The 55,486-nt window shown below is 68.7% G+C and carries 57 protein-coding genes and 1 tRNA gene (1 of these 58 cut by a window edge); 35 read left to right on the forward strand and 23 right to left on the reverse strand.

Annotated features, from left to right (window positions below):
* Positions 1-85: 85 nt before the first annotated feature.
* Positions 86-1,183: a UDP-N-acetylglucosamine 2-epimerase gene (locus ACFXI3_RS29770; protein WP_378403937.1), complete on the reverse strand. Its 1,098-nt coding sequence runs from the start codon at positions 1,181-1,183 to the stop codon at positions 86-88.
* A gap of 111 nt (positions 1,184-1,294) precedes the next feature.
* Between ACFXI3_RS29770 and ACFXI3_RS29775 the strand changes: the two genes are divergently transcribed.
* From ACFXI3_RS29775 to ACFXI3_RS29825, 11 genes are all read left to right on the forward strand, one after another.
* Positions 1,295-2,314, forward strand: coding sequence for a glycosyltransferase family 2 protein (locus tag ACFXI3_RS29775; protein ID WP_378403939.1), 1,020 nt, complete (start codon positions 1,295-1,297; stop codon positions 2,312-2,314).
* The gene (locus ACFXI3_RS29780) at positions 2,311-3,615 is read left to right on the forward strand and encodes a hypothetical protein (RefSeq protein WP_344265952.1); all 1,305 of its coding nucleotides are present in this window, start codon (positions 2,311-2,313) and stop codon (positions 3,613-3,615) included. The genes ACFXI3_RS29775 and ACFXI3_RS29780 overlap by 4 nt, the downstream gene beginning before the upstream one ends.
* Before the next feature lie 83 nt (positions 3,616-3,698).
* Positions 3,699-5,645 carry a DUF6541 family protein gene (locus tag ACFXI3_RS29785; RefSeq protein ID WP_378403941.1) on the forward strand — a complete coding sequence of 649 codons (1,947 nt, stop codon included), beginning with the start codon at positions 3,699-3,701 and terminating at the stop codon, positions 5,643-5,645.
* 60 nt (positions 5,646-5,705) lie between these two features.
* Positions 5,706-6,410 (forward strand): glycosyltransferase family 2 protein, encoded by a 705-nt coding sequence (locus ACFXI3_RS29790; RefSeq protein ID WP_377926893.1) that lies wholly within the window; start codon positions 5,706-5,708, stop codon positions 6,408-6,410.
* Between the two features lie 9 nt (positions 6,411-6,419).
* Positions 6,420-6,857 (forward strand): DUF2304 domain-containing protein, encoded by a 438-nt coding sequence (locus ACFXI3_RS29795; protein ID WP_344265943.1) that lies wholly within the window; start codon positions 6,420-6,422, stop codon positions 6,855-6,857.
* Positions 6,858-6,901: 44 nt separating this feature from the next.
* Positions 6,902-7,378, forward strand: coding sequence for a uridine kinase (locus tag ACFXI3_RS29800; RefSeq protein WP_378403943.1), 477 nt, complete (start codon positions 6,902-6,904; stop codon positions 7,376-7,378).
* A gap of 427 nt (positions 7,379-7,805) precedes the next feature.
* Positions 7,806-9,497 carry an ABC transporter substrate-binding protein gene (locus ACFXI3_RS29805; RefSeq protein ID WP_378403945.1) on the forward strand — a complete coding sequence of 564 codons (1,692 nt, stop codon included), beginning with the start codon at positions 7,806-7,808 and terminating at the stop codon, positions 9,495-9,497.
* Positions 9,498-9,584: 87 nt separating this feature from the next.
* Positions 9,585-10,586, forward strand: a complete 1,002-nt coding sequence (locus tag ACFXI3_RS29810; RefSeq protein ID WP_344265935.1) for an ABC transporter permease — start codon at positions 9,585-9,587, stop codon at positions 10,584-10,586.
* A complete protein-coding gene (locus tag ACFXI3_RS29815) occupies positions 10,583-11,518 on the forward strand; it encodes an ABC transporter permease (RefSeq protein WP_344265932.1) in 936 nt (311 codons plus the stop codon). Before ACFXI3_RS29810 ends, ACFXI3_RS29815 begins: the two co-directional genes overlap by 4 nt.
* 4 nt (positions 11,519-11,522) lie before the next feature.
* Positions 11,523-12,518: an ABC transporter ATP-binding protein gene (locus tag ACFXI3_RS29820; protein WP_344265929.1), complete on the forward strand. Its 996-nt coding sequence runs from the start codon at positions 11,523-11,525 to the stop codon at positions 12,516-12,518.
* On the forward strand, positions 12,515-13,627 hold the full coding sequence (locus tag ACFXI3_RS29825) for an ABC transporter ATP-binding protein (protein ID WP_378403948.1): 1,113 nt from the start codon (positions 12,515-12,517) through the stop codon (positions 13,625-13,627). The genes ACFXI3_RS29820 and ACFXI3_RS29825 overlap by 4 nt, the downstream gene beginning before the upstream one ends.
* Positions 13,628-13,723: 96 nt before the next feature.
* Here ACFXI3_RS29825 and ACFXI3_RS29830 read toward each other — a convergent pair whose 3' ends face one another.
* Complete coding sequence (locus tag ACFXI3_RS29830) at positions 13,724-14,485, reverse strand: GntR family transcriptional regulator (RefSeq protein ID WP_378403950.1); 762 nt, start codon at positions 14,483-14,485, stop codon at positions 13,724-13,726.
* Between the two features lie 106 nt (positions 14,486-14,591).
* Between ACFXI3_RS29830 and ACFXI3_RS29835 the strand changes: the two genes are divergently transcribed.
* Together ACFXI3_RS29835 and ACFXI3_RS29840 are read left to right on the forward strand one after the other, a co-directional pair.
* On the forward strand, positions 14,592-14,870 hold the full coding sequence (locus ACFXI3_RS29835) for a hypothetical protein (protein WP_378403952.1): 279 nt from the start codon (positions 14,592-14,594) through the stop codon (positions 14,868-14,870).
* Positions 14,871-14,969: 99 nt separating this feature from the next.
* Positions 14,970-15,287 carry a multiprotein-bridging factor 1 family protein gene (locus ACFXI3_RS29840; RefSeq protein WP_378403954.1) on the forward strand — a complete coding sequence of 106 codons (318 nt, stop codon included), beginning with the start codon at positions 14,970-14,972 and terminating at the stop codon, positions 15,285-15,287.
* Between the two features lie 84 nt (positions 15,288-15,371).
* On the opposite strand, the gene ACFXI3_RS29845 is transcribed toward ACFXI3_RS29840, so the two are convergent.
* A complete protein-coding gene (locus ACFXI3_RS29845) occupies positions 15,372-15,794 on the reverse strand; it encodes a YybH family protein (protein ID WP_378403956.1) in 423 nt (140 codons plus the stop codon).
* Between the two features lie 103 nt (positions 15,795-15,897).
* On the opposite strand from ACFXI3_RS29845, the gene ACFXI3_RS29850 reads away from it, so the two are divergent.
* The 4 genes from ACFXI3_RS29850 to ACFXI3_RS29865 all read left to right on the forward strand — a co-directional run bounded on the left by ACFXI3_RS29850 (position 15,898) and on the right by ACFXI3_RS29865 (position 19,041).
* On the forward strand, positions 15,898-16,272 hold the full coding sequence (locus ACFXI3_RS29850) for a YciI family protein (protein ID WP_378403958.1): 375 nt from the start codon (positions 15,898-15,900) through the stop codon (positions 16,270-16,272).
* Complete coding sequence (locus ACFXI3_RS29855) at positions 16,269-17,462, forward strand: RNA polymerase sigma factor (protein ID WP_378403960.1); 1,194 nt, start codon at positions 16,269-16,271, stop codon at positions 17,460-17,462. The genes ACFXI3_RS29850 and ACFXI3_RS29855 overlap by 4 nt, the downstream gene beginning before the upstream one ends.
* Before the next feature lie 109 nt (positions 17,463-17,571).
* Positions 17,572-18,231 (forward strand): DedA family protein, encoded by a 660-nt coding sequence (locus ACFXI3_RS29860; protein WP_378403962.1) that lies wholly within the window; start codon positions 17,572-17,574, stop codon positions 18,229-18,231.
* Between the two features lie 180 nt (positions 18,232-18,411).
* Positions 18,412-19,041: a hypothetical protein gene (locus tag ACFXI3_RS29865; RefSeq protein ID WP_378403964.1), complete on the forward strand. Its 630-nt coding sequence runs from the start codon at positions 18,412-18,414 to the stop codon at positions 19,039-19,041.
* 3 nt (positions 19,042-19,044) lie between these two features.
* Here ACFXI3_RS29865 and ACFXI3_RS29870 read toward each other — a convergent pair whose 3' ends face one another.
* The gene (locus ACFXI3_RS29870; RefSeq protein ID WP_378403966.1) at positions 19,045-19,944 is read right to left on the reverse strand and encodes an EamA family transporter; all 900 of its coding nucleotides are present in this window, start codon (positions 19,942-19,944) and stop codon (positions 19,045-19,047) included.
* Between the two features lie 87 nt (positions 19,945-20,031).
* Between ACFXI3_RS29870 and ACFXI3_RS29875 the strand changes: the two genes are divergently transcribed.
* Complete coding sequence (locus ACFXI3_RS29875) at positions 20,032-20,937, forward strand: LysR family transcriptional regulator (RefSeq protein WP_378403968.1); 906 nt, start codon at positions 20,032-20,034, stop codon at positions 20,935-20,937.
* On the opposite strand, the gene ACFXI3_RS29880 is transcribed toward ACFXI3_RS29875, so the two are convergent.
* Entirely contained in the window at positions 20,934-21,488 is a 555-nt protein-coding gene (locus ACFXI3_RS29880) for a TetR/AcrR family transcriptional regulator (protein ID WP_378403970.1), read from the reverse strand. The two genes, ACFXI3_RS29875 and ACFXI3_RS29880, sit on opposite strands and share 4 nt — an antisense overlap.
* 63 nt (positions 21,489-21,551) lie before the next feature.
* Here ACFXI3_RS29880 and ACFXI3_RS29885 point away from each other — a divergent pair, with 63 nt between their 5' ends.
* Positions 21,552-22,682, forward strand: a complete 1,131-nt coding sequence (locus ACFXI3_RS29885) for a serine hydrolase domain-containing protein (protein WP_378403972.1) — start codon at positions 21,552-21,554, stop codon at positions 22,680-22,682.
* Here ACFXI3_RS29885 and ACFXI3_RS29890 read toward each other — a convergent pair.
* Positions 22,636-23,196, reverse strand: a complete 561-nt coding sequence (locus ACFXI3_RS29890; protein WP_344265897.1) for a DedA family protein — start codon at positions 23,194-23,196, stop codon at positions 22,636-22,638. The genes ACFXI3_RS29885 and ACFXI3_RS29890 overlap by 47 nt on opposite strands.
* 155 nt (positions 23,197-23,351) lie before the next feature.
* Here ACFXI3_RS29890 and ACFXI3_RS29895 point away from each other — a divergent pair, with 155 nt between their 5' ends.
* The gene (locus tag ACFXI3_RS29895; RefSeq protein WP_344265894.1) at positions 23,352-24,269 is read left to right on the forward strand and encodes an SDR family oxidoreductase; all 918 of its coding nucleotides are present in this window, start codon (positions 23,352-23,354) and stop codon (positions 24,267-24,269) included.
* Positions 24,270-24,317: 48 nt separating this feature from the next.
* On the opposite strand, the gene ACFXI3_RS29900 is transcribed toward ACFXI3_RS29895, so the two are convergent.
* Together ACFXI3_RS29900 and leuA are read right to left on the reverse strand one after the other, a co-directional pair.
* The gene (locus ACFXI3_RS29900; RefSeq protein ID WP_378403974.1) at positions 24,318-25,286 is read right to left on the reverse strand and encodes a helix-turn-helix transcriptional regulator; all 969 of its coding nucleotides are present in this window, start codon (positions 25,284-25,286) and stop codon (positions 24,318-24,320) included.
* 128 nt (positions 25,287-25,414) lie between these two features.
* On the reverse strand, positions 25,415-27,199 hold the full coding sequence (gene leuA, locus ACFXI3_RS29905) for a 2-isopropylmalate synthase (protein WP_344265888.1): 1,785 nt from the start codon (positions 27,197-27,199) through the stop codon (positions 25,415-25,417).
* A 244-nt stretch (positions 27,200-27,443) separates the two neighbouring features.
* Here leuA and ACFXI3_RS29910 point away from each other — a divergent pair, with 244 nt between their 5' ends.
* On the forward strand, positions 27,444-27,821 hold the full coding sequence (locus ACFXI3_RS29910; RefSeq protein WP_378403976.1) for a hypothetical protein: 378 nt from the start codon (positions 27,444-27,446) through the stop codon (positions 27,819-27,821).
* A 533-nt stretch (positions 27,822-28,354) separates the two neighbouring features.
* Here ACFXI3_RS29910 and ACFXI3_RS29915 read toward each other — a convergent pair.
* Together ACFXI3_RS29915 and ACFXI3_RS29920 are read right to left on the reverse strand one after the other, a co-directional pair.
* The gene (locus ACFXI3_RS29915) at positions 28,355-29,017 is read right to left on the reverse strand and encodes a hypothetical protein (RefSeq protein WP_378403978.1); all 663 of its coding nucleotides are present in this window, start codon (positions 29,015-29,017) and stop codon (positions 28,355-28,357) included.
* Between the two features lie 107 nt (positions 29,018-29,124).
* Positions 29,125-29,715 carry a nitroreductase family protein gene (locus ACFXI3_RS29920; RefSeq protein WP_378403980.1) on the reverse strand — a complete coding sequence of 197 codons (591 nt, stop codon included), beginning with the start codon at positions 29,713-29,715 and terminating at the stop codon, positions 29,125-29,127.
* A 236-nt stretch (positions 29,716-29,951) separates the two neighbouring features.
* Here ACFXI3_RS29920 and ACFXI3_RS29925 point away from each other — a divergent pair, with 236 nt between their 5' ends.
* Complete coding sequence (locus ACFXI3_RS29925) at positions 29,952-31,217, forward strand: aspartate kinase (RefSeq protein ID WP_344265876.1); 1,266 nt, start codon at positions 29,952-29,954, stop codon at positions 31,215-31,217.
* Positions 31,217-32,257: an aspartate-semialdehyde dehydrogenase gene (locus ACFXI3_RS29930; RefSeq protein WP_378403983.1), complete on the forward strand. Its 1,041-nt coding sequence runs from the start codon at positions 31,217-31,219 to the stop codon at positions 32,255-32,257. The genes ACFXI3_RS29925 and ACFXI3_RS29930 overlap by 1 nt, the downstream gene beginning before the upstream one ends.
* 48 nt (positions 32,258-32,305) lie before the next feature.
* On the opposite strand, the gene ACFXI3_RS29935 is transcribed toward ACFXI3_RS29930, so the two are convergent.
* From ACFXI3_RS29935 to ACFXI3_RS29945, 3 genes are all read right to left on the reverse strand, one after another.
* Positions 32,306-32,764, reverse strand: a complete 459-nt coding sequence (locus ACFXI3_RS29935; RefSeq protein ID WP_378403985.1) for a hypothetical protein — start codon at positions 32,762-32,764, stop codon at positions 32,306-32,308.
* A 92-nt stretch (positions 32,765-32,856) separates the two neighbouring features.
* Positions 32,857-33,957 carry a DUF4034 domain-containing protein gene (locus ACFXI3_RS29940; protein ID WP_378403987.1) on the reverse strand — a complete coding sequence of 367 codons (1,101 nt, stop codon included), beginning with the start codon at positions 33,955-33,957 and terminating at the stop codon, positions 32,857-32,859.
* Positions 33,958-33,968: 11 nt separating this feature from the next.
* Positions 33,969-35,420 (reverse strand): M48 family metalloprotease, encoded by a 1,452-nt coding sequence (locus ACFXI3_RS29945; protein ID WP_378403989.1) that lies wholly within the window; start codon positions 35,418-35,420, stop codon positions 33,969-33,971.
* Between the two features lie 177 nt (positions 35,421-35,597).
* Between ACFXI3_RS29945 and ACFXI3_RS29950 the strand changes: the two genes are divergently transcribed.
* The gene (locus ACFXI3_RS29950; protein ID WP_378403991.1) at positions 35,598-36,788 is read left to right on the forward strand and encodes an RtcB family protein; all 1,191 of its coding nucleotides are present in this window, start codon (positions 35,598-35,600) and stop codon (positions 36,786-36,788) included.
* A gap of 58 nt (positions 36,789-36,846) precedes the next feature.
* On the forward strand, positions 36,847-37,224 hold the full coding sequence (locus ACFXI3_RS29955) for a hypothetical protein (protein WP_378403993.1): 378 nt from the start codon (positions 36,847-36,849) through the stop codon (positions 37,222-37,224).
* Positions 37,225-37,570: 346 nt separating this feature from the next.
* Here ACFXI3_RS29955 and ACFXI3_RS29960 read toward each other — a convergent pair whose 3' ends face one another.
* A complete protein-coding gene (locus ACFXI3_RS29960; protein ID WP_378404022.1) occupies positions 37,571-38,719 on the reverse strand; it encodes an MFS transporter in 1,149 nt (382 codons plus the stop codon).
* A gap of 671 nt (positions 38,720-39,390) precedes the next feature.
* On the opposite strand from ACFXI3_RS29960, the gene ACFXI3_RS29965 reads away from it, so the two are divergent.
* Entirely contained in the window at positions 39,391-39,948 is a 558-nt protein-coding gene (locus ACFXI3_RS29965; protein WP_344265858.1) for a hypothetical protein, read from the forward strand.
* 123 nt (positions 39,949-40,071) lie between these two features.
* On the opposite strand, the gene ACFXI3_RS29970 is transcribed toward ACFXI3_RS29965, so the two are convergent.
* Positions 40,072-41,124, reverse strand: a complete 1,053-nt coding sequence (locus tag ACFXI3_RS29970; RefSeq protein ID WP_344265855.1) for an alpha/beta hydrolase — start codon at positions 41,122-41,124, stop codon at positions 40,072-40,074.
* A 185-nt stretch (positions 41,125-41,309) separates the two neighbouring features.
* Here ACFXI3_RS29970 and ACFXI3_RS29975 point away from each other — a divergent pair, with 185 nt between their 5' ends.
* The 5 genes from ACFXI3_RS29975 (at position 41,310) to ACFXI3_RS29995 (ending at position 45,083) form a co-directional block, all read left to right on the forward strand.
* Positions 41,310-41,882, forward strand: a complete 573-nt coding sequence (locus tag ACFXI3_RS29975) for an NADPH-dependent FMN reductase (protein WP_344265852.1) — start codon at positions 41,310-41,312, stop codon at positions 41,880-41,882.
* Between the two features lie 133 nt (positions 41,883-42,015).
* Positions 42,016-42,438, forward strand: a complete 423-nt coding sequence (locus ACFXI3_RS29980; RefSeq protein ID WP_378403995.1) for an organic hydroperoxide resistance protein — start codon at positions 42,016-42,018, stop codon at positions 42,436-42,438.
* A 26-nt stretch (positions 42,439-42,464) separates the two neighbouring features.
* Complete coding sequence (locus ACFXI3_RS29985; RefSeq protein WP_354747488.1) at positions 42,465-42,941, forward strand: DNA starvation/stationary phase protection protein; 477 nt, start codon at positions 42,465-42,467, stop codon at positions 42,939-42,941.
* Positions 42,942-43,037: 96 nt separating this feature from the next.
* Positions 43,038-44,429, forward strand: coding sequence for a glutamate decarboxylase (locus ACFXI3_RS29990; protein ID WP_344265843.1), 1,392 nt, complete (start codon positions 43,038-43,040; stop codon positions 44,427-44,429).
* 27 nt (positions 44,430-44,456) lie between these two features.
* Complete coding sequence (locus tag ACFXI3_RS29995; RefSeq protein WP_378403998.1) at positions 44,457-45,083, forward strand: TIGR03085 family metal-binding protein; 627 nt, start codon at positions 44,457-44,459, stop codon at positions 45,081-45,083.
* A 37-nt stretch (positions 45,084-45,120) separates the two neighbouring features.
* Here ACFXI3_RS29995 and ACFXI3_RS30000 read toward each other — a convergent pair whose 3' ends face one another.
* Positions 45,121-46,968 (reverse strand): prolyl oligopeptidase family serine peptidase, encoded by a 1,848-nt coding sequence (locus tag ACFXI3_RS30000; RefSeq protein WP_344265837.1) that lies wholly within the window; start codon positions 46,966-46,968, stop codon positions 45,121-45,123.
* Between the two features lie 39 nt (positions 46,969-47,007).
* On the opposite strand from ACFXI3_RS30000, the gene ACFXI3_RS30005 reads away from it, so the two are divergent.
* Positions 47,008-47,751: a methyltransferase domain-containing protein gene (locus ACFXI3_RS30005; RefSeq protein ID WP_378404000.1), complete on the forward strand. Its 744-nt coding sequence runs from the start codon at positions 47,008-47,010 to the stop codon at positions 47,749-47,751.
* Positions 47,752-47,766: 15 nt separating this feature from the next.
* Here ACFXI3_RS30005 and ACFXI3_RS30010 read toward each other — a convergent pair whose 3' ends face one another.
* The 4 genes from ACFXI3_RS30010 to ACFXI3_RS30025 form a co-directional block, all read right to left on the reverse strand.
* Positions 47,767-48,099: a hypothetical protein gene (locus ACFXI3_RS30010; RefSeq protein ID WP_378404001.1), complete on the reverse strand. Its 333-nt coding sequence runs from the start codon at positions 48,097-48,099 to the stop codon at positions 47,767-47,769.
* A gap of 206 nt (positions 48,100-48,305) precedes the next feature.
* A tRNA-Pro gene (locus tag ACFXI3_RS30015) sits at positions 48,306-48,379 on the reverse strand.
* A gap of 29 nt (positions 48,380-48,408) precedes the next feature.
* Positions 48,409-49,389: a metallophosphoesterase gene (locus ACFXI3_RS30020; protein ID WP_378404003.1), complete on the reverse strand. Its 981-nt coding sequence runs from the start codon at positions 49,387-49,389 to the stop codon at positions 48,409-48,411.
* Between the two features lie 284 nt (positions 49,390-49,673).
* A complete protein-coding gene (locus ACFXI3_RS30025) occupies positions 49,674-51,827 on the reverse strand; it encodes a transglycosylase domain-containing protein (RefSeq protein WP_344265825.1) in 2,154 nt (717 codons plus the stop codon).
* Positions 51,828-52,164: 337 nt separating this feature from the next.
* Here ACFXI3_RS30025 and ACFXI3_RS30030 point away from each other — a divergent pair, with 337 nt between their 5' ends.
* Positions 52,165-52,458, forward strand: a complete 294-nt coding sequence (locus ACFXI3_RS30030) for a WhiB family transcriptional regulator (protein ID WP_116205781.1) — start codon at positions 52,165-52,167, stop codon at positions 52,456-52,458.
* Between the two features lie 37 nt (positions 52,459-52,495).
* Here the strand turns inward: ACFXI3_RS30030 and ACFXI3_RS30035 are convergent, their stop codons facing one another.
* The 3 genes from ACFXI3_RS30035 to ACFXI3_RS30045 are packed head-to-tail and all read right to left on the reverse strand — an operon-like array spanning position 52,496 to position 54,889.
* Entirely contained in the window at positions 52,496-53,614 is a 1,119-nt protein-coding gene (locus ACFXI3_RS30035; RefSeq protein WP_370933470.1) for an ArsA family ATPase, read from the reverse strand.
* Positions 53,614-54,618, reverse strand: a complete 1,005-nt coding sequence (locus tag ACFXI3_RS30040) for an ArsA-related P-loop ATPase (RefSeq protein ID WP_116205783.1) — start codon at positions 54,616-54,618, stop codon at positions 53,614-53,616. Before ACFXI3_RS30040 ends, ACFXI3_RS30035 begins: the two co-directional genes overlap by 1 nt.
* 22 nt (positions 54,619-54,640) lie before the next feature.
* The gene (locus ACFXI3_RS30045) at positions 54,641-54,889 is read right to left on the reverse strand and encodes a hypothetical protein (RefSeq protein WP_344265815.1); all 249 of its coding nucleotides are present in this window, start codon (positions 54,887-54,889) and stop codon (positions 54,641-54,643) included.
* Positions 54,890-55,030: 141 nt separating this feature from the next.
* Between ACFXI3_RS30045 and ACFXI3_RS30050 the strand changes: the two genes are divergently transcribed.
* A complete protein-coding gene (locus tag ACFXI3_RS30050) occupies positions 55,031-55,192 on the forward strand; it encodes a DUF4177 domain-containing protein (RefSeq protein ID WP_020664158.1) in 162 nt (53 codons plus the stop codon).
* 10 nt (positions 55,193-55,202) lie between these two features.
* Positions 55,203-55,486, forward strand: partial view of a RidA family protein gene (locus tag ACFXI3_RS30055; protein WP_116205785.1) — the 5' portion only. Its footprint extends 172 nt past the window's final position; the window shows 284 of its 456 coding nt (coding positions 1-284); it begins with the start codon at positions 55,203-55,205; the stop codon falls past the right edge of the window.

Genomic DNA, 55,486 nt, shown 5'->3' on the forward strand with positions numbered 1-55,486 from the left:
CCGCGGGGGGGGGGCCTGCCCCGCCCGCCCCCCCCCACGCCGACGCGATCCCGCGTTGTGGCTGGGTTGGTTAGTGGTGGCTGGGTTAGCAGTAGCCCAGTTGTGCGAGTGAGTTCACTACGATGTCGGACGGGTGGTACTTGTCCATCCAGGATTCGCCGCGGCGATTTTGGTACGTGTCCAGGAATTCCTGCAGTCGGTCGCCGCGCATTTCGGTCAGGATTACGTTTTCGCCGATCCCTACGTGGCGTTCGGTGCGGGCTCGGTGGACGGCGCACGGCAGGCCCAGGTAGCCGCATTCCTCCTGCAAGCCACCGGAGTCCGTGACGACGTACTCGGCTCGTGCGACCAGTGGCAGGAACTTCAGGTACCGCATCTTCGGCTGGGCGATGAACTTGTCGTCGAACAGATTGTCCAAGCCCAGTGCGCGGATCTTTTCCCGTTCTGGCGCGCCTGCCATGTACAGGATCGGCATCTTGCGGCTCTGCGCGCGCAGGATTTCCAAGACCTCGCGGTACTTGTCCGCGCGGGAAACCAACTCGAACCGGTGCAGCGTCGCCAAGCCGAATTTCTCCGGCAAGCCCGGTACATCCAGCGGCTGGTCGACGACCTGGCGCATCGAGTCGATCGCCGTGTTCGCTTCGGTGTTCACCACGACGCCGCGGGCGTTGCGCAGGTTCTGCACTTCGCGCTCGCTCGGCGAGAAGTGGATGTCGACTAGCTTCCCGGCGATTTTGCGGTTCATTTCCTCCGGCAGCGGCGACAGGATGCTGCCCGACCGCGTGCCCGCCTCGATGTGGCCGACGCGTGCCTTCAGGATCTTCTTGCCGATCAACGCGCCGTACGGCGTCGTGAACGTGTCGCCGTGCACCAGCACCAGCGGCGGGCGGCCGTCCGACGACAACCGCGCGCGCAGTTCGGCGCGGCGGCTCCACGCGGTGCGCATGACCTGCGCCGCCCAGCCCGGTACTTGCGCCGGGGACTCGAGATTGTGCGCCTGCGAACGCGGCACGAACCACAGCGCGGGTTCCGGCAGCTTCAAATCCGAGAGCACGTCCGCGACCTCGTCCACGTGCTGTGCGGTGAACCAGATCTCCGGTTTCGCTCCGCGCTCGGCGACGCGATGGAACACCGGCGCGATTTTGATCAGTTCCGCGGTGGTGCCGACAACGAACGAAATCACCGTGGATTACCCAATCTCCGGGCCGGCGACAGCCGGGTGAACAGCAGGTCAACGCCGCGGGCCAGGACGCTGTGCGCTCCGCCCCGCCCGGTACAGGGTAGCCTCGCCGGGGTGAGTGCGAATCCGCCCCTCCCATCGCTCAGCGTCGTGATTCCGGTCTACAACGAACAAGACTGGATCGACCGCAGCGTCGGCGCGTTGATCGCCTCGGCCCAGGCGGCGCGGTGGCCGGTGGAAATCCTTGTCGTGGACGACGGGAGCACCGACGGCACGCCCGCCCGGCTCGCCCGGCTGCGCGACCAGCACGGCATCACCGTGCTGAGCCAGCCCAACAGCGGCCGGTTCGAGGCCCGCCGGGCCGGAATGGCGAAGGCGTCCGGCGAATGGCTGCTGCTGCTGGACAGTCGCGTGATCGTGGACACCGGCAGCCTCGGGTTTCTGCGCGACCAGCTGACCGGCCACCCCGAACGCACGGCCTGGAACGGCCACATCAACGTCGCCTCCGAGCACAATCCGTACGCCGGTTTCATGGCCGGGCTGGTCGCGTTCTCGTGGCGCAAGTACTTCGCGGATCCGAAGCTGACGTCGTTCGGCATCGAGGAATTCGACCTGTACCCGAAGGGCACCGGATTTTTCTGCGCCCGCCGCGATCTGCTCGAGGGCTCCGCCGCCGCTTTCGAATCGCTGTTCGACGACGTCCGGCTGGCCAGCGACGACACCCGCATGCTGCGCTGGATCGCCGAACGCGCGCGCATTCACCTCGCCCCGCAGTTCTCCGGGACCTACCACGGCCGCGATTCGCTCAAGAAGTTCTGGGCGCAGTCGTTCTTCCGCGGCACCACCTACGTGGATTCCTACCTCGGTTCGCCCGGCCCGGCGCGCACCGCGCTGTTCGGCGCGCTCGCGGTCGGCGCGGTCGGAGCCGGGCTGGCCGTGAAGAAGCCGAAAACGACTGCCGCGCTCGGGATCGCCGGGTCCGCGGCGGCCGCGGCCGCGGTCAAGAAGTGCGGGGCCAGCACCGCCGAGGCGCGTGCGGTGGGCACCTTGCTGCCGGTGTTCGCGGCCGGGTTCGGTTCGGGCGTGTTCCGCGGTTTGTTCCTCGCCTTGCGCGCCCGGCTGCGGCGCCGATGAGCGTGGCGGACACCGGCGCGGCGGCCAACGGGGTCGTCCGGGACACCCATCGCACCGCGGGCAAACTCGGCGGTTCGCTGATCGCGGCGATCATCCTCGGCTACGTCCTCACCGTCGCCTGTGCGCGGCTGCTCCCGCCGGACCAGTACGCCACCTTCCTCACGTTCTGGGGCCTGCTGATGGGCCTCGGCAGCGCGTTGTCCCCGCTTGAGCAGGAGCTCTCCCGGCAGTCCGCGACGGCGGCGCTGACCGGTGGCGTCGCCGGCCGCGGGGCGCTGCGCGCCGTGGTTGTCTCGGCGGCGGCCGCGGGGGCGTTCGGGCTGGCGCTGCTCATCCCGCCGATCAACGACCGGCTGTTCCACGGCACCTGGGAACTCGCGCTGGTGGTGGTGGCCGGCGGGATCGCGTTCGCCTGCCAGTTCGGCGTGCGCGGCCTGCTGATCGGCCAGCACCAGGTCAAGCACTTCGCCGGGTTGATCGTCGCCGAACCCGCGGTCCGCGCGCTGGTGCTGGGCCTGCTGGTGATCGCCACCGCGTACCGGCTGGTGCCGCTGGCGCTGGCGGTCGCGGCCGGATCGTTCGCCTGGCTGCTGTTCATCCGCAAGGCGTGGCGGCTGCTGGACGTCCGCGCGGACGGCGACGGCTGGGCGGTCACCAGCCGCCGGATGCTCATGCTGCTGCTCGGCGCGGCCCTTACCGCGACGGTCATCACCGGGTATCCCGCGCTGGTCGGACTGCTCGCTCCCGGCGGCGACCGGGACCGGCTCGGCGCGGTGTTCGCCGCGCTGGTCATCGCCCGGCTGCCGCTGACGCTGGTCGCGCCGGTGCAGTCGCTCGCCGTGCCGTTCGTGGTGCGGCTCTCGGCCACCGCGGACGGCCGGGGCCGGCTGCGCCGAGTCTTGCTGCTGGGCACTTTCGCCGCGCTCGCGCTGGCCGCGCTCGGCGCGCTGGTCGGCATGCTGATCGGGCCGTGGGCGGTCGAACTCGTCTACGGAGCCGCCTACCAGGTGGACGGCTGGGCGGTCGCCGGGCTCGTGTGGTCGTCGGTGTTGCTGGTGCCGATGCAGTTGCTCACCGCCGTGCTGGTGGCGCGCGCCCAGGCCAACCGCGTGTTGATCACCTGGGCAGTGGTCGCGGTCACCGCGGCGGCGTTGCTGCTGGCCATTCCGGGCGACACCGTGCTGCGCGCCGTCGTTTCGCTCGCCGTCGCGCCGATGGCCGGGCTCGTCGTCGTGCTGGTATTCGTACTCACAAATTCGGCCGCGGAAGCAACCTCTGACACCGGTGAAGCGTGTTCTTAGCGTCGCAGTAGTGTGAGTTCCGAGCCGCCGATTCCCGGCGTGCGTCGGATGGCGAAAGCCAATCAGGGTTGGATTCGAATTCGATGAACGTTCTTCTGGTGCTGCTTGCATTCTGGGTGCCTGGGCTCGTCTTCGGAGCGGCCATCCGGTTGCGCGGGTGGACGCTCGGCGCGGCGGCGCCGCTGCTGACGTTCGGGATCATCGCGCTCGGCGTCCCGGTGCTGGGCGGCCTCGGCATCCGCTGGTCGCTGCTCAACGTCGTGCTGTGGACGCTGGTGCTCGCCGTCGTCGGCTTCGGGCTGGCGTTCGGGGCGCAGCGGCTGCGTGCCCGCAGGCACCCGGACTGGGCGGGCGAGGAGCTGGCGAAGCTGCCGCTGCGCGACCACCTCGTGATGGCGGCGGGCGTCGTCGTCGCACTGGGCGTGGGCGCGGTCACTTTTTTGCGCGGCTCCGGCGGGATCAACACCGTCCAGCAGGGCTTCGACGCGCCCTTCCACGGCAACCTGGTCCGCTGGATCGCCGAACACGGCGACGCCCGGCCGTCCACCGTGGGCACTATCGCCAACCTGCCGAACCAGGGCAATTACTTCTACCCGGACACGTATCACGCCTTGCTCGCGCTGGTCTTCGGCAAGGGCGGGCTGACCATGATGCCCACGCTGAACCTGGCCGCGCTGGCGGTGATTTTCACCGTGCCGTTCGGGGTCGCCGCGCTGTGCCGGGTCTGGGGCATGCCCGCGCTCGGCACCGCCGCGGCCGCCGCGGTCAGCACGTGGTTCAGCGCCTTCCCGTACGACTCGTTGTGGCGCGGTCCGTTGTGGCCCTACGTCGCCGGCGTCGCGTTGATTCCGGCGATGCTGGCGCTCGGCCGCTATTTGCTGAAGCCGAACGGCATCGCCGGTCCGGTCGCGATCGGTGTCGGCGTGGCCGGGTTGTGCGGTCTGCACACCAGCGTCGTGTTCGTGGTCGTTGTTTATTTCCTGCTTATTCTTGTCGCCGTTCTCTGCCGTTTCGAGAAGATCGAATGGCGGCGCAGTCTGCCGTCGCTGATCGCGACCGGCGGGCTGGCGATCGTGCTCGGCGTGCCGCTGGTGCTGCCCTCGTTGTACAACGCCGGCGGGGTCACGAGCGCGTACTGGGCGCCGGAGACCACGCTCGCCGGCGGCTTGGGCCAGACGATCACGTTCTCGCCGATGTCGGACTTCCCGCAGTGGTGGATCGGCGTGCCCGCGTTCGTCGGGCTCGTTTTGCTGGTGCGGCACCGGCGGATGCTGTGGCTGGTCGCCGCGTACGTCGTGTTCGGCGGCCTCTTCATGCTGACGGTGTCCATCAACTCGCCGATCATGCAGAAGATGACCAGCCTCTTCTACAACGACCACTGGCGGATCGCCGCGCTGGTGCCGTTGGCGGGTGCGGTCGCGTTCGGAGAGTTCGCGCACACCGGCGCCGCCTGGTTCACGCGGAAGGTGCAGCCGCGGGTCAACCTCAAGCCGGCCGTGCTCGGCATGGTCGGGGTCGTCCTGTTGCTGGTGGTGTGCGGCGGCCTGAGCAAGGGCGGCTACGTCGGCCGCAACGCGAGCCGGCTGGCCGTTACCTACCGGGACGGGCCGACCGTGTCCAAGGCGGAGGAAGCCGCCTTCGCCTGGCTGGGCCAGCACACCGTGCCGGGCGAGCGGGTGATGAACAACCGGTCCGACGGTTCCGTGTGGATGTACGCACTGGCCGGAGTCCAGCCGGTCGAGTGGACCTTCTACGGCGCCGAGGCGAACACCAAGGCCGGGTACCTGAGCGCGTGGGTCAACGACATCGACAAGTACCCGCGGGTCCGCGCGGACCTCACCGACCTGCGGGTGCGCTATCTGATCCAGGGCAAGGGAATGGCCACGGAAAACGCGATCCAGTCCGTCGGCGTGGCGCGGGTCCAGCCCGGCCCGCAGTTCCGCGTGGTGTTCCACAACGAGGGCGCGACGATCTACGAAATCGCCGGACAGTCCGGCGTGACCGGCCCTACCACAGCGAACGGTCAGTGAGCGGTTAAAGTGGCTGCCGTGTCCAGCACATCCGTGAGCACTCGACGCGTGCTCATCGTGATGCCCGCGCTCAATGAGCAAGACAGTGTCGCTTCGGTGCTCGCCCAGGTCAAGCAGTCGCTGCCGGGTGCGGACGTGCTGGTGGTCGACGACGGTTCGACCGACCGCACCGCCGAACTCGCCCGCGCCTGCGGCGTCCGGGTGGCCCGGCTGTCGGTGAACCTCGGCGTGGGCGGCGCGATGCGCACCGGTTTCCGTTACGCCGCCGCACGCGGCTACGACGCCGTCGTCCAGGTCGACGCCGACGGCCAGCACGACCCGGACGAGGTCGGCGCCTTGTTGCGGCTCCTCGACGAGGGCGCCGACATCGCGATCGGCTCCCGGTTCGCCGGCAAGGGCGCCTACCGCGCGGTCGGGCCGCGCAAGTACGCGATGGTCGTGCTGTCGCTGGTGTTCAGCAAGCTGTCCGGCAGCAAGCTCACCGACGTCACCTCCGGGTTCAAGGCGATGGGGCCGCGCGCGATCCGCCTGTTCGCCGGCTACTACCCGGCCGAGTACCTCGGCGACACGGTCGAGGCGCTGGTGATGGCGATCCGGGCGAAACTGTCCATCCGGGAGACCCCGGTGGTCATGCGCGAACGAGCGGGCGGCAAACCGAGCCATTCGCCGGTGAAGTCCGCGGTGTACCTGGGCCGCGCGGGGCTCGCCCTGCTGCTCGCGCTCGTGCGCCGTCGTCCGTCCGTCGACTCGTCCGTCACGGCGTAGGGAGGCTCCATGGCAGGCTGGCAGGTACTGAGCATCGTCATCGCGGCGCTGGTGCTGCTCGTCGTCGTCGAGATGATGCGGCGGCGCAAGCTGCGCGAGAAGTACGCCGGCATCTGGCTCGTGGTGGCGCTCGGCGTAGTGGTGCTCGCGGTGGTCCCGCCGGTCGCGGAGTTCCTGGCGCATCTCACCGGGGTCGCCACCCCGTCGAACTTCGTGTTTTTCCTGGCCGGCGTGGTGCTGGCGCTGGTCGCGCTGCAGCTGTCGACCGAGGTCGGGCACCTGGAGGAAGAGGTGCGGACCGCGGTCGAGGAGACCGCGTTGCTGCGCTGCGAACTCGAAGACACCCAGCGCGAGCTCGAAGCGCGCATCGCGGAGCTGGAGAAGCGCACGTCCGCACCCGACAATGTGGACGGCCTGCCCGAAGCGAGCCCGGCACGCGTTCTCTGATCTCCGCACTGTTCGCCGCTCCGGCCCGGCTCGGCGGCGTCCGGGTGCTCGCCATCGACGGTCCGTCCGGGGCCGGGAAATCCACTCTCGCCGCCGAGACGGTCGACGCTCTCGGGCCGCGTGCCGCGCTGGTCAGCACGGATGCCTTCGCCACTTGGGACGATCCCGTCGCGTGGTGGCCGCAGCTGGAAGACGGCGTGCTGACGCCGCTGGCGCAAGGCAGGCCCGGCGAGTACCGCCGAGTGGACTGGACCTCCGGCACGCCGCGGCCCGGCGAGCTGGTGCGCGTCGAAGTGCCCGAGGTGCTGGTGCTGGAAGGCGTCTCGAGTGGACGCCGGGCACTGCGGTCGAGGTTGTCGTGGCTGTGCTGGATCGAGGGCGGGACCGAGGCTGAACGGTTGTCCAGGGCGGTCGCCCGGGACGGCGAGGCGGCCCGCGGCGAGCTGCGGCGCTGGCAGTTGTTCGAACGCGGCTGGTTCGCCGTCGACGGCACTCGCGAGGCGGCGGACCAGCTGGTCTGAACAACCGGAATGCCTGCTCGACATCGGTTTGCGGCCAGCGAAAACGGCTATTGCGCGGAATGCGCGAGCGCTGGAAACTCGAGTACATTCGGGCTGTTCCGATGTCCTTCGCGGGCAACTCCGAAGGCCCGTCTCACGAGTTCCGGAACATCCACGGCACCCGGAACGGACAACCCGCTCCGCTAGGCCAAACGGGTGAGCAAACCGCCACTCAACGTACCAAACCGGCGGTTTTCGCTACGCAGAGCGCACAATTGCCGACACGTTGCGGTCAATTTGGGGCTTACGTAGCGCGATCGTAACCTCACGTGCTTAAGCGGGGGCCGAGTTCCCGCTAGTGTCACCGAACACACCGATCGCACTGGTCTTCCCGAACTGACCGCCGACGGTGAATTTCGATACACCGAACATTCCCAAGGGGTGCCAGATGCAGCAATTGCGGCTGACCCGAACACGCCGGGCAGCTCTGATCGGACTCGCGGGCGCGCTCGCGGTCTCGCTGTCCGCGTGCGCGGAATCGAAGCGCGACGAGTCCGGAGGCGGTGGTTCCGGGGGCACCATGGTCTTCGGCAACACCGGCAACCCGAAGATGTTCGACCCGATCTTCAACGACGAGGGCGAGACGTTCCGGATCACCCGGCAGATGCTGGACACGCTGATCCAGAACAAGCCGGGCACCGCTGACCTGGCCCCGTCGCTCGCCACGAAGTGGACGCCGAGCAACGACGGCAAGACCTGGACGTTCGACCTCAAGCAGGGCGTGAAGTTCAGCGACGGCACCGCGTTCGACGCGAAGGCCGTCTGCTTCAACTTCGATCGCTGGTACAACATGAAGGGCGCCACCGCCCAGAGCCAGATGATCTACTACGGCGACGTCTTCGAGGGCTTCGCGAACAACGAGGGCACCACCAAGGGCCAGCCGGTCTACAAGAGCTGCGAGGCGAAGGACGACCACACCGCGGTCCTGAACCTGACCCGCGCGAAGGGCGCCTTCCCGGCCGCGTTCACGCTGCCGTCGTTCGCGATCCAGAGCCCCACCGCGCTGCAGAAGTACAACGCGGACAAGGTCACCGGCTCCGGCACGTCGATCACGTATCCGGAGTACGGCTACAAGCACCCGACCGGCACCGGCCCCTTCAAGTTCGAGGGCTGGGACCAGGGCAACGGCCAGATCACCTTGGTGCGCAACGACACCAGCACGATGCCGCAGCCGGCGAAGCTGGACAAGCTCGTGTTCAAGGTGATCCCGGACGAGAACGCCCGCAAGCAGGCGCTCAAGGCGGGCGACATCAACGGGTACGACTTCCCGGCCCCCGCCGACTACGGACTGCTGCGCAACGACGGCGAGCAGGTGCTGATCCGCCCGTCGTTCAACGTGCTCTACCTCGGCATCAACCAGGGCGGCCCCAACGGCGCGAAGCTGGCGAACCCCAAGGTCCGCCAGGCGCTGGCCTACGGCATCAACCGCGAGCAGTTCGTGCGCTCCAAGCTGGCCGAGGGTTCCGAGGTCGCGACCGAGTTCGTGCCGAAGGCGATCTCCGGCTACACCGACGACGTGACCAAGTACCCGTACGACAAGGAACGCGCCAAGCAGCTCCTGAAGGAAGCCGGCGCCGAGGGCCTGACCCTCAAGTTCTACTACCCGACCGAGGTCACCCGGCCCTACATGCCGAACCCGGCCGACACCTACACCGCGATCTCCGAGGACCTGAAGGCCATCGGCATCAACGTGCAGCCGGTCGCGGAGTCGTGGAACGGCGGGTACAAGGACGACGTGCAGCAGAACAGCAAGCAGGACATCCACCTGCTCGGCTGGACCGGTGACTACAACGACGCGGGCAACTTCGTCGGCACCTTCTTCGGTCGCCCGAAGCCGGAGTTCGGCCTCACCGACCAGAACAACCAGGGCATCTTCAAGGCGCTCGCCGACGCGGACGCCGCGCCCGCCGGCGACGCGCACACCAAGGCGTACCAGGACGCCAACAAGAAGATCATGGAATACCTGCCCGCCATCCCGATCGCCTACCCGACGCCGGCGATCGTGGTCGGCCCGAAGATCAAGGGCGTGGTGGCCAGCCCGCTCACCGACGAACGCTTCGACACCGTCACGATCGGCTGACGTGCTCCACTGAGCAGCCAGGCCAAGGGCAGGTGCTACCGCGCCTGCCCTTGGCCTCGTTCCCGGGCTGTACACAAAGGACTACTCGTGCTCCGTTTTCTCGTGCGTCGGCTGCTACAAGCGATCCCGACGCTCCTCATCCTGTCCATCCTGGTGTTCGCCTGGTTGCGCTCACTCCCCGGCGGGCCCGCGTCCGCTCTGCTCGGGGACAAGGCGACGCCGGAAAAACTGGCGAACCTCAACCACGTGCTCGGCCTCGACCAGCCGATTTTCGTGCAGTACTTCAAATTCCTCGGCCGCGCGATCACCGGCGATTTCGGCAATTCGCTCGTGTCGGCCCGGCCGGTTATGTCGGAGATCGGCACCTTCCTTCCCGCCACCATTGAACTGGGCATCTCGGCGATGATCATCGCCGTGGTGGCCGGCATTTCGTTCGGCTATCTCGCCGCCCGGTTCCGCGGCCAGGTCGTCGACAACGTCATCATCGTGCTGACCCTGGTCGGCGTCGCGGTGCCGATCTTCTTCCTCGGCTACATGATGCAGGACCTGCTTTCCACGCCGCTCGGCTTGCCGTCGCAAGGCAGGCAGGCTCCCGGCATCGACGCCACCGTCGTCACGCATTTCGCCATTCTCGACGGAATGATGACCGGCGAATGGGACGCGGTCTGGGACGCGATCAAGCACCTCATTCTTCCCGCTCTCGCGCTCGCGACGATTCCGCTCGCGGTGATCACCCGGATCACCCGCGCGTCGGTGCTCGACGTGTTCAACGAGGACTTCATCCGCACCGCGAACTCCAAGGGCCTCACCCAGCCCGTGGTCCGCCAGCGGCACGTGCTGCGCAATGCCTTGCTGCCGGTGATCACCACGATCGGCCTGCAGACCGGCGCGCTGCTCGGCGGCGCCGTGCTGACCGAGCGAGTGTTCAACTTCCGCGGCCTCGGATTCCTTCTGGCGGAAGGGATCGACAAGCGGGACTACCCGCGGCTGCAGGCGCTGCTGCTTCTCGGGGCACTGGTCTACGTGCTCGTGAACATGCTCGTGGATATTTCCTACGGGCTCATCGACCCGAGGGTGCGTGTGCGGTGAACACTCTGCTGAACAAGAAGAAAGAGCCGATCGACAAGCTCGCCGCCGCGTCGGCGGGCGGGCGCAGTCTCGGCGCCGAGGCGCTGCGCCGGATGCTGCGCAGCCCGGTGGCGATCGTCGGCGGCGTGATCACCCTGCTGTTCCTGCTGCTGGCGATTTTCGCGCCGCTGCTCGCGCCGAAGGACCCGCAGGTCCGGTATCTGCAGGACCAGGTCGTCCTCGGCCGCGGCATCATTCCGGGCGCACAGCCCGGATTCCCGCTCGGCGTCGACGACTTCGGCCGCGACTTCCTGTCCCGGCTGCTGATCGGCGCACAGCAGACGCTGCTGGTCGGCGTGCTCGCCACGGTGATCGGCGTGCTGCTCGGCGCGCTCATCGGCGGGCTCGCGGGCGCGTTCGGCGGCTGGGTGGACACCGTCCTCATGCGCATCGTCGACGTGCTGCTGGCGTTTCCCTCGCTGCTGCTGGCGATCTCGATCGCGGCGCTGTTCGCGAAGCCGAGCCAGTGGACGGTGATCATCGCGGTGTCGATCATCGGCGTGCCGATTTTCGCCCGGCTGCTGCGCGGTTCGATGCTCGCCCAGCGCGAGGCGGACCACGTGCTGGCGGCGACGTCGCTCGGCGTGAAGCGGACGACGATCGTGTTCCGGCACATGCTGCCGAACTCGCTCGGCCCGGTGATCGTGCAGGCGACGCTGACCCTGGCGACCGCGATCCTGGAGGCCGCGGCGCTGTCGTTCCTCGGTCTCGGCGACCCGGACCCGACCCGCGCGGAGTGGGGACTGATGCTGGGCAACGCTTCCCAGCACTTCCTCGACATCCGGCCCGAGCTGGCCTACTACCCGGCGATCGCGATCATCATCGTGGCGCTCGGGTTCACCCTGCTCGGCGAGTCCCTCCGCGAAGCCCTCGACCCGAAGAACCGGCGGTGACCCCGTGGCACTTCTCGAAGTCCGCGACCTGAAGGTCGTGTTCCAGCGCCGCGGCGAAAGCCCGTTCACCGCGGTCGACGGCGTGAGTTTCGACGTCGAACCCGGCCAGACGGTCGGTCTGGTCGGCGAGTCCGGCTGCGGCAAGTCGGTGACCTCGCTCGCGATCATGCGGCTGCTCGCCAAGCGCGGCAACACCGTCAGCGGTTCGGTGCGCTTCGAAGGCACCGACCTGCTGACCCTGTCCGACCGCGAAATGCGCGACCGGCGCGGCCGCGACCTCGGCATGGTGTTCCAGGACCCGCTGTCCTCGCTGAACCCGGTCATCCCGATCGGGCTGCAGATCACCGAGGTGCTGGAGCGCCACCGCGACATGCCGCGCAAGAAGGCGCGGATCGAAGCGGCGGAACTGCTCGACAAGGTCGGCATTCCCGACCCGACGCGACGGCTTTCCGAGTACCCGCACCAGCTTTCCGGCGGGATGCGCCAGCGCGCGCTGATCGCGATCGCGCTGGCGTGCCGTCCGCGGCTGCTCATCGCGGACGAGCCGACCACCGCGCTCGACGTGACGATCCAGGCGCAGATCCTCGCTCTGCTGCGGGAACTGGTGCAGGACACCGGAACCGCGCTGGTGATGATCACGCACGACCTCGGCGTCGTCGCCGGGCTCTGCGACGAGGTCAACGTGCTCTACGGCGGCCGGATCGTGGAGCGCCAGGAACGGCATTCGCTGTTCGCGCAGCCGCGGCATCCGTACACGCACGGCCTGCTGGCCTCGATCCCGCGGCTCGACGAAGGCCGCGGCGAGAAGCTGGTGCCGATCCGCGGTTCGGTCGCCGACAACATCCCGTGGGACGGCGGGTGCGCGTTCGCGCCGCGCTGCCCGAACGCGGTCGCGGCCTGCCTGGAAGATTCGCCGGAGCTGGTTCCCGACCGGAACGGCTTGCTGCGCTGCCACAACCCGGTGCAACCCGCCGTGGCGGCAGGAGGAGGAACCCGATGACGGTGGCGAACACCGACGAGGTGCTGCTCGAGGTCACCGGCCTCAAGGTGCACTTCCCGATCAAGCGCGGCATCGTCGTGGACCGCACGGTGGGCCACGTGTTCGCGGTGGACGGGGTCGACCTGTCGATCCGCCGCGGCGAAACCTACGGCCTGGTCGGCGAATCCGGCTGCGGCAAGTCGACGCTGGGCCGCGCGATCCTGCGGCTCAACGAGCCGACCGACGGCAAGGTCGTGTTCGACGGCACCGACGTCGCCCAGCTCAAGGGCGAGCAGCTGCGCAAGGCGCGGCGGCGGATGCAGATGGTGTTCCAGGACCCGATGTCGAGCCTGGACCCGCGCCAGTCGGTCGAGTCGATCCTCGTCGAGGGCATGCGCGCGCACGGGCTCGACAAGGACAAGGAATCCACCGCGAAGCGGCTGCGCGAGCTGCTGAGCGCGGTCGGCCTGCCGGAGACCGCGCTGCGGAAGTACCCGCACGAGTTCTCCGGCGGCCAGCGCCAGCGCATCGGCATCGCGCGGGCGCTGTCGGTGGAGCCGGACCTGATCGTCGCCGACGAACCGGTGTCCGCACTGGACGTTTCGGTGCAGGCGCAGGTGGTGAACCTGCTGGAGGATCTGCAGGAAGAGCTCGGTCTCACCTACGTGGTGATCGCGCACGACCTCGCGGTGGTCCGGCACATCTCCGACCGGATCGGCGTGATGTACCTCGGCGCGCTGGTCGAGGAGACGACGTCGGAGGAGCTGTACCAGAACCCGCTGCACCCGTACACGCGCGCGTTGCTGTCGGCGATTCCGGTGCCGGACCCGGTGGTGGAGGACAGCCGGGAGCAGATCCTGCTCGCCGGCGACCTGCCGTCGCCGGCCAATCCGCCGTCGGGCTGCCGCTTCCACACGCGGTGTCCGTGGAAGCAGGAAAGCCTGTGCAACACCGATCGCCCGCAGCTGCGCGAGATCGGCGCCGGGCACCGGGTGGCGTGCCACTACGCGGAGGACATCCGCGACGGGCGGATCCAGCCGCACAAGGTCGAGGTGGAACTGGTCGACGCCGGGGCGCTGAACCCCGACCTCGGCCCGCCGGACGTCGGTTCGGCCGCCGAGATCCTCTGAGTCGTCCGTGAAGGCCCCCACCTTTTACAGGTGGGGGCCTTCGCGCGTCCCGGGCTTACCGGTGTCGTATCGACGCGGTCAGTTCCGTGTGGACAGTCAATCGGCAGGCCACTCGTACGACAGCTCGTAGCGGTCTGCGGCAAGGACCATGTCGTTCATCTCCAGCGGCCTCCCGTCCGTGCCGTGGGCCACGCGCGTGACGGTCACAACCGGGACGCCGTCGGCGAGTTGAAGCTGCGATGCCTCGACAGGGTTGGGCATCCGAGCCCCGACATGTTCCACGAACGACGCGAGTTCGTGCCCCGCATCTTCCAGTCGGGCGTACGTACCGCCGCTGCCCGTATCCACCTGCTCGATCGCGGTGTCGCGCGTCAGCTCGCGTGGAAGGCGCGACACCGCGAGCTGGACGACGAGCCCGTCAGCGCGCATTACCCGGTCTCGCACGGTTACTTCAGCGCCTTCATCGATCGCAAGATGCTTGGCCGCACGTGCGTCGGCCCGTTCGAACCGAACCGTGACTGACGACGATGGTGCGAAGCCGCGTGCTGCGGCGTCAGCGAGAAATGCGCCGCGGTTCTTCGCCCGCGCCTCTTTCGACAGACGAGACCGGGCGATGCGCTGAATGCTGGCGGGCGGCCGCACGAACACGCCGCGACCATGTTCGGCGATCACGAGACCCTCACGCCGCAACACGTCCACCGCGTCGCGCACTGTCGGACGGGACACGCTGTAGACATCCACCAATTCGCGTTCGCTCGGCAGCTGATCGCCTGGCGCGTACTGACCGGCTGCGATCTTCTCGCGAAGGTCGGCCGCCACCTGCCGAAACGCGGGAACTCCGCTAGTGCGATCCACCATGCACCCATTCTGCCACTGGTCCACTTGTCTTGACCAGTTGCGAGCGATGTGCGACGGTTAGTGGATAAGACGTCAATACCAGTTGGCGAGGTGGGATGTGGAAGCGATGCGGATCACGGGCGAGCTGCCCTGCGGCGAGGTGGCTACGGTGATTTATTCGGTGCACAGGTGGACGTGTGACGGCTGGAACCATCAGTTCGAACGGAAGCTGTTCACTCCTGGGGCGGAAGTGTTCTGGCCGAAGTGCACGTCCGGCTTGCAGTTGCCGCAACGGATGGCATTCGCCGATGAACTGTCCGAGGAACTGGGGCCGGACCGCGACCATCGCTACGACTGCCGGACGTGCTTCCGCGAAGGACTGCGCAGTCCGAAACGGGCGTGGTGAGCGTGGGCCATTGGATCCAGTACGACGGCGCCGAGATCGTCACCGATCCCGATACTGGCGAGATCATCGCCGACAGGACCGAAGAGCAGGACACGACGAGTGTGCACGAACGACCCGGAGCGCCAGCCGAATCTGTTGCCGAAGATGGCGGGCAGCGCGCTCCGCGAAGCCCGGGAGGCAAGAAAGTGGGGCGTCCGCGAGCTTGCCCGGCGGATCGGCGTCTCTCCAGGGGCTATCCCCGAGTGGGAGCAGGGGCGGCGCACGCCTAGCCCGCTGATCGTCGCGCGCATCCTCGGCTCGCTCGGCACCGTCGGCGACGAGCAGGAACGGATCTTGAACCTTGCGCTCCTTTACCGGCTCCGAAAAATCGTGTCCGCCTACCCGATCTGTACCTGCCGCGACGACCCCGACGCCTGAACTCCCGGCCGCCGAGATCCTCCGACTGTCCGTGAAGGGCTCCTTGCAGGAATCAGATTCCCGCAAGGAGCCCTTCACGGCTTTTCAGGGCTGGAGATCGACGGCGGCGCGGAACGAACCGTCCATGTGGAACGGCGTCGAGCTGTGCTCGTGCGAGATCAGCCAGCCGTTTTCGAGCCGCCGCAAGGCAAACGTGCTGCGGAACCAGAGGGTGAACGATTCGCTCGCGCCGCGCGGGGTCGCGGTCAGTTTGGTCAGCGCCGTCACCACCGCCAGATCGCCGGACACGGTGATCTCCTCGTCGTGGTGGGTGCGGGAAATCGGACCGTCGAAGGTGCTGAACCACTGCGTGACGTAGTCCGCGGAAGCGCCGGTCGTGCGCAGCGGCGGGGCGAGGTCGAACCGGACCGCCTTGTCGGCGTAGCAGGAGACGAGCCGCTGCGGGTCCTTCGCGTGCGTCGCGGCGGTGTGCTCGGCCAGCAGGTCGCGGATCTCGTTCTCGGACATTTTGTGGTCTCCTTCTCCTCAGGCGGTGCGTTCGTCCGGGACGTCGAAGCTGTCCGCGCGGCTTCGACATCAGGGGTAGAAGACTTTTTCGAGGAGGCTTCGGATGAAGTATCTGGTCCTGATCTACGGCAACCCGGCGTCGCGCGCGGCTTGGGCGGGGATGACCGACGAGCAGAAGGCCGAGGGCCTGCGCGCCTACCAGCGGTTCCACGAGGAGCTGGAAGGCGAGCGGATCGTGTCCGAGCGGCTGGCCGCGCCGGACCTGACGAAGCAGGTCCACGTGCGCGCCGACGGCGTCAGCACCACCGACGGCCCGTTCGCCGAGATCAAGGAACAGCTCGCCGGCTTCTACCTGCTGGAATGCGCTTCGGAGGCCCGCGCGCTGGAGATAGCCGCGCGGATCCCGGAGGCCCCGTTCGCGACGATCGAGGTGCGGCCGGTGATGGGCCTGACCGGCGACGTCGACTTCGAGCTGTGATCGACAGCCTCCTGCGGGATCTCATCCCCCAGGTGCTGACCGCGCTCGTGCGCCGCTACGGCGATTTCGGCAAATGCGAGGACGCCGTGCAAGAGGCCCTGCTCGCCGCCGCCGTGCAATGGCCGAAGGACGGTGTTCCGGACAACCCGAAGGCCTGGCTCATCACGACGGCCTCGCGGCGGCGGATCGAGATGTGGCGCACCGAAGCCGCGCGCATCCGTCGTGAGGAGACGGTGGCGGCGATGGAACCGCCGTCCTTCGAACTCGTGCCGCAGCAGGACGACACCCTCACCCTGCTGTTGCTCTGCTGCCATCCGGCCCTGACCCGGCCGTCGCAAGTGGCTCTCACTTTGCGGGCCGTCGGCGGCCTCACCACTGCGGAGATCGCGCGGGCGTATCTCGTCCCGGAGCCGACTATCGGCCAGCGGATCAGCCGGGCGAAACACAAACTGCGCGGGGCGGAGTTCGCGTTGCCGCCGCAGGACGAGCTGCCGGAACGCGTCGCCGCGGTCTTGCAGGTGCTGTACCTGGTGTTCACCGAAGGCCACACCGCCAGCTCCGGCAGCGCGGTGAACCGCGTCGAGCTGACCGCCGAGGCGATCCGGCTCACCCGGCAACTGCACGCACTGCGGCCTGCCGACGGCGAGGTCGCCGGACTGCTCGCCCTCATGCTGCTCACCGACGCCCGCCGGCCCGCCCGCACCGGTCCGGACGGAATCCCCGTGCCGCTGGCCGAACAAGACCGCTCGCGCTGGGACGCGTCCGCGATCGCCGAAGGCAGCGCGCTCATCGAACACGCGCTGGCCACCACCCCGGTCGGCCCCTACCAGCTGCAGGCCGCGATCGCCGCCGTGCACGACGAAGCACCGACCGCTGACGCGACCGATTGGCCGCAGATCCTGCTGCTGTACGACCTTCTCCAGCAGATCGCCCCCGGCCCGATGGTCACCCTCAACCGCCTGGTCGCGCTCGCCCGCGTCGAAGGCCCGGCGCTCGCGCTGAACGAACTGGACGCCGCCGACGTGGACCACTACCGCGCTGACGTCGTCCGCGCGCATCTCCTGGAACTGTTCGGCGACCCGCAAGGCGCCCACGACTGTTACGCACGCGCCGCCCAACGCACGTTGAGCCTGCCGGAACGGGAGTACTTCGAATCGCGCGCTTTGCGTGTTATGTCGGAAAAACCCTGAAAAACCCCTGCCGTAAGACGGACCCCACCCCCGACTCCAGGTGGACGCGAGGATCGCCGCGAGCTGGGTACCCTGCGGAGACCAGGCACGAATCACAAGGGGGTTGGCAGTGAACATCGACCACGTGCTGGAGGCGATCCCTCCGCTCTCGGTCTACCTGTTGGTGGGCTTGGTGGTGATGGTCGAAAGCCTGGGCATCCCGCTGCCGGGGGAGATCGTGCTGGTGAGCGCGGCGCTGCTGGCGTCGTCGCACAGCGGGCTGAACCCGGTGTGGATCGGCGCGCTGGCCACCGCGGGCGCGATCATCGGCGACAGCATCGGATACCTGATCGGCCGCAAGGGCGGCAAACGGCTGTTCGCGTGGGCGGGCCGGAAGTTCCCCAAGCATTTCGGCCCCGATCACATCGCGAGCGCCGAACGGATGTTCCACAAACGCGGCATGTGGGCGGTGTTCTTCGGCCGGTTCGTCGCGGTGCTGCGCATCCTGGCCGGCCCGCTCGCCGGGTCGCTCAACATGCACTACCCGCGCTTCCTGATCGCGAACGCCCTCGGCGGCATCGTGTGGGCGGGCGGAACGACGGCGCTCATCTACTACCTGGGCGTGGTCGCCGACAAGTGGCTGAAGGGCTTCCAGTGGGCAGGCCTGGGCGCGGCGCTGGTGATCGGCGTGGTGGTGACGCTGGTGCTGAAGAAGCGCATGGCCCGCCACGCGGCGGAGTCGGCCTCGTCTTCGTCCTCGTCGTCGGAGAAGAACGACGCGGTGGCCTGACGTTTTCGGCCCTGGGATTCCCCCGGTGAGTCTTCGGACTCGCTGGGGGTTTCTGTTCACTGGCCCGGAAATAAGCGATGCCCCGGGCGGCATGCTGAAAGCAGAGGCGACCCGGGGCGTACTAGGCCATACTAGCACATCCCCCCTCGACCGAGAGGGGATGAAGAGGAGGGGCGGCTGATGCCGGAGGAGCCGGGGTGGATCCGGGACGGCTTGTCGACCCCGAGGTTCGCGCCGTATCTCGCGAAGGCAGACGGCGATCTCGCCCGGGCTTGTGCGTTGTACTGGTGGAACATCGAGGTTTCCGCCGCCTTCTACCCCGCGCTGCATTGCCTGGAACTGGCGCTGCGCAACGGTTTGCACCGCACCTTGGCGACGGCGTTCGACCGGGAAGACTGGTGGCGGGTCGCCCCGCTGCGGTCCGACGGCGTGCGCAAACTGGCCGAGGCCCGGCGCAAGCTGACCGTCCGCGAACGGCGGCAGACCCCCGACGATCTCGTGGCCAACCTGTCTCTCGGATTCTGGGTGTCGACCCTCAGCAGCGCCTACGACCGGACGCTGTGGGTCCCGCACCTGCATCGCGCGTTCGCCTTCTACCGCGGCAAACGGCGCGATCTGCACACCGATTTACGCACCGTTCTGCTGTTTCGCAACCGGATCATGCACCACGAGCCGATTCACCACCGGCATCTGTGGAAGGACCACGAGACGATTCTGCGCGTGCTCGGCTATCTGGTCCCGGAGCTGGCCGGTGAGCTGAAGACCTACGACCGGGTACCCGAGTTGCTGCGGCAGCGTCCCACCGGATAACCCTCACACTGGCAGCAATTCCTCCGGCGTAACAGCGGGCTTCCGCCGCAACGACCCCAGCAGCACCCCGCCGATCACCACCGCCGCGGCGACCAGCGTCAGCACTGTCGGCACCTCGCCGAGGATGAAGAACGACGCCGTCAACCCCACCACCGGCACCAGCAGCGAGAACGGCGCGACCACGCCCGCCGGGTTGCGGCGCATCAGGGTGGTCCAGATGCCGGACCCGATGACCGTCCCGAAGATGACCACGTACGCCAGCCCCGCGACGCCGATCAGACCCGTTTTGGTGCCGAGCGTCGCCAGCGAATGCCACGCGGCGCCGGGGCCCTCGAAGATGCTCGACAGCGCCAGCATCGGCAGCGGCGGCACCACCGACATCCACAGCGTCAGGTGCAGCGGGTTGTCCGGCTCGGCGCGGCGCATGCTCAGGTTGCCGATCGCCCAGCTCAGCGCGGCCAGCAAGGTCAGCACCACCGGCACCAGCGCGGCGTGGGCGGACTGCTGCCACGCGATCGCGGTCATGCCCGCCACCGCGAGCAGGATCCCGGCCAGTTGCCGTCCGGAGACGCGTTCCCGCAGCAGCACCGCGCCCAGCAGCACGGTGAACGGCGCCGACGCCTGCAGCACCAGCGACGCCAGCCCGGTCGGCATGCCCAGGTGCATCGCGACGAACAGGAACGCGAACTGCCCGGTGCCGAACCCGAGCCCGTAGCCGAGGAGGTAGCGCAGCTTCACCCGCGGCCACGGCACGAGGAAAACCGTCGGGATGGCGATCAGCAGGAACCGCAGCGCGCCCGCGAACATCGGCGGGAATTGGCCGAGTGTGGCGTGGATCGCAATGAAGTTGAGGCCCCACAGGACGGCGACGAACACAGCGAGCAGACGGTCCCGGATGGCCATGCTTCTTACTGTGCCTAGGCAAACTTTGAAGCACCAGCGAGAATAACTGCACTGACTGTGTAGCGTTGCTTCACATACACTGCGCGGATGGACTTGGGCAGGCTCCGGACGCTGCGCGAATTCGCCGATCGGGGCAGCGTCACCGCCGCCGCTCAGGCGTTGCACTGCACGCCGTCGGCGATCTCGCAGCAGTTGCGCGCGTTGCAGGCGGAGGTCGGCATCGCGCTCACCGAACCGGCCGGTCGCGGGCTTCGGCTCACCGACGCCGGCCGCGCGCTCGTCGCCCGCGCCGACGACGTGCTGGCCGCGCTGGACCGGGCCGAAGCGGAGCTGGACACCTACCGCAGCGCCCCGCGCGGCCGCGTGCGGATCGCGATCTTCCAGTCCGCGGGCCTGATGCTGCTGCCCGGCCTGCTGCGCCGCATCGGCCAGCACGAGAACCTCGAGGTCGACGTCCGCGACGTCGACATGGTCCCTCCGCAGGTGCCCGGCCTGGTCGCGGACTACGACGTCGTCGTCGCCCACCGCGACGAGCACGCGGCCGAGTTCGACACCGAACGCCTCGACGTGGTCCCGCTGCTGCGCGAACCGCTGGACGTCGCCCTCCCGGTCGGCCACCGCCTCGCCCGCAACCGCCGCGTCGGCCTGGCCGATCTCGCGGACGAACGCTGGATCTCGGTAGACCACGGCTTCCCGGTCGACGACGTCCTCCGCTCGCTGACCGTGCGCACCGGCGTGCGGCCGCAGATCGTCCAGCGCATCAACGATTTCCGCATCACCGAACGGCTGGTCGCGGCCGGACACGGGATCGCGCTGATGCCTCGGTACACAATGGACACTCGGCGCGGCAGCGGATTGGTCGGCCGCCCGCTGGCGGGGATCCGTGCGGCGCGGCTGGTGGAAGTGGTGTGCCGCACCGGTGCCGCGAACCGGCCGGCGGTGGCGACCGTGATCGACGAGATGCGCGCCGAAGTAGCCGCCCTCACGACCTAGCCGGGTTCCCGGGCGGGCAGCCCCCGCAGCAGGGTGTCGAGGAAAAGCTCGAACCGCGGTGCGTCCGGCCCGAGGTCGAGCGGGTTTTCCCGGACGGCGAGCCAGCTGACCGTGCAGGTGATGAAGATGTACCAGCTCTGCTCGGCCAGTTCCGGCGACACCCCGGCATTCGTGAACGCGGCGACCACCTCGGTGTGCAGCCGGCCGAACGAATCCGCGTTGTGCCGATGCGGCCGGGACAACCGGCTCGCGTAACCGGGTACCGCGAGAAACTGGTCGTGCATCGCCCACGCGACCTTCGCGAGCCACGGCCGCCAAGCCCGGCGCGGCGGCCCCTCCTCGGGAAGCACCCGATCCAGCACTACCTCGCTGACCAGGTCGAACAGCGCGTCCCGATTGGCGACCCAGCGGTAGAGCGCGCCATGCGTCACGCCGAGCCGCGCGGCCAGCTCGCGCATGGTCAGCGTGTCGAGATTCCCGGCGGACAACGCGGCGTCGACGATCCGCTCGCGGTCGAGCTGTGCGGGACGGCCGGGCCGCGGTCGAGTCATAGCCGGGGACTCTACCGAGAAGAATTAGTGACCATTGGTTACAAACGGGTGTAGCGTGGCGGCATGGCAGACATCAAGGGCACCGTGCGGCCCGGCTTCGAACAGGTGCGGGACGAGTTCGCCGCAGTAGCCGACGGATCCGCACAACTGGCGGCGTACCACCGCGGTGAGCAAGTGGTCGACCTCTGGACCGGCGAGGACATCGATGGAGATTCCCTGATCGGCGCGTACTCCGCGTCGAAAGGGGCGGCGCATCTGACCGTCGCGCTGCTGGTCCAGGACGGCGTACTGGACCTGGACCAGCGAGTGAGCCACTACTGGCCGGAGTTCGCGGTCGAAGGCAAGCAAGACGTCACCTTGCGAGAACTCCTCGCGCACCGAGCCGGAGTGGTCGGCTCCGACGAAGGCTTCAGCCGTGCGGAGCTCGCGGACGACCGGATCGTCGCCGAACGCTTGGCTTGGCAGCGCCCCTTCTGGCGGCCCGGCACCGCATTCGGTTACCACGCATTGGTAATCGGCGCGCTCAGCGGCGAAGTCGTCCGCCGCGTGACCGGCCGCACCCTCCAGGAAAACTTCGCCGATCGCGTCAGCGGTCCGTACACAGTGGACTTTCATCTCGGCCTGCCCGCCGACCTTGAGCCGCGATTCGTTGCCACGCAACCGATGGTGCTGACCCCCGAACGTCAGCTCCCGCTGCCCGCCGCGAACAGCCTCCAGGGCATCGCGTTCAACCGGCACCACCCGGACGGCCCGGAAGTGTGGGAACTGCCGAACCTGCCGGAGGTCCGGCGGCTCGGTCCGGCGTCGTTCGGCGGGGTCGCCTCAGCCCGCGGTCTGGCCCGGATGTACGCGGCGCCGATCAGCCCGCTGGACGGCGAATCGCCCTTGCTCAAGCCGGAAATCATCGCCGAGTTCGCGCAGATCCATTCCATCGGGCGCGACGTGGTGCTGGGCGAGCAGAAGGCGTTCGGCATCGGATTCCACGCCACCGGCGAGCGTTACCCGGAGCTGGGCCAGGGCAGCTTCGGGCACAGTGGCGCGGGCGGCCAGCAGGCGTTCGCCGATCCCCGAAACGGCATTGCGTACGGCTACACCCGCCGCCGCATCCCGTTCCCCGCGGCGGCCGCTCCAGAGAACGAATCGCTGATCAGGGCGCTGTACTCGGCGCTGCGTGGCGTCGAATCCCAAGGGTGATCGCCGAGCCCAGCAGCACCGCGATGGTCAGCGACAACGCCAGGCTCACTCCCGGCTCGGCAACCAGCTGGCCACCGGCGTAGCCGAGGAACGCGACATACGAGGTCCACAGCAGCACGCCCACCGCGGACGCGGTCAGAAACTCGGCGAACCGCCACCGCAACGAGCCGGCCAGCAGCGCGCCGACCGTCCCGCCGGAAGGCAGCCACCGCGCGACCACCAAGACCGGCCGAGGGTGTCGCTGCAGCCGCCCGTCGAGCCAGGTCAGCCCGGCGGCCAGCTTGCGCCGGCGGCCCAGCCGGGTCAGCATCCGCGCCCCGCCGAACCGTCCGAGCGCGTACAACGCCTGGTCAGACAGCAGGCAGCCGAGGCTCGCGACCGCGATCACGACAGCCAGCGACGTCCCGTGCTGCGCCGCGGCCACGCCCATGCCGAGCAGCGTCACCTCGGTGGGCAACAGCGGCACCAGCGAGACGACGAACAGCAGCACCAGCCCAGCCGTCGTAGCGTTCATGTCTCTATTAACCGCCTTGCCAGTCCAGATGAGTCCCAATCACCGGCACTTCACAGCAAGGCACAGCCGGGACACAGATTCCGCGAACCCGGACAGAGGATGTCAGGGTTCGCGCGCACGCTGGTGGTCCACCGAGAGAAAAGGGGACGAACGGAATGAGCGGGGAACTGGCGGGCAAGGTCGCGCTCGTGGCGGGCGGCACGCGCGGGGCGAGCCGGGCGATCGCGATCGAGCTGGGCCGGGCCGGGGCGTACGTGTACGTCACCGGTCGCACGACGCGCTCCGGACGGTCCGAAGTGGACCGTCCGGAGACCATTGAGGACACTCTGGAGCGGATCGAAGCCGCCGGCGGCAAGGGAAGCGCGCTGCGGGTCGACCATCTGGTGAGCGACGAGGTCGCCGCGCTCGCCCAGCGGATCGACGCCGAGCACGGCGGGCTCGACATCCTGGTCGACGGCATCTGGGGCGGCGACCGCTACCTGGAGTGGGGCAAACCGGTCTGGGAGCATTCGCTGGACGCCAGCCTGCGGATGATGCGGCTGTCCCTCGACGCCCACCTGATCACCAGCCACCATCTGTTTCCGCTGGTCATCCGCCGTCCGGGCGGGCTCGTGATCGAGTTGACCGACGGCACCGCCGAGTACAACCGGAAGTACCGCGAGGGCACTTCGCTGCCCTACTACCTGGCCAAGGCGGCGATCAACGTCCTGGCCGTCGGCGAGGCGGCCGAGCTGAAAGCGCACGATTGCACGGCGATCGCGTTCACGCCGGGTTGGCTGCGTTCGGAGGCGATGCTGGAGATCTTCGAGGTCACCGAGGAAAACTGGCGCGACGCGACGGTCCGCGAGCCGCACTTCGTGATCTCGGAGTCGCCGGTCTTCTCCGGCCGAACGGTCGTCGCACTCGCCGCCGACGCGGACCGGCACCGCTGGACCGGCCAGACCGTTTCCAGCGGACAGCTGGCGAAGGTCTACGAGATCGACGACGTGGACGGCAGCCGCCCGGACGCGTGGCGGTACATCACCGAAGTCCAGGAACCCGGAAAACCCGCCGACGCCACCGGCTACCGCTGATGTCCGTGAGGGGAACCCTGAGGGACTCTGATTCCCTCAGGGTTCCCCTCACGGACGGTTGCGGTCGGCGAGCGCCTGACCGAATTCCGCGACCGCGGCGCGGATCTCCGGCGGGGTCAGCACCTCGACGCCGGGGCCGAGTGAAACCAGCTGTCCGACGGCGACTTCCTTGCCCTCCATGGCGAACTCGGCCTCGGCCCACCCGTCGTCGTCCTTCGGGCCGAGCGACACCAGCACCTCGTTCACGTGCTCCGGCCCGAAAACCCGTCGCAACGCCCCCGCCGCGGACCGGTCGAGCCGAGCCGTCACCTTCAACGGCAGCGGCATCTTCTCGAACTCGGCCGAAGACGCCCGCCACCAGTCAGCAAGTGAGAATTCTTCCGGCCGCGCAAAGGTTTCCCCGGTTTCGGCGACCGCCTCCAACCGAGAGACGCGATACGTCCGCAGGTCTTCTCCGACCCGCGCCACCAGGTACCAAACCCCGGCTTTCAACACGAGCCCCAGCGGATCGAGCGTCCGCCTGGTGACCTTGTCGCGCCGCCGATAGCGCACGTCGAGCTGCCGTTGCGTCCACACTGCCCTCGCGACCGCAGGCAGCGCGGCGACGTCGTCCGGCGAGCTGAACCAGGCCGAGGCGTCGAGATGGAACCGCCCGGCGACCGTCCGAGCCTGTTCCTGCAGCTGAGCGGGCATGCTCGCGGACACTTTCGCGTGCGCCGCGGCCACTGCAGTGCCGAGGCCGAGCCCGGCGAGCGCGTCCGGCACGTCGAGGGCCAGCAGCGCGACGGCCTCCCGCGAGGTCAGGCCGTCGAGCCTCGAACGCCAGCCGTCCACGAGCCGAATGCCGCCGTGCCGCCCTGATTCACTCCAGAGCGGCACGCCGGCTTCGCGCAACGCGGCGAGATCGCGCCGCATCGTCCGTTCGGTCACGCCGAGTTCGTCGGCCAGCTCCCCGACGGTGCCCGCGCGTTTGCGGTGCAGCGTGAAGAGCAGCGCGACCAGACGCTCAGCCCGCACACCTACCTCCCGCCCGGCCCCGACCGCCTAACCGCCCCAATGTGGCATTGGGTGCATGCGATGCACCGAACGCCACATTGGGTGCGTGTGACGCACCCAATGCCACATTGGGGCGCATCAGGCTCGGGTCAGCGGTTGGCCCGGTTGACCGCGCTCACCACGGCACGCAGCGAAGCGGTGACGATCGACGGGTCGACCCCGATGCCCCAGAACACGCGGTCGGAGATCGCGCATTCGATGTAGGACGCGGCGCGCGAGTCGTCGCCAGGGCTCAGCGTGTGCTCGCTGTAGTCCAGGAGCCGCAGGTCATAGCCCACAGTGGACAGTGCGTCGAAGAACGCGGCGATCGGCCCGTTGCCGCGGCCGGTGATCTCGTGCTCGTCGCCCTCGACCTTCACCGTGGCCTCGAGGTCGTACTCGCCGCCGCCGTTGTCGGTGACCCGCTGCTTGATCAGCTCCAGCGGGGTCTTCGACTCCAGGTACTCGGCCGAGAACGCGCGCCACATGGTGGCCGGGTCGACCTCGCCGCCCTCGGTGTCGGTGTAGGCCTGGATGACCTTCGAGAACTCCATCTGCAGCCGGCGCGGCAGGTCGAGCTGGTGCTCGGCCTTCATGATGTAGGCGACGCCGCCCTTGCCGGACTGCGAGTTCACCCGGATCACGGCCTCGTAGGTGCGGCCGACGTCCTTCGGGTCGATCGGCAGGTACGGCACCTCCCACGGGTGCTCGTCGACCGGGACGCCCTTCTTGTCCGCGGCGTCCTTCATCGCGTCGAGACCCTTGTTGATCGCGTCCTGGTGGCTGCCGGAGAAGGCGGTGAACACCAGGTCGCCGCCCCACGGCGAGCGTTCCGGGACGGGCAGCTGGTTGCAGTATTCGACGGTCCGCTTGATCTCGTCCATGTCGGAGAAGTCGATCTGCGGGTCGATGCCCTGGCTGTAGAGGTTCATGCCCAGCGCGACCAGGTCGACGTTGCCGGTGCGCTCGCCGTTGCCGAACAGGCAGCCCTCGATCCGGTCCGCGCCTGCCTGGTAGCCCAGTTCGGCGGCGGCGATGCCGGTGCCGCGGTCGTTGTGCGGGTGCAGCGACAGGATCACCGAATCGCGGCGCTCCAGGTTGCGGCTCATCCACTCGATCGAGTCGGCGTAGACGTTCGGGGTCGCCATTTCGACGGTCGCGGGCAGGTTCAGGATGACCGGCTTCTGCGGCGTCGGCTGCCAGATTTCGGTGACCGCGTTGCACACCTCGAGCGCGTACGACAGCTCGGTGCCGGTGTAGGACTCGGGCGAGTACTGGAAGCGGAAGTCGGTGTCCGGCTGCTTCGCCGCCAGCTCGACCACCATTTCGGCGGCCTGCGTCGCGATCTTCTTGATGCCCTCGCGCTCCTCGCGGAACACCACGCGGCGCTGCAGGATCGAGGTGGAGTTGTAAATGTGGACGATCGCCCGCGGCGCGCCTTCGAGCGCCTTGAAGGTGCGCTCGATCAGCTCGGGACGGCACTGGGTCAGCACCTGGATGTGCACGTCGTCCGGGATCGCGCCCTCTTCGATGATCTCGCGCACGAAGTCGAAATCGGTCTGCGAGGCGGCCGGGAAACCGACCTCGATCTCCTTGTAGCCCATGCGGACCAGCAGGTCGAAGAACTTGCGCTTGCGTGCGGGAGACATCGGGTCGATCAGCGCCTGGTTGCCGTCGCGCAGGTCGACCGCACACCACAGCGGCGCGCGCTCGATGCGCTTGTCCGGCCAGGTGCGGTCGGGTACGTCGATGTTCTCGACTACGTCGTACCAGGGGCGGTACCGGTGCACCGGCATGGACGTGCCGCGCTGCGGATTCCACGAGGGCTGTCCGGCGGGCGCGGGACGGGAGGGCGTGCGCAGACGGGAGTTAGTGGTGCGGGGGTCGGTGCTCATCGCGGGAAAATCTCCTGACGGGTTCGGTGCGTACGACCGGCACCACAAAGCCCCGCGACGAGGAGCCGGTCAGATCAGGCCCCGTCGCGGCAGCGAAGCAGGAGTTCACGCGCCACGAGGTCACTGTAACCACCCGACGCGCCGAAAGGAAAGCCGCCCGCCGCGATCGAACTGTTACGTCGGGTGGCTGATACCTGTTACTAGCGGGTAGCGGGCCGCGAAGCGACGTGCCAGACTGCCCGGCATGGGCGAGCACGCGGAACAAGCGCAGGAAACCGAGGCGAAGGCGCGACCCCAGCGCACCCCGGTGGACTGGCGGCGCACTCGTGAGCGCACGGTGTCGTTCATCGCGTCACTCGTGCGCTGGGTCGGCCTGCTGTTCGCCGCGGTCTTGGTGCTGCACGTGATTTTCGTCATCGGCGAGGCCAACCAGGGCAACGGCATCGTCTCGTTCGTGCGCAGCTGGGCCGACGGGCTTTCGCTCGGTTTCAAGGACCTGTTCACGCCTGGCGACGCGAAGCTGCGGGTGCTGGTGAACTACGGCATCGCCGCGGTGTTCTGGCTGGTTGTGTCGGGGATTCTGGCGAAGATCATCCGTCGGGTCGGGGGCGCTGGCGCCTGATCACGGCTGCCAGACGAGCGGATTTTCCCGGTAGTCCGTGCCCTTGGCCAGCCAGGCGAAAGAGTCGTCGTGGTACTTCGCGCCGGTCACCGTGGTGCCGGGGATGGCCAGTTCCATCGTGCAGGTGCCGTAGGCCGCGCCCTTGGCCGTGATGTCGCCGGTGGTCGTCGCCGAGATTCATCCGGGCCAGCTCCGCCGCGGTGCCCCGGTAGATGCGCGTCACCGTGATGCCGACCGCGCCGACGGGCGAGGTGTCGGTCGTGAACGGCACCACGGCTTTCTCGCCGATTTTGAGTTTCGTGCCCGGCTTGGTGTAGGCGATCTTCTTTCGCGCGGGCGCACTGGTCGAGGCTGGCGCTGAAGCCGAGGCGGTGCCCGGCGGCGGTGCGTCGGCCGCGCTCGAACACGCGGACAGCGCGAACGCCAACGCCGCGACCACAACGATCGGTCTTCTGCCAGACATCAAGCTCCCCCAGGACGCGAAGAGGGGCGCCAGTCCTCGACTGACGCCCCTCGGAGGTCTCGCGCCCAGCTTACTGCCAGGTCACCGCGTCCTTGCCGTAGTCCGTGTTCGGAGCCAGATCCCGGTAAGTGCTAGCCCCGTAGCTAGCCCCCTTGACCTCCGCACCAGCCGGGGCCAGCGCCAGCACGCAGCTGGTGTACGAAGCGCCCTTCGTCGTGAACGCCTTGCCCGCGTTCCCGCTGTCGCACTTCTCGAACTTGCCGATCACCGTCACGTGCGGGCCGCTGGTGCCGTCCGCGAGGAGGCCGTTCATCAGGCCCAGCGAGCTGTACGAGAAGTCCGAGCCGGTCTCGTTCGTGACCTTGACCTGCACGTAGTACGGCGTCATGCCCTTCGCTCGGTCGCCGAGCTTCAGCGGGGCGAGGTCAGCCTCGACGCCCTTGTCGATCCCGGTCACCGTCACGCCGATCGCGCCGGTGTTCTTCTGCGACTTGAACGGCACCACGGCCTTCTCGCCGATCTTCAGCTTCGTGCCCTGCTTCGTGTACTCGGCCGAGGCGGAGTCGCCGGCGGGCGCGGCGGCGGAGGAAGACGGAGCCGCCGCCGAGGACGAAGCGGGCGGCGTGGCGATCGCCGGAGTGGGAGCCTTGTCGTCCGAGCTGGAACATCCGGACAGCGCGAACGCCATCGCCGTTGCGGAAACCGCCATCAAAACCGGCACCCCAGTACGCATCTCGTCACTCCTTGAGGAATCTCCCACCGATTCAGTGGCCTGACCGGTTTGGTGCCTATCAGACCTCGGAAGCGGGGCACCGGTTCCCTCGAATGCTCACGGATCGGTCACAGTGCGGGCGAACCCCATCGGTCGCCGAACGCGAACTCCTCGAGCGGCAGCCGTCGCCGCGGGGCGAGTTCCCGTTCGATGCGGCGCGGGTCCTCCAGTACCGAAGGGTCGGCGGGGGAGCCGACGGCGATCGCCACCCGGGCCACCGCGTCGGAAGGCAGGCCGAATTCCTCGTGCACCCGCTCCGGCGAGAAGCCCGCCATCTGGTGCGCGATCAGGCCGAGGTCGACCGCTTGCAGGACGAGGTTCTCGGTCGCCAAGCCCAGTCCGTAGTCGGTGTAGGGCACCTCGCCCTTCTCGTTCGTGGTGACCATCACGCCGATCAGCAGCGCGCTCGCCCGGAACGCCCACGCCTGGTTCCCGGAGTTCAGCGTCGCGAGGAGGCGCGGGAACACCGGATCGCCCCGTCGGCCGACGAGGTAGCGCGCTGGCTGGGTGTTGCCGAAAGACGGCGCCCACCTGGCGGCTTCGAGCAAGGCGGTCAGCTGTGCGGCGGTGATCTCGGCGGTCTCGTCGTAGGCCCGCGGGCTCCAGCGCTCGGCGATGGCCGGCGCGACGGGGACGCTCGTCTCGGCTGGTTTGCGCATGCGCCGAACCGTAGTACGACCGGGAGTGCTCTCCGTCACTCCGGAGGAAGGGCTTCGAGCTTTCCCCTGGCGTCAAGGAAAATTTACTTCCAAATGCTCCGAAGGGGCCGTGGCGGACCACTCGATGGGGTGGCGGGCGCCGTTCTCGCCGGTAGGCTCTTCTCCAAATGAAGGGCCGTGGGCGCTCCTCGGTGCCCTCCAAGGAGTACGCCCCGGCCCGTCAAGGAGGTTCGGGCGTGGCCCTCGTGGTCCAGAAGTACGGCGGATCGTCGCTGGAAAGTGCCGACCGGATCAAGCGCGTGGCAGAACGGATCGTCGCGACCAAGAAGGCGGGCAACGACGTGGTCGTCGTGTGCTCGGCGATGGGCGACACCACTGATGAGCTGCTCGATCTGGCGCAGCAAGTGAACCCGGCGCCGCCGGAGCGGGAAATGGACATGCTGCTCACCGCCGGTGAGCGCATCTCGAATTCGCTGGTCGCGATGGCGATTTCCGCCCAAGGCGCGCAAGCCTGGTCGTTCACCGGTTCCCAAGCGGGCGTGGTCACCACGTCGGTGCACGGCAACGCGCGCATCATCGATGTCACTCCGAGCCGCGTCACCGAGGCGCTGGAGCAGGGTTACGTCGCGCTGGTGGCCGGTTTCCAAGGCGTGGCACAGGACACCAAGGACATCACGACGCTCGGCCGAGGCGGTTCCGACACCACCGCGGTGGCGCTGGCCGCCGCGCTGAACGCGGATGTCTGCGAGATCTATTCCGATGTGGACGGTGTGTATTCGGCCGACCCGCGGATCGTGCCGGACGCCAAAAAGCTCGACACCATCCCGTACGAGGAGATGCTGGAGCTCGCGGCGAGCGGATCGAAAATCCTGCACCTGCGTTCGGTCGAGTACGCGCGCCGCTACGGCGTGCCGATCCGAGTCCGTTCTTCTTACAGCGACAAGCCGGGCACCACGGTGGCCGGATCGATCGAGGAGATCCCCGTGGAACAAGCGCTGATCACCGGTGTGGCACACGACCGCTCGGAAGCGAAGATCACCGTGACCGGCGTGCCGGACCACGCCGGAGCCGCGGGCAAGATCTTCCGGGTCGTCGCCGACGCCGAGATCGACATCGACATGGTGCTGCAGAACGTGTCCAGCACGTCGTCGGGCCGCACCGACATCACCTTCACGCTGTCGAAGGCCAACGGGGCCAAGGCGGTCAAGGAACTCGAGAAGATCAAGGCCGGGATCGGCTTTGAGTCGGTGCTGTACGACGACCACGTCGGCAAGGTGTCGCTCGTCGGCGCCGGGATGCGCTCGCACCCGGGCGTCACGGCGACGTTCTGCGAGGCGCTGGCCAACGCGGGCGTGAACATCGAAATCATCAACACCTCGGAGATCCGCATTTCGGTGCTGATCCGCGACGCGCAGCTGGACGAGGCCGTGCGTGCGATCCACGAGGCGTTCGAACTGGGCGGCGACGAGGAAGCCGTCGTCTACGCGGGGAGTGGTCGCTGATGGCACAGGGTCTTCGGATCGGCGTGGTCGGGGCGACCGGCCAGGTCGGCGCCGTGATGCGCAAGCTGCTCGACGAACGGAACTTCCCGGTCGAGCAGATCCGGTACTTCGCCTCGGCCCGCTCGGCGGGACGCACGCTGCCGTGGCGCGGCGAGGAAATCACCGTCGAGGACACCGCGACCGCTGATCTGTCCGGTTTGGACATCGCGCTGTTCTCCGCGGGCGGCGCGACCTCGCGCGAGCAGGCGCCGCGGTTCGCCGAGGCGGGCGCGATCGTGGTCGACAACTCGTCGGCCTACCGCCGCGACCCGGACGTGCCGCTGGTCGTCAGCGAGGTCAACCCGGAAGCCATCAAGGACGCGCGCAAGGGGATCATCGCGAACCCCAACTGCACCACGATGGCCGCGATGCCGGTCCTCAAGCCGCTGCACGACGAAGCCGGCCTGGTGCGGATCATCGCGAGCACCTATCAGGCAGTCTCCGGAAGCGGCCTGGCCGGCGTCGACGAACTCGCCGCGCAGGTGAACGCCGTCGCCTCGCGCGCGGCCTCGCTCACGCACGACGGTTCGGCGGTCGAATTCCCGGCCCCGGCCAAGTACGTCGCGCCGATCGCGTTCAACGTCCTGCCGATGGCCGGGTCCATTGTGGACGACGGCACGTTCGAGACGGACGAGGAACAGAAGCTGCGCAACGAAAGCCGGAAGATCCTTGGCATCCCGGAGCTGCTGGTTTCGGGTACGTGCGTGCGCGTCCCGGTGTTCACCGGACACTCGCTGTCGGTGAACGTCGAATTCGAGCGGCCGCTGTCGGTCGAGCGGGCGACGGAACTGCTGTCGACCGCGCCGGGCGTGCAGCTGGCCGACGTGCCGACGCCGCTGCAGGCCGCAGGCATCGACCCGAGCCTGGTCGGGCGCATCCGCACCGACCCGGGCGTCCCGGATGGTCGCGGCCTGGCGCTGTTCGTGTCCGCGGACAACCTCCGCAAGGGCGCGGCGCTGAACACGGTGCAGATCGCCGAGCTGGTGGCGCAGAACCGCTGAGTTTCCCGGTAAAACTGCCCGGTCCCTTGTTCAGGGGCCGGGCAGTTTTCACTTCTTCTTCTGCCGCGGCTTGAGCGGTTTCAACCCGAACGCGGCCCGGAACTCCGGCTTCTGCAGCGGACGCAGGACGGCCTGCATCAGGAAGCCCCACAGGATCAGCCCGACCGGTGCGCCCGAGGAGCCCGAACTCGTGGCCAACGCCACGATCGCACCGAGCAGCAGCATCGCCATGAACCCGCACTCCAGCCAGATGAGCGCGAGCACGACGGTGCGCTGACGCCTGCTCAGCAGGACGGCGCACACCACCAACGCGATGGTCAGCGCCGAGTTGATCGCCATGATCGTCACCGGAAGGGCCACGGCGCTCGAGGTGCCGCCAAGCCCGAGCAGGTATCCGACGAACGCCGCGAGAGCCAGGTAAACCACGGCCTGGCCGCCGATCGCCCACCGCATCGACCGGATTCCTCGCCGCACCTCCTGCTCCGCGTTCGCACCGGACGCGGGCATGGGCTGATCAGGACTGGACGGGAACACCGCGGACACCACCTCAGGTCGGGAGCCGGGCCAGGGGACCACGCGGCGCCCGGGACCGGTCCCGGCTACTTGGCCAGCCGGCAGGCCCGGCTCCGGATCTTCCGGAACTCGTGCACCGAGCCGAACGCGTGGTAGGACCACACAAAACCGTCCGCGTGCGCGCCGAGGTGCCGGAACTGCTCGATCGCTTCCTCGCCGCGGTTCAATTCCACCAGTGCGCGGGCAGCGAACGCGCGGCTGTCCCGGGCTTCCGGCGCGTCGCGGCCATCGCCGTCGAGCCAGGGCAGCAACGTGTCGAGGGCTTGCTCGACCCGCTTGTCCTGCCACGGGTTCTTGACGTCCGCGGCCCACATTTCAAAAGCGGCCGCCAACGGCAGCCACGCCAGCTTCGGATGCTTCGCCGCGCCTTCCTCGGCGAACTCCCACATCAGCTCGTGCGAGCCGAACCACTTCGCGCACCAGTACTGCATCGCGCGGCCGTGCGCGGCGACGTGCAGCGGGTCGCGCTCCATGACTCCGGCCCATACTTCGCGGAAATCGTCGCGCGAGTACTGGCGGCCCATCGCGATCGAGCACCGCTTTTCCCACGGCGTCGGGTCTTCCGGGGCGAGGTCCGCAGCGAGCTGACAGGCTTCGTCGGCCTGTTCGAGGACGCGCCGGAAGCCGGCGAATTGCTCCGCGCTGACGTTGCTCGCCCGATGCGAGCTCCGGATCTGCCAGGCGACCTCCGTGAGCGAGTCCGCGTGGACGATGGCGGCGTCCGCGTCGTCGGGACGGGCGGCGCGCCAGGCTTTCAACGCGGTGTCGTCGTCGGCCGCGGCCTTGGAAAGGACGCTCACCGCGGTGCTGCGACGGTCCCAATCCGTGCCGATTCCGGCCAGCAAGTCGGCACCCGGCTGCCATTCTCCGGCTCGGTAGGCGTCCCGGGCGACGCGAAGCGGTTCGGGCAGCAGCCGTTCTTCGGTGATGTCGTCGTCCGCGGGCAGGCCGAAGCGGGCGACGTCCGTCTGCTTGAGCGGCGGGGTGAGGTAGCGGGCCATGTCCTCCTGGCTGAGGGTCTCCATGAAGTCGAAAGTGCCCATTCCGCGCTGCTTCGCGTCTTTCGCGACCGCCTTCATCATCCGGCGGTATTTCGGAACGGTGTAGAGCTTGATCAAGCCGAGCAAGGGTGTTCCTCTCAGGAATGAACCGGGGCGAGCAACGCACGGAGCGCGGCGGTGTCCCCATCGATCGCCGCGCCGACGGCGGGATCCAGTTCGGTGGCATACGGTTCGGCCAGTACCAGCTTCGCCGGCCCGGACCAGGACAGTTCCCAGTGCGCCGCATCGGCCTTGGCGAGCCGCGCGTGCACCACAATGGACAGTCTGTTGTGGACTGAGTGCCGGTAGAACTCGCGTTTCGCCCGCAGCCCGGCCCCCGCCGGTGCGGGGTTCTCCGGGTCGGCAAGGTCCTCGATGCGCCCGGCGTCGAGCAGGTCGAGCAGCTCGTCGACGCTGCGGCTGCGGCGAATTCTCAGCGCCTCGGCCTGAGTGGAATCGCGCATCCCGATGTCGACCAGGCTGGCCCAGTCGAGCTTCTTCTTCGAGGCCGCGTCCTCGGTGAAGCCCGTCGCCAGTACCGCTTCGAGCAGCTCCGAACCGTTGCGCAGGAGATCCGTCGCGGGCCGTTCGCCGCCGGGCGGCACCGGGATGGCCGGCGCGGCCTCCAGCAACGCGATCCGTTCGGAGATCGGCGGGTGGCTGTCGTATTTCGAGGCAGGCCGCGACGGCGGATTCTCCCGCAGGGAAGCCATTTCCTCCGCGCGGTTTTCGTCGGCGAGCAGTAGCTGATAGCCCCCGGCCAGCTGCTTCGGCAGATATCCGGAGGACCAGGCGACCGTCGCGTAGTTCTCCAGGAAGACCCACCAGGCCGCGTCCAGGACTTCGGTCTCGCGCAACGCGGTGGTCGCGGCCGTGGTGCCCGCGGCCCGCGCGGAGGCGATGTCCGCGGCGAGTTCCTGTTCCTGGCTCACGCGCGCCGAGACCCGGTAGTACACGGCGGCATACGCGGTGAAGACCGGCCGCAGCAGCCGGCCGGACCCCGAGGAGCGGAGTCCGTTCACGACGCGCCCGATCGTCTGCCGTCCGCGATAAGTCGCACCGGCGAACCGCGTGTGGCGATTGCTGTAGTGGCCGAGTTCGTGCCCGACAATGGCCCGGAGCTGACTGATCCGCAGCCCGGCGAAAAGCTGCGCGCCGATGAACATCCGGCGCCGCCGCACGCGCAGCCCCGCCCAATGCGTCTCCTCGGTCACCCCCGCGTTGACCTGGGGCAACAGGTAAATCTCGTCCGGCGGCCGGGTGCCGACTTCCCGGGCGAGTTCGCGGACGGCCGCCCACAGCTGCGGCTGCTCCTCGGGCGTGACGGGCACCCCGTCCACGTCGTCGCGCGATCGCTCGTAGGTCACCAGGGCGGCGAACAGCACGTACAGCACCGGACCGACGAGGAAGGCGAGCCGTTCCGCGGTGAACGGACTGTGGCGGAACGCGGCGATCTCGAGCCAGATCAGCGACCCGGCGACGGCGAGCACCAGTACCGGAAAACCGGCCAGCAGCAAGACAGCGAGCAACGCCCGCGGCGAGTTCTTCATCGAAAAACGGAATCCTCCCCAAGACCGGCACCCTGGGCGAACCGGTCGTCCGAGCCCGTTATCGACGCAAACGCCGATTTCGTTTCATGCGTGCCCCGATGACGGAAAACCCGTTGTCGCGAGCGGCCCGGTGCCGGATGCTGACTTGAGCAAACTTCGTTCTGGGAAAGGAAAGTCATGTACACGGCAGTGGACGGCGCGCGGGTTCCGATCCGGATGTGGGCAGACCCCGCTTCGGTCGAAGACCAAGCGATGCGTCAGCTGCGCAACGTCGCCAACCTTCCGTGGGTGCACGGCGTCGCGGTGATGCCCGACGTCCACTACGGCAAGGGCGCGACGGTGGGCAGCGTCATCGCCATGCGCGACGCCGTCTCCCCGGCCGCGGTCGGCGTCGACATCGGCTGCGGGATGAGCGCGGTGCGGACGTCGCTCACCGCTCGCGACCTGCCCGACGACCTCGGCAAGCTCCGCAAGCGGATCGAATCGTCGGTGCCGGTCGGGTTCGGGCTGCACAAGACGCCGGTCAACACGGCGAAGGTGCACGGAGTCGGCGGCTGGGACACGTTCTGGAAGTCGTTCGGCGACCTGCACGAGGGCGTCCAGGACCTGCGCAAGCGAGCGCACCTGCAGGTCGGCAGCCTGGGCGGCGGCAACCACTTCATCGAGGTCTGCCTCGAACAGGGCGGAGCCGACGAGGGCCGCGTGTGGCTGATGCTGCATTCGGGTTCGCGCAACATCGGCAAGGAACTCGCTGAGCGGCACATGGCGATCGCGCGGAAACTGCCGCACAACCGGGATCTGCCGGATCCCGACCTGTCGGTGTTCGTCGCGGACACGCCGGAAATGCGGGCGTACCGGCGCGACCTGTTCTGGGCGCAGGACTACGCGGCGCGGAACCGGGCGACGATGATCGCACTGGTGAAGCTCGCGGTCGCGGAGGTCATTCCCGGAACCAGTTTCGACGACCCGATATCGTGCCATCACAACTATGTCGCCGAGGAAACCTACGACGGCGTCGACCTGCTCGTCACCCGCAAGGGCGCGATCCGGGCCGGCTCCGGGGATCTCGGGATCATCCCGGGCAGCATGGGAACCGGCTCGTACATCGTGCGCGGACTCGGCAACACCGCGTCGTTCGAATCCGCGTCCCACGGCGCCGGACGGCGGATGTCGCGGACGAAGGCCCGCAAGACGTTCACCGCCGCCGACCTCGCCGCGCAGACCGCGGGCGTGGAATGCCGGAAGGACACCGGGGTCGTCGACGAGATCCCGGCCGCGTACAAGGACATCGAGACGGTGATCAAGGCACAGACCGACCTGGTCGAGGTGGTCGCGCACCTCAAGCAGGTCGTGTGCGTGAAGGGCTAAGCGATTCCCGCGGGCGAACCGCACTGGTCCGCCCGCGGGACCCGCTACCCTGAAGTGCATGAAGTACTGGGGGGCGGTTGTCGCCGTGGTGGCGGCCGGAACGCTGCTGGCCGGATGCGACCAGGTCGATTCGGCGGTCAATCAGACGAATTCCGCGGTGGACAAGGTCTCCACGTGCACCGAGGCGCTGGGCCTGGCGGACCTGAACCCGTTGGTGGACGGCGAAAAGCTCAAAGCCCGCGCGCAAGACAAGGAACGACGGCTGCGCGAACTGGCGGCGAACGTCAAGGAGGAGGACGTCAAGAACGCCCTCCTCGGCATGGCGGACTCGTACGTCCAGGTGCAGAAGGAACACCTCGAGGACGCCGGGGTGATCGCCCGGTGGACGAAGCGGAACCTGGAGAAGCTCGACGGGCTGCGCAAAGCCTGCACCTGACCGGGCACCGCTGGCCTTTGCCCGCCCCGACCCGGCGACCTGCTTCGACCTGCCCCGACCCGATCTGACGGCCCGCGAGCGTGACCCCGATGCCACATTGGGTGCGTTGAACGCACCGAACGCCACATTGGGTGCGTGGGATGCAGTGAATGCCACATTGGGTGCGTGGGATGCAGCGAATGCCACATTGGGTGCGTGGGATGCAGCGAATGCCACATTGGGTGCGTGGGATGCAGCGAATGCCACATTGGGTGCGCCGGATGCAGCGAATGCCGCTATGGGTGCGCGGGATGCTCCGAACGCCGCATTGGGCGCGTTGAACCCACCGAACGTCACATGAGGCGGTTCAGCGGCGAGCCCGAACCGCGGCCGCCAGCGAAGGCGTCCGCACCGAGCTCCGGCGCAGCGACCACACCAGACCCAGCGCCGCCAGCGCCAGTCCGCCGAATCCGGCCGCCGCGAAACCCCACGCCGGGCTCGAATGGTCGATCGCGAACCCGACCACCGGGCTCCCCGCGGCCAGTCCGAGCCGCGTCGACGCGTCCTGCAGTCCCATCGCCTCGCCGCGGACCGCGGGCGGGGCGAGTTCGCTGACCGCCTCCGTGGTGGCCGCGAGCGTCGGGGCGCAGACCAGATTCGTCGGGATCAGCACGAGCATCAGCAGCCACCACGGCTGCGTCACCAGCCCGACCGGGATCACCAGCAGCGCGAGCAGCAGCATCAGCAGCCCCTGCGGCAGCGACTTCCGCACCGCGCCGTGCACGATGCCGCCGATCATCGACGCCGCGCACATCACCGCGATGACCAGGCCGGTCCAGCCGACGTCGCCGTGCGAGCGCAGCGCGGCCAGCGTCGCGACCTCCGTGCCGACCAGGCAGAACAGTGTCCCGGCGGCGATCAGCAGGGTCGCCAGCAGTCGTCCGGTCAGCCAGGACCGCAGCGGCGGCCGCGCGGTGCCGGTCGGGGCGAGTTCGTCCTCGTTCCGGATCGGCGGGTTGAGCAGGAAGATCAGCAGCGCGGTGACGCCGAAGATGGTGCCGATGCCGCTCAAGGTCAGCGTCGCCGACAGCCCCGAGATCGCCGCGATCCCGGCCGCCGGGCCGATCATGAACGACGCCTCGACCAGGATCGTGTCCAGCGAGTACGCCGCGCGCCGCTGTTCGGCGGGCACGAGCGCGGCCAGGATCTGCCGGGCTAGCGAGCCCGCGGGCACCGACAGCACGCCGGCCGGCAGCGCGCACACCACCAGCGCCTCATAGGAAAGATGCGGAGCCGCGAACCAGAACGCCGTGGACGACAGCCCGCACACCGCGACCACCGGGCGCAGGCCGTAGCGGTCGATGGTGCGCCCGATCAGCGGCGCGCCAAGCGCCATGCCCAGCGTGACGGCCGCGCCGACGACGCCCGCCGCGCCGTAGCCCCGGCCGAGACCGCTGACGACGTACAGCGTCAGCGTCACGCCGGTCATCGTCATGGGCACGCGTGCGAAGAACATCAGCGCCATCGACGGGCGGACCCCGGGGACGCTCAGGACGCGGCGATACGGCTGAAAAGGCACGTACCCCATGAGAGCAAGAGTTGGTACGAGCGTGCAACTTCTTTTCGTCACACCCTCCGCGCTGCGTCGCGCACCCGGTCGGGTGTCGCGCAGGCGTTCGGCGGGGTCGGAAAATGCACGCGCGACCTGGGTGATAACTTCGTCGTCAGCACGGAAAAGCATTCTCGCCGCCCATTCGCGAACAGTTTTTCACTTTTCTGCGCCGACCTTGGAGTTCTCCGGTCGAAGCGGCGGCGGTCCCCGGAAAAAGGGGAACGGACCCGAATGCGGGCGGCGGTGCGTGCGTGGGGGACCCACCACGGTCGGACGAGCGAGATCGCGCGTCCCGACGGGGTGATGAAGGTAATCGATCACGAACTACGCCTGTGTGAGTGAGCAATGCCGCCATTTGGGCAATCCGGCTACTATGAGTCAGATTCAGGTCCGCGGTCCGTGATCGTCGGGGGACGCGCAAGCCGTCCACGTTAATCAATTGCGGGCCGGTTCCCGGTTCTTGGATTCGGCACGTAAGGGTTAGAAAAACTCCCTATCCGGTGATCGGCTGGTGTTGGGCCGACACGGCGGGTATCGATTTACCCGGCAGGTCCCAAAGGCCAGGGAGGTAAAGAATGAAAGGCAAGATCGGGCGGATCATCGCCGTGGTCGCCGCGGGCAGTCTGCTGGCCGTCGGCACTTCGGGGATGGCCTCCGCGAGCCCGGCGGGCGGCAAGGGCTCCTCGGCCACTCAGGCCGTCGCCGCGCAGGTGCTGCAGATGCGTGACGACTTGACCAAGGTGGCGTACGCGGGCGACGTCGCGAAGACGAGGGCGGACCTGGGCAAGCTCAGCCCGGTGCTCGCCGACATCGCGGCGGGCAAGCGCTACCAGGTCCAATCCGAAACCCAGCAGCTCTCGTCGGCGGCGAAGGTCCGCGCGGACGAGTCCAACCGGCTCTTGGCCGACCCGACTGCGACGCCGCGGCAGATCCCGCCGTTGCCGATCCCGCCGCTGCCGGACCTGCCCGGACCGCTCAAGGCGGTGAGCGACCTGGTCAAGGGCCTGCTCGCCGCGGTCACCAGCCTGCTGGGCGGCTTGCTCGGCGGGGTGCCGGTGCCGCCGCTTCCGGTGCCGACGCCGCCGTTGCCCGCACCGCCGGTGCCCGCACCGGTGCCGGTGCCTGGCACCTGAGCAGCCTGAACGGGAGGGGAAAAGGCCCGGAGCCTGGTGCGGTTCGCCGCGCCAGGCTCCGTTCCATGTCCGGGCTCGTGAGTGGCGATGCCGGTTCTAGCCGGTTCTAGCCGGCATAGACGCTCACGAGCGCTTCGCGAGTCCCACCCGCAGCGCGCCGGCCATCTCCGCGATCGCTTCCCGGAACCGCGTCCCGACTCCGGCGAAGTTGAGGAATCCGTGGATCAGGTCGGACTGCCGGCTGAGTGCCACCGGAACCCCCGCCGCGCGCAGTTTTTCCGCGTACGCCTCGCCTTCGTCGCGCAGCGGGTCGAAGCCCGCGGTCACGATGTAGGCGGGCGGGAGTCCACTGTGGTCAGTCGCGAGCAGCGGCGACATCCGCGGGTCGGCCTTGTCGACACCTTCGGGCGCGTAATGCCCCTCGAACCACACCATCGCCGCGTCGGTGAGGAAGAGGTCCTCGCCGAACAGCGTGCGAGACCGGCGTCGCGTGGTGAAGTCGACCGCCGGGTAGATCAACAGCTGGAACGCCGGCGCCGGGCCGCCGCGCCGGGTCGTCTCCAGTGCGACGACGGCGGACAGGTTGCCGCCCGCGCTGTCGCCGCCCACCGCGATCCGGTCCGGGTCCGCGCCGAGGTCGGCCGCCTTGGCGTGCGCGTAGTCGAACGCGGCCAGCGCGTCGTCCACCGGCCCGGGGAACGGGCTCTCCGGCGCGAGCCGGTACTCCACCGACAGCACCCGGACGCCGGCGTGCTTGGCCAGGTAGCGCGCGGCGTTGTCGTGCGTGGCCCGGCTGCCGATGACCCAGCCGCCGCCGTGGAAGAACACCAGCAGCGGCGACGGTTCGGGCAGCCCGGCCGGGGTGTAGAGGGTGGCGTCCAGCGACGCGTCGCCGGACGGGATGGCGACGTCGCGGGTCGCGACGGGGTTGACCCGCTTGCCGTTCACCAGGTGCTGGCTCGCTTCCAGCAGCACGCGCGACCGCTCGACCGAGCCGTTGACCAGCGCGGCGCCGGAAAGCTTCTGCAGCCGAAGCAGCAACTGGGCGTCGAGAGCGAGTTCCTGGCCGTCCAGCCGCAGCGGCGCTCCGGCGATCAGCCTGCGCACCGGCCGGGGCAGCCAGAACAGCAACTGGGCGGCGGCAGTCTGGGCGCGGATCTGCAGCGGAATGGCCATCGTTCCTCCTCGAACGCCGGATGAGCCGAGGTTACTTGCCAGTAGGTACGTTGGTCCAGTCGGTGTGTGACCCAAGCCTCCGTCCCAGATTCTGGTCCTCCAGTTAGGTCGAGGGGTTAGCCTCAAAACGAGCCAGCGTGGCGCAGCCACTCCGTTGAGGGTGGCGGTGGGGAGGAAGGTCGGAAGTGACTTCAGCAAATAAGGTCAAGGTGCTGGGCATTGGCGGCTCCCTGCGGGAGGGCTCGCAATCCGAGCGCGCGTTGCGCATCGCGCTCGCCGCCGCCGAAGAACGCGGCGTCGTGACCGAGCTGATCCCGGGTCCCGAGCTGGTCCTGCCGTTCTACGACACCGCCATCCCGGAACGGGACGAACGCGCGCGGAAGCTCATCGAGGGCATCCGCCAGGCGGACGGGCTCATCGTCGTCTCGCCCGGCTACCACGGCGGGCTGTCCGGGCTGGTCAAGAACGCCCTCGACTACGTCGAAGACCTCCGCGAAGACACCCGCCCCTACCTCGACGGCCGCGCAGTGGGTCTCGCCGCTGTCGCCTATGGCTGGCAGGCCGCGGTCACCACGCTCGAACAGCTCCGCACGATCACGCACGCGCTGCGCGGCTGGTCCACTCCCTTGGGTGGTTCGATCAACTCCGCCGAGACGAAGTTCGACGAGGCCGGCGGGGCCTCCGACGAGAAGAGCGTCCGCACGTTGCGGCTCATCGGGGAGCAGGTCGCGGAGCACGCGCTGCTTCGCGCACGCTGACGTTTCGCCTCCTCGTATCCCGGTTATTCCTGGGGTGATGACTGCCATGCCGGGGCACTGTTCCGCGGATGCGGAGCGTTGAACTCATTGAGACGCTGACTCCGGAGGCGTCCCCGATGAGGAGGCAATACGCATGGCCGAGCCGATTTACACCGCTGTCGCGACCGCGCGAGGAGAAGGCCGCAACGGCGACGTGACGTCCTCGGACGGCGTGATCGACGAGTCGCTGGCGATCCCCAAGGAGATGGGCGGTCCTGGCGGTGACAAAACCAACCCGGAGCAGCTGTTCGCCGCGGGGTACTCCGCGTGTTTCCTGAGCGCACTGCAAGCCGTGGCCCGGCAGGCGAAGGTCGCGCTGCCCGCGGCGACGGTGACCGGTTCGGTCAGCGTGTTCAAGAAGGACGTCGGGTTCCAGCTCGGCGTGCGGCTAGACGTCTCGCTGCCCGGCTTGGCGAAGGCCGACGCCGACCAGCTGGTCGAGCAGGCGCACCAGGTCTGCCCGTACTCCAACGCTACCCGCGGCAACATCCAGGTGGAGTTGACCACCACCGTCTGAGCCAAGACCGAGGAGGGACACCCGAGATGACGACTTCCCCCATCAAGAGCCCGCTTTCCGACGCGGACAAGGAGATCACCGGCAACGCGCTGCAGGCGACGCTGACCGATCTGATCGACCTCTCGCTCATCGCGAAGCAGGCGCACTGGAACGTGGTGGGCCAGAACTTCCGCAGCGCGCACCTGCAGCTCGACGAGCTGGTGTCGACCGCGCGGCAGTACGTCGACGAGGTGGCCGAGCGCGCCGCCGCGATCGGGGTTTCGCCCAACGGCAAGGCGAAAACCGTCGTGGCGACGTCCGGGGCCCCGGAGTACCCGGACAACTGGCAGTCCGTCGACTCGACTATCTCCGCGATCGTCGACACGCTCGCGACGCTGATCGAACGGCTCCGCAAGCGCATCGACGAGACCGACAAGAGCGACCTCGTGACGCAGGACCTGCTCATCGAGATCACCCGCGCGCTGGAAGAGGCGCACTGGATGTGGCAGGCGCAGCAAGCCTGACCCGCCTCGCTCGCCAGAAAAGCCGTCCGCCTTCGTGGCGGGCGGCTTTTCCGCATCCGGTGGTCGTCACCGGCGCCCGGCAGTAGGTTCGCAGCCATGGTGCTGCATCAGGGGAAACAAGATCGGGCAGACCGGAAGACGGGCACGAATCCGTTGTACGCCGGGAGCAATCCGGCGCTCGCCGCGGACTTCACGATGCCGCGCGACCGGCTGCGGGACGATTCGCTGCCGCCGGACACGGCGCTGCAGCTGGTGCGCGACGAGCTGATGCTCGACGGCAACGCGCGGCTCAATCTCGCCACGTTCGTCACGACGTGGATGGAGCCGCAGGCACGCGAGCTGATGGCCGAATGCGTCGACAAGAACATGATCGACAAGGACGAGTACCCGCAGACCGCCGAACTCGAGCGGCGCTGCGTCAACATCCTCGCCGATCTGTGGCACGCGCCCGATCCCGCCGACATCATGGGCTGTTCGACCACCGGGTCGTCCGAGGCCTGCATGCTCGCCGGGATGGCGCTGAAGCGGCGCTGGGCGAAGCTGGGCCGCACCGGAAAGCCGAACCTGGTGATGGGCATCAACGTCCAGGTGTGCTGGGAAAAGTTCTGCGAGTACTGGGAAGTCGAGCCGCGCCTGGTGCCGATGGAGGGCGACCGGTACCACCTGTCCGCGGAAGAAGCGGTGAAGCTCTGCGACGAGAACACGATCGGCGTCGTCGCGATTCTCGGCTCGACCTTCGACGGCAGCTACGAGCCGGTCGCCGAGGTCGCGGCCGCGCTCGACGCGCTGCAGGAACGGACCGGCTGGGACATCCCGGTGCACGTCGACGGCGCGTCCGGCGCGATGATCGCCCCGTTCCTCGACGAGGACCTGGAGTGGGACTTCCGGCTGCCGCGCGTCGCGTCGATCAACACCTCGGGGCACAAATACGGCCTCGTCTACCCCGGCGTCGGCTGGGTCGTGTGGCGCGACAAGGCCGCGCTGCCCGAGGAATTGGTGTTCAACGTCAATTACCTGGGCGGCGACATGCCGACCTTCGCGCTCAACTTCTCCCGCCCCGGCTCGGAAGTCGCCGCGCAGTACTACACGTTCGTCCGGCTGGGCCGCGAAGGTTTCCGTGCGGTGCAACAAGCTTCGCGCGACGTGGCGATGTATCTGGCCGACGAGATCTCCAAACTGGAGCCCTTCGAACTTCTCACCCGCGGCGACCAGTTGCCGGTTTTCGCCTTCACCACGCGCTCGGACATCACCGCGTTCGACGTCTTCGACGTTTCCCGCCGCCTCCGCGAACGCGGCTGGCTCGTGCCCGCGTACACGTTCCCGGACAACCGCACCGACCTGGCTGTGTTGCGGGTCGTCGTCCGCAACGGATTCACGCACGACCTGGCCGACCTGCTGCTCGCCGACCTGAAGCGCGTGCTGCCGGAGCTGAACCGCCAGCCGTCGCCGCAGCACGACCCAGCCACGTCGACGGGATTCCACCACTAGCGGCTACCAGCGAGTAACCTGGCCGGCATGGGCCTTGCCAAGGATGAACGCCAAGCGCTGAGCGACCTCTTCGAGCAGCTCGGCCCGGACGCCCCGACTCTGTGCGAAGGCTGGCAGACGCGGGACCTCGCCGCGCACCTGGTCGTTCGAGAACATCGACCGGACGCGATGCCGGGGATCGTGGTGCCCGCGCTGGCCGGTCACACGCAGAAGGTGCAGGACGGCGTCGCGGCGCGCCCGTGGGACGACCTGGTCTCCCAGGTCCGCAGCGGCCCGTCCCGGTTCTGGCCGACGTCCATCGGCCCGGTGGACGAGGCGACGAACAGCGCTGAGTTCCTGGTGCACCACGAGGATGTCCGCCGGGCCCAACCGGAGTGGACCCCGCGCCCGGCAGACCCTTCGCGAGACGCGGCGGCCTGGAAGCTGGCGACGCGGACGGCGAAGCTGAACCTGCGCAAATCCCCGGTCGGGGTGGTGCTGCGGACGCCGGAGGGCCAGTCGGCTTCGGTGAAGTCGGGCGCGCCGGTGGTCACGGTGGTGGGCGAGCCGGTGGAACTGCTGCTGTTCGTCTTCGGGCGCGACGCGGTGCAGGTGACTTACGAGGGGGACGATGCCGCGGTGGCGCAGTTGAAGGGCGCTAAGCGCGGGCTGTGAGCCGGGCCGTCCAGTCGAACCTGGACGGCCCGAACCCTCAGCGCATTCCCAATGCCCGCAAGGCGAAGTAAACCTCAATCGACGTCTGCTTGATCGTCTCCGCGATCACCAGCGACCCGTGCCCGGCGTCGTACCGGTAGAACTCGTGCGGCGCGTCGCGCTTGGCGAGGCGGTCCAGGTAGTTCTCGATCTGCCGGATCGGGCATCGCGGGTCGTTGTCGCCGGCCAGAATCAGCACCGGGGCGGCGACCGCGTCCACATAGGTCAGCGGCGAGCATTCGCGGTACACCGCCGGCACGTCGTCCGGGGCGCCGCCGAACAGGGCGCGGTCGAACGAGCGCAGTTGTTCCATCTCGTCCTCGTAAGCGGCCACGTAGTCGGCCACCGGCACGCCCGCGACTCCGGCCGCCCATCGGGTCGGCTGGGTGCCCATTGCCAGCAGGGTCAGGTATCCGCCCCACGAAGCGCCGTTCACCACGCACTTGTCCTTATCGGACAGTCCACTTTCGACAGCCCAGTCGTGCACCGCCGCGACGTCTTCCAGTTCCGTCAAGCCCGGGCGGCCTTCGATGGCGTCGCGCCAGGCCGAGCCGTAGCCGGTGGAGCCGCGGTAGTTCACCTCGACCACGGCGAATCCGGCGTCCAGCCAGGTCGCGCGGTAAGCGGAGAACCGGTCCTCGTCGGCCGCGTGCGGGCCGCCGTGCAGGGAGAACACCGTCGGCAGCGGGCCGTCGGGAGCGTCCGCCGGGCGGGAAACCAGCGCGTGGATCCGGCCGCCGACGCCCTCGACGAACGCGTCGGTGACCGGCGACGAACCCGGCGCGCGCTCGCCCGGCGGCGTCAGCAGTACGGAATCGGTGCCGTCGGCAGCGCGGGCACGGACCGCGGCGGGTTCCGCGGCGCTGGACCACGAGTACTCGATCGTCCCGTCCGGGCGCACGCCCGCGCCGCCGATCCGCCCGGCCGGAGTGTCCACAGCGGACAGTTCGCCGGTGTCGAGGTCGTAGCGGTACAACGAACTGCGCGCCTCGTGGAAGTGCACGACCAGCAACGCGCGAGCGTCCGGATACCAATCCGCGACGACCTCGCCGGGCAAATCGATCAGCAGCTCGGTTTCGGTGTCCGCCTGCACATCCCACACCAGCAGTTCTTCACGGCCGCGGCGTTCGTGCAGGACCAGTACGCGCTGGTCGCCCGGAAGCGGCGAGAACTCCAGCGCCTGCAAGCCTTTTCCTTCGCCGTCCCACTTCTCCGCGACGGTGGCGAACCCGTCGGTGGACAGCACCCGCAACGCCGGATGCCGCGAATCCCCGTGCTCGGAATGGGAAATCGCGAGCAGGCTTTCGTCGCGCGACATCGACGCGATCCCAGCGTCATCCGAGTGCTGGTAGAAACGCTCGGTCACGCCGTCGATTTTCGCGAACAATTCGCTGCCGTCGTCGGTCGAAACGCCGGCCGCGATCACTCGCCGGCCGATCTCCAGACCGGCCGGATATCCGTCGTGAATATCGGGCAATGCTTTGACGGCCGCGGAACTGTCGCCGTCGAACGGCTGGCTGCGCCACGATCCGAACTCGTCGCCGTCGGTGTCGTCGAACCACCAGATGGCCGTGCCGTCGGGCGCGGGCGTCGCGTGCAGGGTGCCGTTGGGTCGATTGGTGACGCGCCGGTGACTGTCGGTGGCCCGGTCCCACGCGTAAACCTCCCAGACGCCGCTGGCGTTGGAGACGTACACGTTGGCCTCGGGTGCGTCGCGGGCCCATTCGGGCACCGAGATGCGCGGCGCGTGGAACCGCGCCAGCCAGCGCTTTTCGGCTTCGGCGTCGTCGAACAGGCGGTCCGGGACCACCGCGGGCGGATTTTGGTTGCCTGACTGCGTGCTCACCCCTCGATCCTGCCACCTTCCACCCGTACTCTGTGCGGGGTGCTGGAGGGTTACGCGCCGGGCTATGCCCAAGACGCGCTGTCGATGATGAACACGCGCACAGCGAGTGACCGCGCCGCGTTCGCCCGACCGCTCTTCACCCCGGGCTCAAGAGTCCTCGACCTTGGTTGCGGTCAAGGCTCGATCCTCAGTTCCGTGGCCCCGGACGTGCGGGTGATCTGCGTCGACGTCCGTCCCTCGGCAACCGCTTCGCCGTCCACAACGGACTACGTGGCCGGAGCGGTCTACGCACTTCCCTTTGCCGCTTCATCAATCGACGTAGTGTTCGCTCACTCGCTTTTCGAGCATCTGTCCGACCCGCACGCGGCTCTGACCGAAATCCGCCGCATCCTGCGCCCCGGCGGCAGGCTGGCGTTGGCCGCGCCGGACTGGAGCCGGGCGAAAATCCGTCCCAGAACAGCAAACGTGGACGCCGCCCTGCGCGGCTATTACTTGGTGCGCCGCCGCGCGGGCGGCGACCCCTTCGCCGGTCGCGCGATCGCCGCCCACGTCGCCAACGCCGGATTCACCGACATCGTCGAGCGCGCTCGCTTCCGTGAAGAGCTGTCCTACCGATCCCTGGCCGCCTACATGGAATCCCGGCTGGCCGTCGCCTTGTCGGAATCCGGCGGGAACGATCGCGACCAAGTGACGTCCGCGGCTCGTTCCGCTTGGTCCTGGGCAAGAACCGCCGCCGTCGGCGACTTCCAGCAGTGCTGGCAAGAGCTGACCGCTACCTGCTAGTGCGCGCGGGCGGGATTACCGGGTGTGGCCGGAAAAAACACTCGCCGCCGCGAGGACGACGGGTACCGCGCCGAGCGCGACGCAGAACAGCCCGGCGGGCCAGAGCGTCCGGCTGTACATCCGCCGAGACAGCCAGACCGCGAATCCGCCTGCCAGCAGGGTCCAGACCGAACCCGCCGCGAACGTGGTGAATGCCGCGTCCGCGTTGACCCAGCCTTGACCGCCGCGGCTTAACGCGAGAACGAAGAGAAGCCCGCAAACAGCGGCGATTCCCAGCGCGATCAAAGCCAGCCCGAGAACCAGGATTACCGTTCTCGCCGCCCGGATGTCCCGGTCGCAGGAAAGCACCGCGGCAGAATAGCCGTCGCCGTCTCCGGAAGGTAATTGCTTTCCGATTTCGTAGTGACAGCGCAGAACCATCTGGTTCAAGATCGCGGTTGCCGGTCCAACGCGCCTCGCGAACTCGATCGGCGCAGGGGGCAGCCGAACCGTGGAAGGTGGCGGAAACAATGAAGGCCGGGTAGTCACTCTCGTGGCTACCCGGCCTTCATGCGTCGGGGTGGCGGGATTTGAACCCACGACCTCCTCGACCCGAACGAGGCACGCTACCAAGCTGCGCCACACCCCGAGGTACTGCTTAGCGGGTCGAGAGTAAGTCTAGCGGACGGGTTTCGCGGCTTTACGCGGGGCCGGTTTGCGGGGGTCGGAGGCCCCGGATCCGCGCGGGACCAGCGTCAACAGGCTCGCTTCCGGCGGGCAGGCGAAGCGGGCGGGGGCGTAGGGGGAGGTGCCCAGCCCGGCGGAGACGTGCAGCCACATGCGGGCTCCCCAGCGGGAGGCGCCGCGGGCGCGGCTGCGGTCGAGTTCGCAGTTGGTGATGATCGCGCCGTAGCCGGGGATGCGGAGCTGGCCGCCGTGGGTGTGGCCGGCGAGGACCAGGTCGTAGCCGTCGGTGGCGAAGGTGTCGAGGACGCGCGGTTCCGGGGAGTGGGTGACGCCGAGGCGGACAGCCGCGGTGGTGTCGGCGGGTCCGGCGATGTCGGAGTAGCGGTCGCGGTGGAGGTGCGGGTCGTCGACTCCGGCGGCGAAGACGGCGCGGCCGCCGACGTCGACCGTGCGGCGGACGTGCGTGAGGTCGACCCAGCCGTGTTCGACGAAGGCGGCGCGGAGGTCGCGCCAGGGCAGCTGGGTGCCGTGGATGCGCTTCTTTTTGCCGCGCGGCATGAGGTAGCGCGCCGGGTTTTTGGGCTTGGGCGCGTAGTAGTCGTTGCTGCCGAAGACGAACACCCCGGGCCGGTCCAGCAGCGGGCCGAGCGCGCGGAGCACGGACGGGACCGCGGTGCGGTGGGAGAGGTTGTCGCCGGTGTTGACGACGAGGTCGGGTTCGAGCTCGCCGAGCGCGGCGACCCAGCGCTGTTTGGCCTGGTGGCCGGGCAGCATGTGCAGGTCGGAGACGTGCAGGATGGTGAACGGCGGCGTGCCGGGCGCGAGTACGGGCAGTTCGGCGGTCCGCAGCGTGAAGCGGCGGCGTTCGATGCCGACGGCGTAACCGAGGGTGGCGGCCCCGAGGGCGATGGTCCCTGCGGCCAACCGCTTCGCGGTGCCCCCGGGCGGACTGGCGTTACCGAGCGTGCTCACAAGGTCGAGGATACGTGTTCGATCGGGTCGTCCGCTGTGGCCGGTGCCGGACGACGCGGGGCGAAGGTCTCAGCGGCATTCTCTCGACTTCCGGCACCGGGCGTCGTTGGATCGAATTGGACTGGACCAGCCGGACAGCGACGCGGAGCCGGGCGAGGGACTGGCGATTCTCTTCTTGCTCGCGGTGCCGCGGCTTTTCCGGATAGCGCACAAAGGATGACGGCTGAGCCCGGACAAGCGAAACGGGGCGGGAGATCGCGTCTCCCGCCCCGTTTTCACCGGATTCAGTTGGTGTACGCCGGATCCTCCGGCGGCAGCGGAACCACCGGCTGGTCCTTCATGATGTTCGTCATCGCGCCGAACCACGTCTGTGCGGGCGTCTTGCCGCCGAACATGTTGCCGGTGCCGCAGGTGGACACGTCGCCGGGTCCGCCGTAGCACAGACCGCCGCTGCCGCCTTCCGGACGGAACACCATGGCCGCGCCGGCCATCTGCGGGGTGCCGGCCACGAAGGTCGCCGAGCCGTTGTTCTGGGTCGTTCCCGTCTTGCCGACGAGCGGACGGTTCCAGCCGACCGCTCCGGCCGCGGCGGCGGACGTGCCGCCGGGCTGGTCGTCCTTGCTCATGCCGACCGCCATCGTGTTCGCGAGGCCTTCCGGCACGACCTGCTCGCACGGCGCTTCCTTGATCGGAACCGGTTTGCCGTCGCGGTCGGTCACCGACGCCAGCGGGGTCGGCGGGCACCATTTGCCGCCGCTCAGGATGGTCGCCGCGACATTCGCCATTTCCAGGCCGCTCGTCGGGCTGAAGCCGAGCGTGAACGCACCCGTGCCCGGATAGTTCGGCTTGGGGCCGTAAGCCTGTGCCTGGCTCTGGTTCTTGCCCGATTCGTTCGACTTCGGGTCGACGCGGCCGCCGCCGGGGTTGCTCGCCATGGTGTCGCGCATGCCGAGCTTGATCGCCATGTCGATGCCGGGCCCGGTGCTGCCGATCTTGTCCTCCAGCGCCACGAACGCGGTGTTCGGCGAGGTCGCCAGCGCCATCTGCAAGGAAAGCGATTCGGGGGAGGATTTGCTGGCGTTGCCGACGCAGTACCAGCGGGAGTTCAGCGGCGGACCGGTCGGCGGACAGTGGTTGCCGCCACCGGTGAAGACGTGCGACGTATAGCCGCTGCCGACCGGGATGTTGCTGTAAATCCCGGCGACGTGCTGGTTCAGCGCCGCCGCGGTGGTGAAGATCTTGTAGCTCGACCCCGCGCCGCCGGTGTTGAACACGCCGGACGGGAGTGCGTACGTCGTCTGCCCTTGATCCGCGTCGATGCCGTAATCCCGGTTCGCCGCGAGCGCCACCACTTCGTGCCGGTCCTTGCCGGGCCGGATCAGCGAAAGCGTGTTCGCGACGTTCTTCTGGGTTTTGCTCACCTGTTGCTCGGCCGAGACCTTCGCCTCGTGGTTGGCCTTCTCGTCCAGCGTCGTCTTGATCGTGTAGCCGCCGGTGTACAGCTGGTCCTTCGACATCCCGGACTTGATCAGATAGTCCTCGACGTACTGGCAGAAGAAGCCGTTCTCCGGCCCGGCCCCGGTGCAGTTCGACGCGGGCTTCTGCGGGGTGTCCGGCACCACGCCGAGCGGTTCCGCCTTGAACTTGTCCGCGTCCGCCTTCGCCAGCTTCTGGTTGCTGACCATCCGGTCGAGCACCAGGTTGCGCCGCTTGGTCGCCTTGTCCGGGTGGTTCCACGGGTCGAAGACGATCGGGTTGTTCACGATGCCCGCGAGCAGCGCGGCCTGCGGCACGGTCAGGTTCTCCGGCGTGGTGTTGAAGTAGGCGTGCGCGGCCGCTCCGACCCCGTAGATCTGCCTGGAGAACTCGACGATGTTGAGGTAGCCGGCGAGGATCTGGTCCTTCGAGAGCTTGGTCTCGAGGTTGATCGCGATCCGGGCTTCCTTGAGCTTGCGCGAGAGCGACTGCTCCTGCGCCTTGGCCTGGCCGTTCTTGTCGCCCCGGTAGACGACGTTGATCAGGTAGTTCTTCACGTACTGCTGCGTGATCGTCGAGGCGCCCTGCGTGTCCCCGCCCGCGGTGTTGGAGACGGCGGCGCGCAGCGTCCGGCCCCAGTTGACCCCGTGGTGCTCGTAGAACGCCTTGTCTTCGGCGGACAGCAGCGCCCACTTCAGCGCCGGGTTGATCTGGTCCGGGCGGACCGGGATGCGGTACTGGTCGTACAGCGTCGCGATCGGCTTCCCTCCGGAGTCGGTGACAGTCGTCACCAGCGGCGGCGGGATGTCGGCGAGGTCGGAAGACGTCTTGTCGACCGTCTCGCTCGCCTGGTTGGACACGACCCCCGCGGCGCCCACCACCGGGAACATGATCCCGGCGACCAGCACCCCCGCCAGCAGGCACAGGCCGATGAGCTTGAAAAGACCATCCGTTTTGCGCACGAAAGCCAGGGTACTGAAGCCCCGTGTCGCCTCCGTGACCTCACGCCCGCGCGCCCCCGGCGGAGATCGATAACGGGACCCCGTGTCGTGACCTCAGGTAACGGAATGCATGCTAGGTCTCGACGGAGGGAACCGAGGGACCCTACAGTCCGTCAACGTCTCACGTAGATGCCGACAGACGGAGCAGCCCGGGTGGGAGCCTGGCTGGTCCGGAAAGCGGCAGCGGCACCGGGGAGGTGCCGTCACCGACGTGCGGCGCAGTGGGAAACGCTCGCGGGGGTGGGAGCGGGAGCTTCGCCTTCGCTGGTGCCATACACCAGATGAGGGAGCTGGGGGTATGCAAACCAATCAGGTTGGCTGGCGGGTCGATGCCTCGTGCCGGGACGCTGATCCCGACGGGTTGTTCGTGCGAGGCGCCGAACAGAACAGGGCGAAAGCCGTGTGCATGGGGTGCCCGGTCCGCACCGAATGCCTCTCCGAGGCACTCGACGGCCGGATCAATTTCGGGGTCTGGGGCGGGATGACGGAACGGGAGCGGCGCGCCCTGCTGCGCCGTCGCCCGGACGTGACCAGCTGGACTGACCTGCTCGAAGCGGCCAAGCGGGACGCGCTGGCCGCCGCGGCGGGCTGAAACCCGCTCGTGAGCGGCTGTGCTCAGGCGCAGCCGCTCACGACGTCAGTTTTGCTCCGATGTCGCGCAGGCCCTCGAGGTCGTGCACGTCACCGGCGAGCGCGGGCACCCGGGTCAGCGGCACTTCCGGATGCGCGCGGGTGAAGCGCGCGAGCAGGCGGTTTTCGCGTTCGGCCAGCGCGACCCGGTCCGCGTGCAGTCGCAGCACGGCCTCGGCGAGCGGCGCGTTCTGCACCGACTCGGCGGCGGTCAGCGCTTCGGTCGCGGACAGCGGCGCGAGCACCGGGTGCGTGCGGTTGGCGACCAGACCGGCCAGCGGCATCGACTCGCCGGCCAGCCGCTCGACGAAGTAGGACGCCTCGCGCAGCGCGTCCGGCTCCGGCGCGGCCACCACGAGGAACGAGGTGCCCGAAGACCGCAGCAGCTCGGCGGTCTTGCGCGCGCGTTCGCGGAATCCGCCGAACATGCTGTCGAAGGCCTGCATGAACGCCGACGCGTCGGCGAGCAGCTGCCCGCCGATGATCGTCGACACGGCCTTCGCGAACATCGAGAACCCGGCGCTCACGACCTTGCGCAGACCCCAGCCGCCCGCTTTCGCCGGGCCGGTGAGCAGCCGGATCATCCGGCCGTCGAGCGCGGTGGACAGCCGAGTCGGCGCGTCCAGGAAGTCGAGCGCGGACCGGCTCGGCGGCGTGTCGACGATGATCAGGTCCCATTCGTCGGTCGCCGCGAGCTGGCCCAGCTTCTCCATCGCCATGTACTCCTGCGTGCCGGAGAACGACGTGGAAATGGTCTGGTAGAAGGGATTCTGCAGCAGCTGCTCGGCCCGCTCCGGGCCGGCGTGCACGCGCACCATGTCGTCGAACGTGCGCCGCATGTCGAGCATCATCGCCCACAGCTCGCCCTTGGGCTCGAAGCCTTCGACCTGCACCTGCTTCGGGTGATTGCCCAGTTCGCGGAGCCCGAGCGCCTGCGCGAGCCTGCGCGCCGGGTCGATCGTGAGCACCACGGTCTGCCTGCCGCGTTCGGCGGCCCGCAGCGCGAGCGCCGCGGCGGTGGTGGTCTTGCCGACGCCGCCGGAACCGCAGCACACGATCACGCGGCTGGCCGGGTCGTCGAGGAGGGCGTCCACGTCGAGCACCGTGTCGGCGGGCATCAGCGCACCCCCTGTTCCTGCAGCGTTTCGGCGAGTTCGTAGAGCGCGGCGACGTCGACGCCGTCGGTGAGATCCGGCAGCTCCAGCGTCGGCAGATCGGCCTCGGCGAGCTGTTCGCGGGCCCGTTGCTCGGCGGCGACGCGGACGGCGTGCTCCACGGTTTCCTCCACGAGCGCGTCGAGCGTCGCCTCTGGCAGGTTCAGCCCGGCCGAGGCGAGGCCGGAACGGACCCGGTCGGCGTCCACCCGGCCGTCGGCGGCCGCGGTCACCGAGCGCGCGGGCAGCCGCGGCGGGCGGACCCGGTTCACCAGCACCGCGCCCGGCCGCAGGTCCGCGCCGTCCAGTTCAGCCACCGCCTCGACGGTCTCGCGCACGGGCATCTCCTCCAGCAGCGTGGTGAGGTGCACGGCGGTCTCGCCGGAATGCAGCAGCCGGACCACGCCGTCGGCCTGGCCGCGGATCGGGCCGGTCTTGGCGAGGTCGGTGAGAGCCTTGGTGACGTCGAGGAACTTCACCACGCGCCCGGTCGGCGGCGCGTCGACCACGACCGCGTCGTAGGTGTGGCGGCCGTCGGATTCCGTGCGCCCGACGCATTCCTTGATCTTCCCGGTGAGCAGGACGTCGCGAAGGCCCGGCGCGAGCGTGGTGGCGAACTCGATCGCCCCCATCCGGCGCAGCGTCCGCCCGGCGAAACCGAGGTTGTAGAACATCTCGAAGTATTCGAGCAGCGCCGCTTCTACGTCGATGTGCAGCGCGCGCAGTTCGCCGCCGCCGGGGACCGACGCGATCCGCTGTTCCGCGTACGGCAGCGGTTCGGTGTCGAAAAGCTGGGCGATGCCCTGGCGGCCCTCGACCTCGATCAAGAGCACCCGGCGCCCGCGCGAGGCGAGTGCGAGACCCAGCGCCGCGGCGAGCGTGGTCTTGCCGGTACCGCCCTTGCCGGTGACGAAATGCAGCCGGGCCCTGGCGAGCTCGTCGGTCCAGCCGGCGGAGGGTGTGGTCACATCCTCAACACTAAACCGGTGCTCAGCTGGCCAGCATCATGACGCTGACCGCAGCCGCGACCGCCGCGACGACGATCCAGGTCACCAGGGCGGGCAGCACGGTCAGCGTGAGCACTGCCACCACGATCAGCCCGGTGAGGGTGACCGCTCCGGCGATCGCGACCTGGCCCGAATCGTTGACCCGGTCCCGGGTTTTGGCCATCACGGCCAGCACGAGCGGCACTCCGGCAACGGCGAGCAGCACGGTCGCGACGATCCGCCAGGTCTCCACGTGCCCACGCTAGCGAGCGACGATCGGATGTGAAGTGACCCACACTCACCCGGCCTAGCCAGGCGTTGCCCTGGACGGGTGACGGGCTTTCGGCGGCGGCGGTCCGGAGGGGCCTTGCCCGCTTGGTTACGCTCCCGAGTCATGAGTGCGACCAAATGGGAGTACGCCACCGTCCCGCTGCTGATCCACGCTACGAAGCAGATTCTCGACCAGTGGGGCGAGGACGGCTGGGAGCTGGTGACCGTGCTGCCCAACCCGAGCGGCGAACAGCACGTCGCGTACCTGAAGCGGCCGAAGAGCTGAGGGGGCGGCGTTGACCTGGAGCGACCGGCTCGCCGAGCTCGGAATCGAACTGCCCGGAGTCGCCGCACCGCTGGCCGCGTACGTGCCGGCCGTGCGCACCGGCTCGCACGTCTACACCTCCGGCCAGCTGCCTTTCGTCGACGGAGCGCTCGCCGCGACCGGGAAGGTCGGCGGCGAGGTCAGCCCGGAGGAAGCCAAGGGCCACGCCCGCACGGCGACGCTGAACGCGCTCGCCGCGGTGCACGCCCTCGTCGGCATTGACTCTGTTGTCCGGATTGTCAAGGTGGTCGGTTT

The organism is Amycolatopsis sp. NPDC059235, assembly GCF_042754125.1.
In the GTDB taxonomy this organism is placed as follows: Bacteria; Actinomycetota; Actinomycetes; order Mycobacteriales; family Pseudonocardiaceae; genus Amycolatopsis; species Amycolatopsis albidoflava.

Coding starts and splice junctions, on each gene's coding strand:
- ACFXI3_RS29980 (WP_378403995.1), top strand. CDS start 42,016: ATGGCCGAGCCGATTTACACCGCTGTCGCGACCGCGCGAGGAGAAGGC.
- ACFXI3_RS29830 (WP_378403950.1), bottom strand. CDS start 14,485: ATGGTGGATCGCACTAGCGGAGTTCCCGCGTTTCGGCAGGTGGCGGCC.
- ACFXI3_RS29845 (WP_378403956.1), bottom strand. CDS start 15,794: ATGTCCGAGAACGAGATCCGCGACCTGCTGGCCGAGCACACCGCCGCG.
- ACFXI3_RS29780 (WP_344265952.1), top strand. CDS start 2,311: ATGAGCGTGGCGGACACCGGCGCGGCGGCCAACGGGGTCGTCCGGGAC.
- ACFXI3_RS29865 (WP_378403964.1), top strand. CDS start 18,412: ATGCCGGAGGAGCCGGGGTGGATCCGGGACGGCTTGTCGACCCCGAGG.
- ACFXI3_RS29875 (WP_378403968.1), top strand. CDS start 20,032: ATGGACTTGGGCAGGCTCCGGACGCTGCGCGAATTCGCCGATCGGGGC.
- ACFXI3_RS29835 (WP_378403952.1), top strand. CDS start 14,592: ATGCGGATCACGGGCGAGCTGCCCTGCGGCGAGGTGGCTACGGTGATT.
- ACFXI3_RS29995 (WP_378403998.1), top strand. CDS start 44,457: ATGGGCCTTGCCAAGGATGAACGCCAAGCGCTGAGCGACCTCTTCGAG.
- ACFXI3_RS29805 (WP_378403945.1), top strand. CDS start 7,806: ATGCAGCAATTGCGGCTGACCCGAACACGCCGGGCAGCTCTGATCGGA.
- ACFXI3_RS29960 (WP_378404022.1), bottom strand. CDS start 38,719: ATGTTCTTCGCACGCGTGCCCATGACGATGACCGGCGTGACGCTGACG.
- ACFXI3_RS29920 (WP_378403980.1), bottom strand. CDS start 29,715: ATGCGCAAACCAGCCGAGACGAGCGTCCCCGTCGCGCCGGCCATCGCC.
- ACFXI3_RS29945 (WP_378403989.1), bottom strand. CDS start 35,420: ATGAAGAACTCGCCGCGGGCGTTGCTCGCTGTCTTGCTGCTGGCCGGT.
- ACFXI3_RS29970 (WP_344265855.1), bottom strand. CDS start 41,124: ATGGCCATTCCGCTGCAGATCCGCGCCCAGACTGCCGCCGCCCAGTTG.
- ACFXI3_RS30035 (WP_370933470.1), bottom strand. CDS start 53,614: ATGCCCGCCGACACGGTGCTCGACGTGGACGCCCTCCTCGACGACCCG.
- ACFXI3_RS29795 (WP_344265943.1), top strand. CDS start 6,420: ATGGCAGGCTGGCAGGTACTGAGCATCGTCATCGCGGCGCTGGTGCTG.
- ACFXI3_RS29965 (WP_344265858.1), top strand. CDS start 39,391: ATGAAAGGCAAGATCGGGCGGATCATCGCCGTGGTCGCCGCGGGCAGT.
- ACFXI3_RS29985 (WP_354747488.1), top strand. CDS start 42,465: ATGACGACTTCCCCCATCAAGAGCCCGCTTTCCGACGCGGACAAGGAG.
- ACFXI3_RS29910 (WP_378403976.1), top strand. CDS start 27,444: ATGGGCGAGCACGCGGAACAAGCGCAGGAAACCGAGGCGAAGGCGCGA.
- ACFXI3_RS29885 (WP_378403972.1), top strand. CDS start 21,552: ATGGCAGACATCAAGGGCACCGTGCGGCCCGGCTTCGAACAGGTGCGG.
- ACFXI3_RS29890 (WP_344265897.1), bottom strand. CDS start 23,196: ATGAACGCTACGACGGCTGGGCTGGTGCTGCTGTTCGTCGTCTCGCTG.
- ACFXI3_RS29870 (WP_378403966.1), bottom strand. CDS start 19,944: ATGGCCATCCGGGACCGTCTGCTCGCTGTGTTCGTCGCCGTCCTGTGG.
- ACFXI3_RS29990 (WP_344265843.1), top strand. CDS start 43,038: ATGGTGCTGCATCAGGGGAAACAAGATCGGGCAGACCGGAAGACGGGC.
- ACFXI3_RS29785 (WP_378403941.1), top strand. CDS start 3,699: ATGAACGTTCTTCTGGTGCTGCTTGCATTCTGGGTGCCTGGGCTCGTC.
- ACFXI3_RS29915 (WP_378403978.1), bottom strand. CDS start 29,017: ATGCGTACTGGGGTGCCGGTTTTGATGGCGGTTTCCGCAACGGCGATG.
- ACFXI3_RS29950 (WP_378403991.1), top strand. CDS start 35,598: ATGTACACGGCAGTGGACGGCGCGCGGGTTCCGATCCGGATGTGGGCA.
- ACFXI3_RS29880 (WP_378403970.1), bottom strand. CDS start 21,488: ATGACTCGACCGCGGCCCGGCCGTCCCGCACAGCTCGACCGCGAGCGG.
- ACFXI3_RS29930 (WP_378403983.1), top strand. CDS start 31,217: ATGGCACAGGGTCTTCGGATCGGCGTGGTCGGGGCGACCGGCCAGGTC.
- ACFXI3_RS29955 (WP_378403993.1), top strand. CDS start 36,847: ATGAAGTACTGGGGGGCGGTTGTCGCCGTGGTGGCGGCCGGAACGCTG.
- leuA (WP_344265888.1), bottom strand. CDS start 27,199: ATGAGCACCGACCCCCGCACCACTAACTCCCGTCTGCGCACGCCCTCC.
- ACFXI3_RS29850 (WP_378403958.1), top strand. CDS start 15,898: ATGAAGTATCTGGTCCTGATCTACGGCAACCCGGCGTCGCGCGCGGCT.
- ACFXI3_RS29935 (WP_378403985.1), bottom strand. CDS start 32,764: ATGCCCGCGTCCGGTGCGAACGCGGAGCAGGAGGTGCGGCGAGGAATC.
- ACFXI3_RS29895 (WP_344265894.1), top strand. CDS start 23,352: ATGAGCGGGGAACTGGCGGGCAAGGTCGCGCTCGTGGCGGGCGGCACG.
- ACFXI3_RS30050 (WP_020664158.1), top strand. CDS start 55,031: ATGAGTGCGACCAAATGGGAGTACGCCACCGTCCCGCTGCTGATCCAC.
- ACFXI3_RS29790 (WP_377926893.1), top strand. CDS start 5,706: ATGCCCGCGCTCAATGAGCAAGACAGTGTCGCTTCGGTGCTCGCCCAG.
- ACFXI3_RS30030 (WP_116205781.1), top strand. CDS start 52,165: ATGCAAACCAATCAGGTTGGCTGGCGGGTCGATGCCTCGTGCCGGGAC.
- ACFXI3_RS29825 (WP_378403948.1), top strand. CDS start 12,515: ATGACGGTGGCGAACACCGACGAGGTGCTGCTCGAGGTCACCGGCCTC.